Source organism: Altererythrobacter sp. H2 (assembly GCF_035319885.1).
Classification (GTDB): Bacteria; Pseudomonadota; Alphaproteobacteria; order Sphingomonadales; family Sphingomonadaceae; genus 34-65-8.
Map to the genome: position 1 here is coordinate 1,852,131 of NZ_CP141285.1, position 55,822 is coordinate 1,907,952.

Annotated in this window: 56 protein-coding genes (2 of these 56 only partly in view); 31 read left to right on the top strand and 25 right to left on the bottom strand. The window is 62.4% G+C overall.

The window, feature by feature from the left end; translation table 11 throughout:
- The 5 genes from U4960_RS09310 to U4960_RS09330 all read left to right on the top strand — a co-directional run.
- Window positions 1–1,563, top strand: partial view of a type I restriction endonuclease subunit R gene (locus U4960_RS09310; RefSeq protein WP_324260372.1) — the 3' portion only. Its footprint begins 1,434 nt before the window's first position; 1,563 of the gene's 2,997 nt are visible here — the last part of the coding sequence; its start codon lies off the left edge, out of view; the stop codon is at window positions 1,561–1,563.
- Window positions 1,553–2,779: a restriction endonuclease subunit S gene (locus tag U4960_RS09315; RefSeq protein WP_324260373.1), complete on the top strand. Its 1,227-nt coding sequence runs from the start codon at window positions 1,553–1,555 to the stop codon at window positions 2,777–2,779. The genes U4960_RS09310 and U4960_RS09315 overlap by 11 nt, the downstream gene beginning before the upstream one ends.
- Complete coding sequence (locus U4960_RS09320; RefSeq protein WP_324260374.1) at window positions 2,776–3,885, top strand: AAA family ATPase; 1,110 nt, start codon at window positions 2,776–2,778, stop codon at window positions 3,883–3,885. The genes U4960_RS09315 and U4960_RS09320 overlap by 4 nt, the downstream gene beginning before the upstream one ends.
- Entirely contained in the window at window positions 3,882–5,219 is a 1,338-nt protein-coding gene (locus U4960_RS09325) for a type I restriction-modification system subunit M (protein ID WP_324260375.1), read from the top strand. Before U4960_RS09320 ends, U4960_RS09325 begins: the two co-directional genes overlap by 4 nt.
- Before the next feature lie 39 nt (window positions 5,220–5,258).
- Window positions 5,259–6,610, top strand: a protein-coding gene (locus U4960_RS09330; RefSeq protein WP_149036422.1) for an IS3 family transposase whose coding sequence is annotated in 2 segments (ribosomal slippage) — window positions 5,259–5,594 and window positions 5,597–6,610 — 1,350 coding nt in all. Because the reading frame shifts where the segments join, the coding sequence is not laid out codon by codon here.
- Between the two features lie 222 nt (window positions 6,611–6,832).
- Here the strand turns inward: U4960_RS09330 and U4960_RS09335 are convergent.
- Window positions 6,833–7,129, bottom strand: coding sequence for a DUF1778 domain-containing protein (locus U4960_RS09335; protein ID WP_324260376.1), 297 nt, complete (start codon window positions 7,127–7,129; stop codon window positions 6,833–6,835).
- A 283-nt stretch (window positions 7,130–7,412) separates the two neighbouring features.
- Here U4960_RS09335 and U4960_RS09340 point away from each other — a divergent pair, with 283 nt between their 5' ends.
- Complete coding sequence (locus U4960_RS09340; protein WP_324260377.1) at window positions 7,413–7,655, top strand: hypothetical protein; 243 nt, start codon at window positions 7,413–7,415, stop codon at window positions 7,653–7,655.
- Window positions 7,656–8,011: 356 nt separating this feature from the next.
- A complete protein-coding gene (locus U4960_RS09345; protein ID WP_324260378.1) occupies window positions 8,012–8,185 on the top strand; it encodes a hypothetical protein in 174 nt (57 codons plus the stop codon).
- On the opposite strand, the gene U4960_RS09350 is transcribed toward U4960_RS09345, so the two are convergent.
- The 3 genes from U4960_RS09350 to U4960_RS09360 are packed head-to-tail and all read right to left on the bottom strand — an operon-like array spanning window position 8,182 to window position 10,108.
- Window positions 8,182–8,652, bottom strand: coding sequence for a hypothetical protein (locus tag U4960_RS09350; RefSeq protein ID WP_324260379.1), 471 nt, complete (start codon window positions 8,650–8,652; stop codon window positions 8,182–8,184). The two genes, U4960_RS09345 and U4960_RS09350, sit on opposite strands and share 4 nt — an antisense overlap.
- A 9-nt stretch (window positions 8,653–8,661) precedes the next feature.
- A complete protein-coding gene (locus tag U4960_RS09355; protein WP_324260380.1) occupies window positions 8,662–9,780 on the bottom strand; it encodes a HigA family addiction module antitoxin in 1,119 nt (372 codons plus the stop codon).
- Between the two features lie 31 nt (window positions 9,781–9,811).
- Entirely contained in the window at window positions 9,812–10,108 is a 297-nt protein-coding gene (locus tag U4960_RS09360; protein WP_324260381.1) for a type II toxin-antitoxin system RelE/ParE family toxin, read from the bottom strand.
- Window positions 10,109–10,219: 111 nt separating this feature from the next.
- Between U4960_RS09360 and U4960_RS09365 the strand changes: the two genes are divergently transcribed.
- On the top strand, window positions 10,220–11,104 hold the full coding sequence (locus U4960_RS09365) for a helix-turn-helix domain-containing protein (protein WP_324260382.1): 885 nt from the start codon (window positions 10,220–10,222) through the stop codon (window positions 11,102–11,104).
- Here the strand turns inward: U4960_RS09365 and U4960_RS09370 are convergent.
- A complete protein-coding gene (locus U4960_RS09370) occupies window positions 11,089–12,417 on the bottom strand; it encodes a tyrosine-type recombinase/integrase (RefSeq protein ID WP_324260383.1) in 1,329 nt (442 codons plus the stop codon). The genes U4960_RS09365 and U4960_RS09370 overlap by 16 nt on opposite strands.
- A gap of 293 nt (window positions 12,418–12,710) precedes the next feature.
- Complete coding sequence (locus U4960_RS09375) at window positions 12,711–13,778, bottom strand: HAMP domain-containing sensor histidine kinase (protein ID WP_324260384.1); 1,068 nt, start codon at window positions 13,776–13,778, stop codon at window positions 12,711–12,713.
- A 174-nt stretch (window positions 13,779–13,952) separates the two neighbouring features.
- Between U4960_RS09375 and U4960_RS09380 the strand changes: the two genes are divergently transcribed.
- The 3 genes from U4960_RS09380 to ribH all read left to right on the top strand — a co-directional run bounded on the left by U4960_RS09380 (window position 13,953) and on the right by ribH (window position 19,157).
- Complete coding sequence (locus U4960_RS09380; protein WP_324260385.1) at window positions 13,953–15,947, top strand: fibronectin type III domain-containing protein; 1,995 nt, start codon at window positions 13,953–13,955, stop codon at window positions 15,945–15,947.
- 64 nt (window positions 15,948–16,011) lie between these two features.
- Entirely contained in the window at window positions 16,012–18,582 is a 2,571-nt protein-coding gene (locus U4960_RS09385) for a TonB-dependent receptor domain-containing protein (RefSeq protein ID WP_324260386.1), read from the top strand.
- Window positions 18,583–18,737: 155 nt separating this feature from the next.
- Entirely contained in the window at window positions 18,738–19,157 is a 420-nt protein-coding gene (ribH, locus tag U4960_RS09390; RefSeq protein WP_324260387.1) for a 6,7-dimethyl-8-ribityllumazine synthase, read from the top strand.
- 3 nt (window positions 19,158–19,160) lie between these two features.
- On the opposite strand, the gene U4960_RS09395 is transcribed toward ribH, so the two are convergent.
- On the bottom strand, window positions 19,161–20,231 hold the full coding sequence (locus U4960_RS09395; protein WP_324260388.1) for a hypothetical protein: 1,071 nt from the start codon (window positions 20,229–20,231) through the stop codon (window positions 19,161–19,163).
- A gap of 4 nt (window positions 20,232–20,235) precedes the next feature.
- Window positions 20,236–21,285, bottom strand: coding sequence for a phosphotransferase family protein (locus U4960_RS09400; protein WP_324260389.1), 1,050 nt, complete (start codon window positions 21,283–21,285; stop codon window positions 20,236–20,238).
- Between the two features lie 52 nt (window positions 21,286–21,337).
- On the opposite strand from U4960_RS09400, the gene U4960_RS09405 reads away from it, so the two are divergent.
- A complete protein-coding gene (locus tag U4960_RS09405; protein WP_324260390.1) occupies window positions 21,338–21,592 on the top strand; it encodes a hypothetical protein in 255 nt (84 codons plus the stop codon).
- On the opposite strand, the gene eno is transcribed toward U4960_RS09405, so the two are convergent.
- Window positions 21,589–22,866, bottom strand: a complete 1,278-nt coding sequence (gene eno, locus U4960_RS09410; protein ID WP_324260391.1) for a phosphopyruvate hydratase — start codon at window positions 22,864–22,866, stop codon at window positions 21,589–21,591. The genes U4960_RS09405 and eno overlap by 4 nt on opposite strands.
- Window positions 22,867–23,058: 192 nt before the next feature.
- Between eno and U4960_RS09415 the strand changes: the two genes are divergently transcribed.
- The 5 genes from U4960_RS09415 to U4960_RS09435 all read left to right on the top strand — a co-directional run bounded on the left by U4960_RS09415 (window position 23,059) and on the right by U4960_RS09435 (window position 25,202).
- A complete protein-coding gene (locus tag U4960_RS09415) occupies window positions 23,059–23,628 on the top strand; it encodes a hypothetical protein (protein WP_324260392.1) in 570 nt (189 codons plus the stop codon).
- A gap of 21 nt (window positions 23,629–23,649) precedes the next feature.
- On the top strand, window positions 23,650–24,063 hold the full coding sequence (locus U4960_RS09420; RefSeq protein ID WP_324260393.1) for a phage holin family protein: 414 nt from the start codon (window positions 23,650–23,652) through the stop codon (window positions 24,061–24,063).
- Window positions 24,060–24,389, top strand: a complete 330-nt coding sequence (locus U4960_RS09425) for a hypothetical protein (RefSeq protein WP_324260394.1) — start codon at window positions 24,060–24,062, stop codon at window positions 24,387–24,389. Before U4960_RS09420 ends, U4960_RS09425 begins: the two co-directional genes overlap by 4 nt.
- The gene (locus U4960_RS09430) at window positions 24,364–24,867 is read left to right on the top strand and encodes a hypothetical protein (RefSeq protein ID WP_324260395.1); all 504 of its coding nucleotides are present in this window, start codon (window positions 24,364–24,366) and stop codon (window positions 24,865–24,867) included. The genes U4960_RS09425 and U4960_RS09430 overlap by 26 nt, the downstream gene beginning before the upstream one ends.
- A 104-nt stretch (window positions 24,868–24,971) precedes the next feature.
- A complete protein-coding gene (locus U4960_RS09435; RefSeq protein ID WP_324260396.1) occupies window positions 24,972–25,202 on the top strand; it encodes a DUF4170 domain-containing protein in 231 nt (76 codons plus the stop codon).
- A gap of 45 nt (window positions 25,203–25,247) precedes the next feature.
- On the opposite strand, the gene greA is transcribed toward U4960_RS09435, so the two are convergent.
- The 4 genes from greA to carA all read right to left on the bottom strand — a co-directional run bounded on the left by greA (window position 25,248) and on the right by carA (window position 31,000).
- A complete protein-coding gene (gene greA, locus U4960_RS09440) occupies window positions 25,248–25,715 on the bottom strand; it encodes a transcription elongation factor GreA (RefSeq protein ID WP_416379063.1) in 468 nt (155 codons plus the stop codon).
- 103 nt (window positions 25,716–25,818) lie between these two features.
- On the bottom strand, window positions 25,819–29,148 hold the full coding sequence (gene carB, locus U4960_RS09445) for a carbamoyl-phosphate synthase large subunit (protein WP_324260398.1): 3,330 nt from the start codon (window positions 29,146–29,148) through the stop codon (window positions 25,819–25,821).
- Complete coding sequence (locus U4960_RS09450; protein WP_324260399.1) at window positions 29,148–29,822, bottom strand: hypothetical protein; 675 nt, start codon at window positions 29,820–29,822, stop codon at window positions 29,148–29,150. Before U4960_RS09450 ends, carB begins: the two co-directional genes overlap by 1 nt.
- Window positions 29,819–31,000 (bottom strand): glutamine-hydrolyzing carbamoyl-phosphate synthase small subunit, encoded by a 1,182-nt coding sequence (gene carA, locus U4960_RS09455; protein WP_324260400.1) that lies wholly within the window; start codon window positions 30,998–31,000, stop codon window positions 29,819–29,821. Before carA ends, U4960_RS09450 begins: the two co-directional genes overlap by 4 nt.
- A 148-nt stretch (window positions 31,001–31,148) precedes the next feature.
- On the opposite strand from carA, the gene U4960_RS09460 reads away from it, so the two are divergent.
- From U4960_RS09460 to U4960_RS09475, 4 genes are all read left to right on the top strand, one after another.
- On the top strand, window positions 31,149–31,616 hold the full coding sequence (locus tag U4960_RS09460; RefSeq protein ID WP_324260401.1) for a GatB/YqeY domain-containing protein: 468 nt from the start codon (window positions 31,149–31,151) through the stop codon (window positions 31,614–31,616).
- A 12-nt stretch (window positions 31,617–31,628) separates the two neighbouring features.
- The gene (gene dnaG / locus U4960_RS09465) at window positions 31,629–33,521 is read left to right on the top strand and encodes a DNA primase (protein ID WP_324260402.1); all 1,893 of its coding nucleotides are present in this window, start codon (window positions 31,629–31,631) and stop codon (window positions 33,519–33,521) included.
- A gap of 9 nt (window positions 33,522–33,530) precedes the next feature.
- Window positions 33,531–35,573: an RNA polymerase sigma factor RpoD gene (gene rpoD, locus U4960_RS09470; protein ID WP_324260403.1), complete on the top strand. Its 2,043-nt coding sequence runs from the start codon at window positions 33,531–33,533 to the stop codon at window positions 35,571–35,573.
- 130 nt (window positions 35,574–35,703) lie between these two features.
- Window positions 35,704–36,180 carry a TspO/MBR family protein gene (locus tag U4960_RS09475; protein WP_324260404.1) on the top strand — a complete coding sequence of 159 codons (477 nt, stop codon included), beginning with the start codon at window positions 35,704–35,706 and terminating at the stop codon, window positions 36,178–36,180.
- An 86-nt stretch (window positions 36,181–36,266) separates the two neighbouring features.
- On the opposite strand, the gene sdhA is transcribed toward U4960_RS09475, so the two are convergent.
- From sdhA to sdhC, 3 genes are read right to left on the bottom strand one after another with little or no spacing between them, the layout of a single operon-like run.
- On the bottom strand, window positions 36,267–38,102 hold the full coding sequence (gene sdhA / locus U4960_RS09480) for a succinate dehydrogenase flavoprotein subunit (RefSeq protein WP_324260405.1): 1,836 nt from the start codon (window positions 38,100–38,102) through the stop codon (window positions 36,267–36,269).
- Complete coding sequence (gene sdhD / locus U4960_RS09485) at window positions 38,102–38,488, bottom strand: succinate dehydrogenase, hydrophobic membrane anchor protein (RefSeq protein WP_324260406.1); 387 nt, start codon at window positions 38,486–38,488, stop codon at window positions 38,102–38,104. Before sdhD ends, sdhA begins: the two co-directional genes overlap by 1 nt.
- A gap of 12 nt (window positions 38,489–38,500) precedes the next feature.
- Entirely contained in the window at window positions 38,501–38,881 is a 381-nt protein-coding gene (sdhC, locus tag U4960_RS09490; protein WP_324260407.1) for a succinate dehydrogenase, cytochrome b556 subunit, read from the bottom strand.
- A 111-nt stretch (window positions 38,882–38,992) separates the two neighbouring features.
- On the opposite strand from sdhC, the gene U4960_RS09495 reads away from it, so the two are divergent.
- From U4960_RS09495 to U4960_RS09505, 3 genes are read left to right on the top strand one after another with little or no spacing between them, the layout of a single operon-like run.
- Window positions 38,993–39,703 carry an SDR family NAD(P)-dependent oxidoreductase gene (locus U4960_RS09495; RefSeq protein WP_324260408.1) on the top strand — a complete coding sequence of 237 codons (711 nt, stop codon included), beginning with the start codon at window positions 38,993–38,995 and terminating at the stop codon, window positions 39,701–39,703.
- A complete protein-coding gene (bla, locus tag U4960_RS09500) occupies window positions 39,693–40,613 on the top strand; it encodes a subclass B3 metallo-beta-lactamase (protein ID WP_324260409.1) in 921 nt (306 codons plus the stop codon). Before U4960_RS09495 ends, bla begins: the two co-directional genes overlap by 11 nt.
- A complete protein-coding gene (locus tag U4960_RS09505; RefSeq protein ID WP_324260410.1) occupies window positions 40,603–41,514 on the top strand; it encodes a 50S ribosomal protein L11 methyltransferase in 912 nt (303 codons plus the stop codon). Before bla ends, U4960_RS09505 begins: the two co-directional genes overlap by 11 nt.
- Here U4960_RS09505 and U4960_RS09510 read toward each other — a convergent pair.
- Genes U4960_RS09510 through U4960_RS09530 form a run of 5 tightly spaced genes read right to left on the bottom strand, consistent with a single transcriptional unit; the run spans window position 41,495 to window position 46,742 of the window.
- On the bottom strand, window positions 41,495–42,001 hold the full coding sequence (locus U4960_RS09510; protein WP_324260411.1) for a CinA family protein: 507 nt from the start codon (window positions 41,999–42,001) through the stop codon (window positions 41,495–41,497). The two genes, U4960_RS09505 and U4960_RS09510, sit on opposite strands and share 20 nt — an antisense overlap.
- Window positions 41,991–43,157 carry a sterol desaturase family protein gene (locus U4960_RS09515; RefSeq protein ID WP_324260412.1) on the bottom strand — a complete coding sequence of 389 codons (1,167 nt, stop codon included), beginning with the start codon at window positions 43,155–43,157 and terminating at the stop codon, window positions 41,991–41,993. The genes U4960_RS09510 and U4960_RS09515 overlap by 11 nt, the downstream gene beginning before the upstream one ends.
- Window positions 43,158–43,171: 14 nt before the next feature.
- Entirely contained in the window at window positions 43,172–43,735 is a 564-nt protein-coding gene (locus U4960_RS09520; RefSeq protein WP_324260413.1) for a DUF7010 family protein, read from the bottom strand.
- Between the two features lie 27 nt (window positions 43,736–43,762).
- Window positions 43,763–45,826 (bottom strand): NAD-dependent DNA ligase LigA, encoded by a 2,064-nt coding sequence (ligA, locus tag U4960_RS09525; RefSeq protein WP_324260414.1) that lies wholly within the window; start codon window positions 45,824–45,826, stop codon window positions 43,763–43,765.
- A gap of 7 nt (window positions 45,827–45,833) precedes the next feature.
- The gene (locus U4960_RS09530; protein ID WP_324260415.1) at window positions 45,834–46,742 is read right to left on the bottom strand and encodes an alpha/beta hydrolase family protein; all 909 of its coding nucleotides are present in this window, start codon (window positions 46,740–46,742) and stop codon (window positions 45,834–45,836) included.
- Between the two features lie 141 nt (window positions 46,743–46,883).
- On the opposite strand from U4960_RS09530, the gene U4960_RS09535 reads away from it, so the two are divergent.
- Complete coding sequence (locus U4960_RS09535) at window positions 46,884–47,870, top strand: alpha/beta fold hydrolase (protein ID WP_324260416.1); 987 nt, start codon at window positions 46,884–46,886, stop codon at window positions 47,868–47,870.
- A 6-nt stretch (window positions 47,871–47,876) separates the two neighbouring features.
- On the opposite strand, the gene recN is transcribed toward U4960_RS09535, so the two are convergent.
- Window positions 47,877–49,553: a DNA repair protein RecN gene (recN, locus tag U4960_RS09540; RefSeq protein WP_324260417.1), complete on the bottom strand. Its 1,677-nt coding sequence runs from the start codon at window positions 49,551–49,553 to the stop codon at window positions 47,877–47,879.
- A gap of 127 nt (window positions 49,554–49,680) precedes the next feature.
- On the opposite strand from recN, the gene U4960_RS09545 reads away from it, so the two are divergent.
- On the top strand, window positions 49,681–50,355 hold the full coding sequence (locus U4960_RS09545) for an extensin family protein (protein WP_324260418.1): 675 nt from the start codon (window positions 49,681–49,683) through the stop codon (window positions 50,353–50,355).
- 43 nt (window positions 50,356–50,398) lie between these two features.
- Here the strand turns inward: U4960_RS09545 and U4960_RS09550 are convergent, their stop codons facing one another.
- Both U4960_RS09550 and U4960_RS09555 read right to left on the bottom strand, forming a co-directional pair.
- Entirely contained in the window at window positions 50,399–50,851 is a 453-nt protein-coding gene (locus tag U4960_RS09550; protein WP_324260419.1) for a response regulator transcription factor, read from the bottom strand.
- A gap of 481 nt (window positions 50,852–51,332) precedes the next feature.
- Complete coding sequence (locus U4960_RS09555; protein ID WP_324260420.1) at window positions 51,333–51,902, bottom strand: pyridoxamine 5'-phosphate oxidase family protein; 570 nt, start codon at window positions 51,900–51,902, stop codon at window positions 51,333–51,335.
- 187 nt (window positions 51,903–52,089) lie between these two features.
- Between U4960_RS09555 and U4960_RS09560 the strand changes: the two genes are divergently transcribed.
- The gene (locus tag U4960_RS09560) at window positions 52,090–53,121 is read left to right on the top strand and encodes an RcnB family protein (RefSeq protein ID WP_324260421.1); all 1,032 of its coding nucleotides are present in this window, start codon (window positions 52,090–52,092) and stop codon (window positions 53,119–53,121) included.
- A gap of 68 nt (window positions 53,122–53,189) precedes the next feature.
- Here the strand turns inward: U4960_RS09560 and U4960_RS09565 are convergent, their stop codons facing one another.
- Window positions 53,190–53,594: a DUF411 domain-containing protein gene (locus U4960_RS09565; RefSeq protein WP_324260422.1), complete on the bottom strand. Its 405-nt coding sequence runs from the start codon at window positions 53,592–53,594 to the stop codon at window positions 53,190–53,192.
- Here U4960_RS09565 and U4960_RS09570 point away from each other — a divergent pair.
- The 4 genes from U4960_RS09570 to U4960_RS09585 form a co-directional block, all read left to right on the top strand.
- A complete protein-coding gene (locus U4960_RS09570) occupies window positions 53,593–54,306 on the top strand; it encodes a DUF421 domain-containing protein (protein WP_324260423.1) in 714 nt (237 codons plus the stop codon). The two genes, U4960_RS09565 and U4960_RS09570, sit on opposite strands and share 2 nt — an antisense overlap.
- Before the next feature lie 19 nt (window positions 54,307–54,325).
- A complete protein-coding gene (locus tag U4960_RS09575; RefSeq protein WP_324260424.1) occupies window positions 54,326–54,703 on the top strand; it encodes a YidH family protein in 378 nt (125 codons plus the stop codon).
- Window positions 54,704–54,778: 75 nt separating this feature from the next.
- Entirely contained in the window at window positions 54,779–55,498 is a 720-nt protein-coding gene (gene gntA / locus U4960_RS09580) for a guanitoxin biosynthesis heme-dependent pre-guanitoxin N-hydroxylase GntA (RefSeq protein WP_324260425.1), read from the top strand.
- Window positions 55,495–55,822, top strand: partial view of an urea carboxylase-associated family protein gene (locus U4960_RS09585; RefSeq protein ID WP_324260426.1) — the 5' portion only. 260 nt of this gene lie beyond the right edge of the window; only the first 328 of its 588 coding nucleotides appear in the window; the start codon lies at window positions 55,495–55,497; its stop codon lies beyond the right edge, outside the window. Before gntA ends, U4960_RS09585 begins: the two co-directional genes overlap by 4 nt.

A 55,822-nucleotide genomic window follows, 5' to 3' on the forward strand; every position in this document is an offset into this window, starting at 1 on the left:
CCCAAGCCCGGCGAGGCGTTGAAAAAAGAGAAGGTCATCGAAACGATCCTGGCCAAGCACAACGCCGCCACCGCCAGCCGCAAATTCAATGCCGTGCTGGCCACCAGCTCGATCAACGATGCCATCGATTACTATGAAAAGTTCGCGAAGATTCAGGCGCAGCGCCAAGCTGCCGATCCAGAGTTTCAGCCCCTGAAAATTTCCTGCGTCTTTTCACCGCCCGCCGAAGGCAACAAGGACGTGCAGCAGATTCAGGAAGATCTGCCGCAGGAAAAGGCCGACAATGCCCAGGACCCGGAAGCCAAGAAGGCCGCGCTGAAGGCGATCATCAGCGATTACAACGACCGTTACGGCACCAATCACAAGATTGGCGAGTTCGACCTGTATTATCAGGACGTGCAAAAGCGCATCAAGGATCAGCAATTCCCCAATGCCGATTTGCCGCACAAGGGCGCGGAGAAGATCGACATTGTCATCGTGGTGGACATGCTGCTGACCGGCTTTGATTCCAAGTTCCTGAACACGCTCTACGTGGACAAGAATCTGAAGCACCACGGGCTGATTCAGGCATTTTCGCGCACCAACCGCGTGCTGAATGACACCAAGCCTTATGGCAACATCCTCGATTTCCGGCAGCAGCAGGCGGCGGTGGAAGAGGCGATTGCCCTTTTTTCCGGCGAGAAGATCGATAATCCCAAGCAAATCTGGCTGGTCGATCCCGCGCCCAAGGTGATCGAGAATCTGCAAAACGCCATGCAGACGCTGGGCGCGTTCATGGAATCGCAGGGTCTGTCCAACGCGCCGGAAGACGTGCCCAACTTGAAGGGCGATGCCGCGCGCGGGCAGTTCATTACCTTGTTCAAGGAAGTGCAGCGCCTGAAGACCCAGCTCGATCAATACACCGATCTGAGCGAGGAGCAGGCGGAAGCGATTGGCCAGGCTGTGCCGACCGATGCCTTGCAGGGCTTCCGCAGCATGTATCTGGAAACCGCCAAGCGGCTGAAGGAAAAGCAGGACAAACCCGGCGGCGCAGACGATCCGGTGGTGGAGCAGCTCGATTTTGAGTTCGTGCTCTTCGCCTCTGCCGTCATTGATTATGACTACATCATGGGGCTGATTGCCCGCTATACGCAGAACTTGCCCGGCAAGATGAAGATGAGCCGCGAGCAGCTAATTGGCCTGATCCAGTCCGATGCCAAGTTCATCGACGAGCGCGAGGATATTGCCGAGTATATTCGCGGCCTGTCCGCGGATCAGCCGCTGGACGAAAAGGAAATCCGGGCCGGTTACGAACGGTTCAAGGCCGCGAAGAAGGTGCAGGCGCTGACAGCGATTGCCGAGAAGCACCGGGTGGACGCGGCAGCGCTGCAAGCCTTTGTCGACGTCGTGCTGCGCCGCCGGATTTTCGATGGCGATGGTCTCAGCGATCTAATGGCCCCGCTGGAGCTTGGCTGGAAAGCGAGGACAGAGGCCGAACTGGCTCTGGTGGAAGACCTTGCCCCCTTGCTCCACAAGCTGGCCCAAGGCCGCGAGATTTCGGGGCTGAGCGCATATGAACAGTAAGGGCGCGGGCGCGGTGACGGGCGAGCAGGATCGGAAGGGCGGGTTTTTGCCGAAGCTGCGTTTTCCGGAATTCAGTGGTGATTGGAATCCAACGGAACTGACGCCCTATCTGAAGGAACATAGCGAGCGTGTTCCTTCGTCAACAAGCGTACCGATTTACAGCTCTACCCGGTCTGGGCTTAAGCCCCAGAATGAGTATTTCGACGGGGTAAATCTGGCCAATGATGGCGAATATCGTATTGTCCCAGAGGGTTATTTCACCTTTCGACATATGAGCGACGACGGTACGTTCAAGTTCAATGTGAATAACACGTCGAGTGCCATCGCCGTGAGCAAGGAGTATCCCGTTTTCACGGCAGTCGGCCTATCTGCTGAGTTCCTGCTGTATATTCTGAACAATAGCGCTGATTTCGCTCGATTTGCATTGATGCAGAAAAAGGGCGGGACCAGAACAAGGCTATATTTAAGCACTCTGCGAACGTGGACGCCGTTGCTCCCCTCCATTGGCGAACAGAAGAAAATCGCCGATTGCCTGTCGTCTATCGATGCGCTGATTGCCGCCGAGGCGGAGAAGCTGGAGGCGCTGAAGGACCACAAAAAGGGCCTGATGCAGCATCTTTTCCCCGCCCCCGGCGAAACCACCCCCCGCCTCCGCTTCCCCGAATTTCGGGACGCGGCAGATTGGCACGACAAGCCGCTCGATGCAGTTTGTGAAATGAAGGCTGGGAAGTTCGTGGCAGCAGCGGATATCTCTGAACAACCAAAAGATGGCCTCCACCCCTGTTATGGGGGGAATGGATTGCGTGGTTACACGCGGACGTACACTCATTCAGGACAGTTCTCGCTCATTGGCCGCCAGGGAGCGCTATGCGGCAACGTTAATTTTGTGATGGGTGAATTTCACGCTACCGAACATGCCATTGTCACTAAGCCTAAAGCGGGGATTCTGGGCGACTGGCTCTATCACGCGCTTGTGCGTCTGAACTTGAATGATTTCGCTACTGGTCAGGCTCAGCCCGGCTTGTCGGTTGATGTGCTAGAAAAGGTTTTGTGTCCGACCCCTCGAGACGAGCATGAACAGCAGCTTATTGCTACGTGCATGTCCTCTGCTGATAGCGTGATCGCCGCACAAGCTGACAGGGTCGCGGCGCTAAGAGTCCACAAGAGTGGCCTGATGCAACAGTTTTTCCCATCTCAAGATAAGACCGAAGCATGAGCCACCTAGACATCGCAACAGAAATTCGAGACGCAAAAGAACAAATTTTCGTGGTCTACGCGTTCAACGCCACAGGTAAGACGCGGCTATCCGTAGCCTACAAGGACGTCACTAAGGAGGAAAGCGGATCTCATACTGGCGTCTACTATAATGCCTATAGCGAAGATATTTTCATGTGGCAGAACGATTCGGCGAACGAGGGTGCCCCGATTCAACTAGACATTCGGAAAAGTAGCTTGAATAAATTTCACGCTTCGCTTTCCGAGGACGATATTCGTAATAAATTAAACAGATACAAACCAAGCTATCGGTTTGAGTTCATAAATTACGAAAATCCCGAGGATGGTATTCAATCTATACTGTTCTTTTATGAGGAGGCTGATCCTGACGATCCAAATAGCATATCTAAGATTCCTATAAAAATTTCCAGAGGTGAAGAAAGAATTTTTATTTGGTGTTTCTTTCTTGCACTGTTTGAGGTTGAAGGTTGGGCGGACAGGCAATCATCCCACTTTTTCATAGATGATCCAGTTTCCAGCTTGGATGATCATAATATATTCATTACCGCCTCGACATTGTTTGATCTGATCGAAGAAAATTTCGAGAAGCGAAAGCTGATCATAACAACTCACCATATTGGTTTCTTTGCCATTCTGGCCGACTGGCTGACAAAAGGAGAGAAGGCTAGCAAGTTCAAGAAGCTAGCAAAGGTATGCATGTTGAGCGCGAAGGATGGAGAAATTTCTCTAGAAAAGAGCACCAATGACGTATTTCTATATCATTTGCGCCTACTTCAACTGCTAGAGCAAGCACAAGCAAGCAATCAGGTGAAGGCCTTTCATTTTGCCTTGCTACGGCAAGCACTTGAAAACATTGCATCCTTCTTGGGGGTTGGCCAATTTGGATACGTGCTTCGACAAATTGGAATTGATGATGATGCGAAATTGGCCAACATCATAAATACCCTTTCTCACAAGAAAGTATATTATTTCGAGAGCGACGAGCTAAATCCGGACAATAGAGATATGTTCGATGAAGTCTTTAACAGGCTCAAGGAAAGGTACAATTTTGTCCTCCATGCACCCAAGCAGGTAGCCGTCCAATGACCGACCAAGACCAAAAGCAACTGGGAAGGACGCTTTGGACCATCGCCGACACATTGCGCGGGGCGATGAACGCGGATGACTTCCGCGATTATATGTTGGCGTTCCTGTTCCTGCGCTACCTGTCGGACAACTACGAAATAGCATCCGCGAAGGAACTGGGTTCGGACTATCCCAAGCTGAAATTCGAAGACAAGCGCACGCCTCTTTCGATCTGGTATGCGGAAAATCCCGAGGACACGGCAGCTTTTGAAAAGCAGATGCGCCGCAAGGTGCATTATGTCATCCGCCCGGAATATCTCTGGACCAGCATCGCGGAGCTTGCGCGGAAGCAAGACGTAGAGCTGCTCGACACCCTTCAGAAGGGGTTGGAGTATATCGAGACGGAATCCTTCGCCAGCACGTTCCGGGGCCTGTTTTCGGAAATCAATTTGGCGTCGGACAAGCTCGGCAAGGTCTATGCCGAGCGCAATGCCACCCTATGCAAAATCATTACCGAGATCGCCAAGGGGCTGAGGGAGTTTTCGACCGACAGCGATACGCTGGGCGATGCCTATGAATATCTGATTGGCCAGTTCGCCGCAGGCTCTGGCAAGAAGGCGGGGGAATTCTACACCCCGCAGTTCGTGTCTGACATCCTATCGCAGATCGTCACGCTGGACGGGCAGGAGCCAGCCACCGGCCCGCGCGTCCACATGGACAGCCTGATGGATTTCGCCTGCGGCTCGGGCTCGCTGCTGCTCAACGTGCGCCACCGGATGGGCACGCACGGGATCGGCAAGATTTTTGGGCAGGAAAAGAACATCACCACCTACAACCTGGCGCGCATGAATATGCTGCTGCACGGGGTGAAGGATACCGAGTTCGAGATTTTCCACGGCGACACGCTGACCAATGACTGGGACATCTTGCGCGAAACGAACCCGGCCAAGATGCCGCGTTTCGATGCCGTGGTCGCCAACCCGCCGTTCAGCTATCGCTGGGACCCAACTGAAGCGCTGGGTGAGGACGTGCGGTTCAAGAACTACGGCCTTGCGCCAAAGTCCGCCGCCGACTTTGCTTTTCTGTTGCATGGCTTCCACTACCTCAAGGCCGATGGCGTCATGGCCATCATCCTGCCCCATGGCGTGCTGTTCCGGGGCGGCAAGGAAGCTGAAATCCGCAGGAAGCTGCTCCAGGACGGCCATATCGACACCGTCATCGGTCTGCCCGCCAACCTGTTCTATTCCACCGGCATCCCTGTGTGCATCCTGGTGCTGAAGAAGTGCAAGAAGCCTGATGACGTGCTGTTTGTCCCCCGTCAGCACCTATGGCACAGATTAGAGGTTGTGATTTAAGGAGGATTTGGGCTTCGTCGTAGTGACGAAGGAACGAAGATGAAGCCCAAATCCTCAAAGCCCAAATTGCCTGCCGAGCAGGTGGTGAAGGACATCCGCCGCAAGACCCGTCGGCATTTCTCTGCTGAAGACAAGATCCGCATCGTGCTCGATGGCCTACGCGGCGATGACTCCATTGCCGAGCTGTGCCGCCGTGAAGGGATCGCACAGAGCCTGTATTACACCTGGTCCAAGGAGTTCATGGAGGCCGGCAAGCGCAGGCTTGCTGGCGATACAGCCCGTGCTGCTACCACCGACGAGGTAAAGGATCTGCGCCGTGAAGCGCGCGATCTGAAGGAATGCGTGGCGGACCTGACGCTGGAGAACCGTCTGCTCAAAAAAAGCATGATCGCGGATGGGGGAGACGACGAATGAGGTATCCCGCATCCGAGAAGCTGGAGATCATCAGGATCGTCGAGCAGTCGCACCTGCCCGCCAAGCGTACGCTGGACCAGCTCGGCGTGGCACGGCGGACCTTCTATCGCTGGTATGACCGCTACCTCGAAGGTGGGCCGGAGGCGCTCCAGGACCGTCCTTCAGCGCCGAGCCGGGTGTGGAACCGTATTGGGCCCGAGGTGCAGGACCAGATCGTCGAGATGGCTCTGGAGCAGACCGATCTCAGTCCCCGCGAGCTGGCGGTGCGCTTCACCGACGAGAAGCGCTACTTCGTGTCCGAAGCCACGGTTTACCGGCTGCTGAAGGCCCATGATCTGATCACCAGCCCGGCCTACACGGTGATCAAGGCGGCAGAGGCGTTCCACACGCAGACCTCTCGACCCAATGAGATGTGGCAGACGGATTTTACCTACTTCAAGATCATCGGATGGGGCTGGGTCTATCTCTCGACCGTGCTCGACGATTACTCACGCTACATCATCGCCTGGAAGCTCTGCACCACCATGCGAGCCGAGGACGTCACTGACACGCTCGATATGGCGCTGGCAGCTTCAGGCTGCAACCACGCCAACGTGCTGCACAGGCCCCGCCTGCTGTCGGACAATGGCCCCAGCTACATTGCCGGGGAACTAGCCGAATACATCGAGGCAAACAGGATGAGCCATGTGCGCGGCGCTCCCTTCCATCCGCAGACGCAGGGCAAGATCGAACGCTGGCACCAGACCCTGAAGAACCGCGTGCTGCTGGAAAACTACTTCCTGCCCGGCGATCTCCAACAGCAGATCGAGGCCTTCGTCGAGCACTATAACCACCAGCGCTACCACGAGAGCCTGGACAATGTGACACCCGCCGATGCCTACTTCGGCAGGGCTGCCGCCATCATCAAACGAAGAGAAAGGATCAAGCGAAAGACACTCGAACATCGGCGCTTGCAACACTGCAAGCTCGCCGCCTAAACATCAATCCGAGACGAGGCCCACACTCCGCTGATCTACGCCGCGAGTTGTGCCAAATGTTCTGACGACGGACACCACCATGACCGCGGTGAAACCCTTCTTCTGGTTCGAGAGCGCACGGGTGCGCAGCCAGTTGTCGAGCGACGGCTTGCCGCAAGAAAATGACGTAAGATCGTGCGCTTCGCTGAGCGGCTCGGGTGCGGAGATTGGCACGGCGCCGGCCTATTCGGCAGCAGGCTTTGATTCCCACGGAGCAGGCCGATTCAGCAACTCGACCATTTCCGGCACGGGCTTCGCCGGGCGGTCGAGCATGTCGACGAAGGCGGCGAAACCTTCGGGCGACATGCGAATGAGCGTGTTCTCCATGATCACCTCTTCTGCCGTACGCACCGCCGCATCGCGCATGAATTCGGTGCGTGACCGCCCCCGCAGGCTCGCCGCGCGGTCGATGATCGCAATGTCGGCATCGGCAAGCCGCATCGAAAGCGGATGATCCTTGCGCTGTGTCGCGTGAGCCATGGTCAATCTCCTTGAGGCTGATCTAGCGCAATGTATCGCATTTTGCAATACGGAGTCAGTGTTGATGGCCGGTCTGGGAGACGGCAGTGCCCCGCCCTTCCCTTTGGTGTGGCGACTTCGTTTTTGCACCCGCACTGGCCGCGCGCGGTCGAGGGTCAATGTCCGGCCCGCGCCGGTTCCCCGGCCTTCGCCGGGGTCACCCGTGTAGGACATGACCCTGCGACCTGTGCCGCGCGGCCTTTCTGTTCGGTGCAACGCGCCACCAACACGAAAGGAACATCTCATGGCCCGCACGTCCCAAGCACCCGCCCCTGCAACCGCGCCCGAGCCCAAGGCTCCGGATTTCATCGCCTGGCATGTCAGCAATCGCGGCGACAAGGCCTTCTGGACCAAAGTCGGAGCCGCATGGTTCCACCGCGACCGCAAGGGCTTGTCGCTCCAGCTTGAGGTCGTGCCGATCAATGGCCGGATCGTCCTGCGGACCCCGCTCGACGATGAGAGCAAGGAGGTGCAACCGGGCGCTTAGCGCCCGGCGATGCCGCTTACCAGACTTGGCGAGGGGCATTGGGTTCAGTTTGAATTCTAGCCTGCAATCATGGCGGATTGTTGCTATACTAGGGACATGACCGCAAAAGATCGATGGGAAATGAACCTAGCCTGCCCCGAGTGCGGAGCGTTAGGCACGGCTGACGTGTTTCAATATGATGGTTGGTCGTTCAGCAGTGACAGCCGAACTCATGTGTCGTCGGTGTCGCAGGGATTCAGAATTCATGGTGCAAGGAATGATCGCGAGCAAGACAGGGTTTTCTGCGAAAAATGTGAAGTCCAAGTCAAATGACTAATCCTAAGCGCCCACGTGATGCGAGCCAGCTTGCGAAGCTGATGGTCGATATCGCGACTGGCGAAAAAGCCGGCGAGGAACTGACACCTACACAGGAAAGGGCTTCAAAGGGCGGGCAAAAAGGCGGAAAGGCCCGCGCTCGCGCGCTTTCACCAGCCGAGCGGTCAGAAATTGCCAGCATCGCCGCACAAGCGCGCTGGAAGAAGACCAGCTAAGCAGCTCGCTTCCCATCCCAGAACCGGCGCTCCTCAACGTCATCGCGAAAATCGAGTAGCATCGGAAGCGGGGGCTGATCGGGGTTCTGGTCGTTGTAGACTTCAACGTCCGTCGCAAGCTGAACGCAGTCGCCGACGATCTGCTGTCTGCGCTGAATAAAAGCCTTCTGCATATGATCACGCGGAGCATGGCCCAAAATGGCCCAGAACGTGTGCTGCACGCCCCCTTTGGTGACGCGAACAGCGTGGTTCTTGCGATAACGACGCCCCAACCTGTCAGTCGCATATTCCTCGCGAAGCGCCCGCGACATGTCGTCTGCCAACTTGTCGAACGGGTCAGGGGCCGGAACTTCGATCATCCCTCGCTGTGCACCCCAGACCACTGCATCGCGCGGACGGGCGGGGAGATACCCGTGCTCCTTCTCGTATTCGTGCCAAATGTGCTGCAACTGCTCATTGTAAGTCATCGTAAACTCCTAAAGCGCGACAGGCGCTGGTTCACCCCAGCCGTCCACGACAGCATAGGGTGCGATATGATGGCGAACCTTCACTTTAAGACGTGCCAAATACTCAGGCCGATCTAATCGACGCTGCACTTGGCCCGTAACGATGCCCGGATGCCGCCCAATGCGACGGGCGAATCCAACAATATCCTTCTCAGAAATATAAGGCGCCTTCCGCATAATGAAGGAATCCAACTGAACTTTTGGAACGCAGAAATCCGCCGCCTCAGCGTTCGCCTTTAATTCGCAAGGCGGAAGCCCGTCATTTTCAAGCTTCAGGTCAATATCGACTTCAATCTCTTCGTCGGGAATACCCTTCCCATCACCATTGAGGACATGTTCAATTTCATGGCGCAAGACGAACCAGAAATTATCAATGCGATCAAAGCGAGTGCTCATGCCGATCACCGGTGAATTGTCATCAAGCCAAAAGCAGACGCCGTCGATCAAGGCTTTGGGCAACGTCTCGACAATCGCGAAGCGCACACCGCATTCAGCCAAGATGCGGGGCACATGGCGAACTTCTTCGGGATCCATCATGTGCCGAGGCAAAAGTTCGCCGACTGCTTCTCTAAGCCTCCGCTCCGAATACGGTGCCAATACCATTTCAGAACAAATCTGCTTTACGCGGAACAGCCACGCCAGCTGCGCCATGTTGGCCGGTTCATCGTAGCTTTTCTTCTTTGCAGCATGAGCGAGACCAGGAATGTCCCGGACATCGTTCTTCCGGAAGAATCGCATCAGCTGCGCTTCAAGAAGGGGAACAGGAGTATCCTCCAACCAGCCGCGCTTGATCATTTCTCGAACAGGGTAAGCACTCTGGAAGAGAGCCCTTTTCGCGATGCTCGGGTCTGGCGCACTTGCGCGAGACATCTCATAAGCATTCTGCAAGTTCGAGAAGAAAATGGGCGATACATCGAAGGCCTCCCCCAATGCCTTCGCCATCTCCGGGCTGATGCCCCTCTTGCCGGAGATGATCATATTGATCCCCTGTTCGGGGACGCCCAGAATGTATGCGAGATCGCGCTGGAGCCACCCACGTGCCTCCAGCTCTTCCGCGATAAACTCTCCGGGATGGGGAACGTCGGTCAAGCAAGCTGCGCTAGTCATGGCCCGGCCCTCCTCAGTGTGTGTCGTCAATTTCCAAAATCCTAATCGCTGGTGGTCTCTCGTCTTCAAGCAGTTCAAACACGATGCGGTATTGATCGTTGATCCGAACTGACCTTTGACCCTCCCTGTCTCCGCTGAGTTTCTTGTAGTTCAGCGACTTCCAGTTCCGCAGCGTCCGCTCATCGGGCGCTTGCTCCATGAGGATGAGTTTCCTCTGCGCTTGGCGGATAACAGCGATGGGCAGCCCGAGCTTGTGGGCCTCAGGTGTGCATATCCGTGATAACCGCTCATCGGCATATTCAATCCTCATGTGGATACACGGTATAGACAGGACGAAGGAAAGTCAACAGGCGACTGAACGCTATGCGTTAAACTGACCCTTTATGCTTGTCTTAATGCGGAGGGTCAGTATGGTGGCCGAATGAACAAGCTGACCATCGAACAGCGCACCCAGGTTCTCCAACTCCTCTGCGAGGGAATGAGCATTCGCGCCGTTAGTCGCCTCACTGGCGCCAGCAAAAACACCATCGCCAAGCTGCTCGTTGATGCAGGTAGGGCTTGCGCTGCCTATCATGACGCCCACGTTCGCAACGTGAAGGCGACGCGAGTGCAGGTCGATGAAATCTGGTCGTTCACCTACGCCAAGCAGAAGAACGTCGCGTTGGCCAATTACGCACCGGAAGGCGCTGGCGACACGTGGACTTGGACCGCCGTCGACGCGGACAGCAAGATGATCCTGTCTTACCTCGTGGGCGGTCGCGATAGCGAATACGCGATGGGGTTCATGGACGATCTGGCTTTGCGCCTTGCTCACCGGGGCCAACTGACCGTTGATAGCGACAAGGCGTATTTTGAGGCGGTCGAAGGTGCGTGTGGCTGCGACGTTGACTATGCGCAGCTTGTGAAAATGTATGGCCCCGCGATCACAGCACCGGGGCGCTACAGTCCCGCCGAATGCACTGGTATTGGCAAGCGCAAGGTGGAAGCTCACCCCGACGCTGACTACGAATCGACCAGTTACGTTGAGCGCCAGAACCTGGCCATGCGCATAGACATGCGCCGCTTCACCCGCCTGACCAACGCTTTCTCAAAGAAGGTCGAAAACCACGTTCACGCGGTCGCGCTGCACGTGATGTATTACAACTTCGTCCGCATCCATACGGCGCTGCGCGTTACTCCCGCTATGGCTGCTGACGTTGCTGACCGCCTTTGGGAGATTGGTGACATCGCGTTGCTTGTAGAACAGGCCGAGGTGAAACCCAGCAACCGTGGTCCCTATGGAACGAAGGGTCAGATTTTAAACTGACCCACTACCTGTAGTTCCATTCGCGAACCCGCCCGCGCCGCCGCCTCACGTTCGATCATTGCGGCCCAGTCGAGCATCACCTGCTTACGCCGGTCGAACAGCTCGGACTTGTTGTAAATCCGCATGATCTTTGAGGTGGTGGCAGTGGCGACGTGGTTCAGGATGCGATCCGCTACTGCAATATCTACGCCGAGAACCTCCGATGCCAATGTGCTGAATGTGGTGCGAAGATCATGGATGGTCCAGTGCTCCATGTCGACCGGCTCCCGCCCAGCCTTCTTTGCAGCAGCAATCCGCCTTTCGCGGATGATCCGGTCAAGCCGCCGCTTGGCCTTGGCATAGCCGGACACCGAGGTATCGCCAGTCATGCTGAAAACGAACGGGCTGTTCTTCGGACGATCTGACGCGGCCAGCGCATCGTTGATCAGCGACACGGCAAGCGGCGATAGCGGGACCCGAAGTGAGTTCCCGCTCTTGGTTCTGTGACCCGGCAAGGTCCAGACTGCGTTATCGGGATCACCATCGGCGGCGAGGTCAAGCTCGGTAACCGGCATCGCGGCCACTTCCTCGCGGCGCATGGGCACCACGATCAGCAAGCGATAGAGCTGACCAAAGGGATAACCGAGCTCTCCCATGGCATCCCAGATTTCCAGCAGCTCATCGAGCGAATGGAAACGGTCGCGGGTACGCTCCTTGGCGGGCTTCTTGATATTCGCCGCCGGATTGGCCTCCAAAATTTCCTGATCGACACACCAGTTCATGAAGGCCTTCACATATGCCAGGTTGCGGTTCGCAGCCATGGGGGCCTTCTCCGCATGTTTGCGCACGGCATCCACTATGTCGGACCGTGTGATCGATGTGATGTCTTTCGAACTGAATTGCTTCAGCACCCCGGACTTTCCGTCGAGGGCGCGGCGGCATTGCGAACCGCGGCGCAGTTGCGAGAGCTTCAGGCGTTCGTAATCGTCAAGCACATCAGAGAGTTTGCGCTGCATTCGCGCCGCCCGGATTGCTTCGCGCTTCGCCTCTCGCTTCTCCTCGTTGGGATCAACGCCTTCGACAACTTCAATGTGCTTGACCCGTGCTGCCTCTCGCGCGTCCGAAAGGCCCATGCCCGGCCAGGCTCCCAGTTTGATCCGGGTGCGCTTGCCATTGCGCAATCGGGTACAAAGGAGCCATGTGGCCGACCGCTCTCCGGCCCGGATGCGCAACCCCGCAACGCGATCATCAGCGAGCTCCAACTGCTTGCCCTTGACCGTTCGAGCCCGTGTGATCAGTGTCTCGATTGCCTGCCTGTTAAGCGGTTTCACCATAATTCGCGCCAATGCCTTTTCGCTATAGGCTCCATATAGGCTCCACTTTGCGGAAGGACAACGCTCGTCAGGATCGTACCCTGGTGAACGAATTTTGACAGGACGCGATGACTAATATCGACTTTATATCATTATATTAGGTGGCATATCTTCGAACGTTTCTAGACAAATTTAAACAGCTCTGAACATCCCAAAAATGGCCCCCTGATCAAACTCTTAATCAGCGGGTCCTTGGTTCGAGCCCAAGTGCGTCCACCACCTTTTCGACATTCCTGGACGGTAGAGCTGCCATATCAACTGGAAGCGGATACCCGCTGCTTCGGTGGTTGAGCCTGGCCGGCCCTCGTCGCCTCAGCTTGAGCAGTTGGGCGGGCAGCTCTGTCCGGGACAGATCTCAACCCCGGCAGTGTCAACCATGCCACCAGACCCGGCCGGTTGTCATCGAGCGTCAGCCTGCCGTTATGCAGATGCGCAACCGCAGTAACCAGCGCAAGGCCAAGTCCCATCCCCGGAACTGAACGGGCGCGGGAAAGGCGCTGATATTTTGCCAGTGCCTCGTCATGCCGTTCGCGTGGGATACCTTCGCCCCGGTCGGTCACCGAGACGACGACCTGACCGTCCGAGGCCGAAGCGCGCAGCGCGATTTCCTTCCCCGAAAGGCCATATTTGAACGCATTTTCGATCAGATTGGCGATCGCCCGGGTGATCAATCCCTTATTGGCGAAGAGAGGCAATTCCTCCTCGCAATCCATTGTCAGATTGACCCCCTGCACATGCGCCAGGGGAAGATACATCTCGAACAGGCCGCGCAGGACGAGCCCGATGTCGAAATATTCGAAATGCTCCCGCCCGATACCTGCCTTGGCCCGGCTGATTTCCAGCGTATCCTCGATCATTCGCAGCATGAGGGCGACTTCCTGCTCGATCGCATGAAGGCTCCTGTTCACCCCTTCTTCCTCGGCGATCCGGCCGGCTTGCTCCAGGCTCGCGCAAATGCGGGTCAATGGTGATCGCAAGTCATGGGCGAGGCCGTCGGTCATCGTGCGATTCTCTTCGACCAAGGTCTCGATACGCTCGTGAATTCGATTCAGTGATGCTGCCACACAATCGAGCGGATCGAGCGTGAAGTTCCGTGGAGAACGCCGGGACAGGTTGCCATCCGCAATATTCGTCGCCGTATGCGCCACCACATGAACCATCCGGTTGAGGTGGCGGCGAATGACCAGGCTCCCGATTGTGGCAAGGAGCATCGCCAGCAGAAGGGCCACAAGGAACGCCTTTGTCATGGCGGCGCGCACCTCTTCACGGTCATCGAGCAATCCCGAAACCAGGAACTTGTGACCATTGGGCAGCCGCGTCACGGAGACCCCCTGCGCGCTAGACCTGCGAAATGACAATCAGGAGACAAGGCTGTGCGGTTCCAAGCCCGCTTCGCTTCCCGGTCGGGACATTAAGGAAACCTAATGGAACTGACCCAAATCTGACTTCACCCGGAGGTAGCCCGCCGCTTGCTGCACTGCAATACAGGGGTTCCCGTGGTTCGTATCTCCACTCTCATCGTCGGTACTGCTCTTGCCCTCACTGCGCCCGCCCATGCGCATGTCGGCAACCATGCGCCGGAACAGGCCCCCTGGCAGCAAGCAACCGGCTGGCCCGACCGGATCGTGGCCACCATCGACAGCGATCCGGCGACGACCATCAGCGTCAACTGGCGCACAGAGGCTTCGGTGACCGTGACCAAGGCCGAGATCGCCAGGGCCCTGCCCGATGCGCGCTTCGACCAGCTGGCGTCCAGTGTCGTGGCGCACAGCGAAATCATCGATCTGGCGGCAATTGAAAAGGCGGGTGTCCGGATCCCGGTCGAGCACAACGAAGGGCTTCCCGGAGCGGCTTACCATTCTGCGCGCTTTGACGGCCTCGAGCCCGACACGCTCTATGCCTATCGGGTCCAGGGCGCCGAAGGGAAATGGAGCGAGTGGTTTCAGACCCGCACGGCCCCGCGCAAGGGGCTGGTGCGGTTCATCTACCTGGGCGATGCGCAGAATGGACTGGATTCGCACTGGCCGCGTACGATCCGCGCCGCGTTCCAGTCCGCACCTGATGCGCGCTTCATCCTCCATGCCGGCGATCTCGTGAACCGCGGCTCGCGCGATCTGGAATGGGCGCAATGGTTCCGTGCGGGCGGCTTCATCCACGGCATGGTGCAGACCATACCTGTGGCAGGAAACCACGAGTACGAAGCCATCCCCACACCGCTGTTTGGCAAGGACGGGCGCTATTCGATCCGGCAAAATGCCGAAATGGCCCGCAGCTTCGGTTTGTCCTGGATGGTGTCCACCGATCACGGCGGCCCCAATCATTCGCAGATCAACCACGACATTGCCTATCCCGCACTGCTGGAATCCCGCACTGCCGTGCCTGAGGTTCTGCAGTTCTTCGGCATGGAATTCGACACGCCCAATGGCGACCATTCCAGCCTTATCATTCCGCGCAGCGACAGCGAACGCAGCCAGCTGTTCGAGATCGAAAAGGGCTATTCCCGCCGCGATCCGCACCCGGCCGATCCGGCGCGGGACGAACCGGAACGCATGATTGCTGCCCTCAATGCAATGAAGGCGCAGCCGCTGCCGCCGGTCCTGTTTGCCAACCACCCCTCCCGTTCTGCTCCGGAAGCCGGCCAGTATGGCCGCTACGACCCAGCCGAGTTCCGCAACTGGAACGACACCGCCCCCAAGGTTGCGGTGGGCATGGAAGGCGCCCCCGGGCACCAGGCCGGAACGCTCAATCCCGATGGCAGCCCTGATCCGGAAGGACGGCGCGGCGGCTATCGCAAAGTCCCGACCATGGGCGGCTTCGATCCGATGGCCGCGAGAGTTGGCGGCCTGTGGGACTCGATGTTGTCCGAAGGGAGACGTTGGTGGGTAACGGCAACGTCCGATTCGCATCGCCACTGGCGCGAAGGGGGCAGCGACTTCTGGCCGGGTGAATACTCCAAGACCTATGTGCTCGCCAGGCGCGACCACGCTGACATCATGGACGGTCTGCGCCACGGGCGCATGTTCGTGACGACGGGCGACCTGGTGTCCGCAGTCGACGTCAAGGTGACGGGCTTGCGGTCAAACGACATGGCTGCCGGGCTTGGGGACGAACTGGTCATCCGCCCCGGCGAGAATGTCATAGTGGAGATCCGGGTGCGCGATCCGCAAGCGCCAAACAGCGCCGGGCAGACGCCCCAGGTTGCCCGGATCGACCTGATTTCGGGCCTTCTTACCGGCCCGGTCGCCGATCGCGACACTGATCAGGCACCAGCCACCCAGGTGCTTCACCGGTTCACCCCTGCGGACTGGCGAAAGGATGGCGAAGACCTGATCATGCGCCACAGCATCAGCAATGTGCGCTCGCCGCTGTACCTGCGGGTGCGGGGCACCAATACCGCTGAACTGGAGCCGTCAGAAGATCCGGCGGGCGAAGATCCGTGGGGCGACCTCTGGTTTTACGCCAACCCGACGTTCGTAACGCTGCGTCCCTGACGCTGACCACAGGGACTTGCAGCTGCCGGCCAGTCCCCCCCATCCGGCACAAAGAAATTCACTGATGCGATATTCGAGATCTGGCGTGTCCGTCGGTGGCTGCCTTGCGCTTTGCCTCGTCCAACCAGCATGGGCGCAGGAATCCGATGCCGCCCCTGGCGATGCTGCCGAGGAAATCGTGGTGTCGGGAAAGTCGGTCGCAGGCCGGGCACAGGGTGTTCTTCCACCGGAATTGCAACTGGATGAGGAGGAGGTCGCATCCTATGGTGTCGGCAGTGTCAGCGAACTGATTGCAGAATTGGCGGTGCTGACGCGCAGTTCCCGCGGCCGCGGGGGCAACCGGCCGGTCATCCTCGTCAACGGACAGCGCACCGCCAGCGAAAACGAGGTGCGCGAACTGCCGACCGAAGCCATCCGGCGGGTTGACGTCCTGTCCGAAGAGGTAGCCCTGCAATATGGCTACAGCCCTGATCAGCGCGTTCTGAACTTTGTCCTGCAGAACGACTTTCGCGCCCTGACCATGCGCGCGGACGGCACCATCGCGACGGATGGCGGACGTACAGGCAAGCGGGCCGAAGCCGGGTTTCTGACCACGTCCGACACAGGCCGGTGGAGTGTCGGCGTGGACTATCGGCATGATACGCTGCTGCTGGAAAGCGAGCGCGCCATAGTCCAGCCCGCCGCAGACATACCTTACGGGTTGGGGGGCGTGTTTGTGCCAGTCGCTGACCGGGCATCGCTCGACCCGGCGCTGGACCTGGCAGCAGGCACACTGGTCCGTTTTGCCCGGGTGCCTGACACAGCGGCGATCGTTGCCCCGGGTTTGTCCGACCTGCTTCCGTTGGCCAATCGCGGCGAGGAAATCGATGCGGGCTCTTTCCGGTCGCTGCTGCCAGACCAGAAACAGCTACGTCTCACATCGACACTCAATCGCAGGATCGGGTCCGGCACTTCCCTTACCATCAGCGGCCTGTTCGAGGAGCTGAAGCGGCAGTCTCTGCTTGGTCTGGCCGATATCAGCCTGTTGCTGCCTGCCGGTAATCCGTTCTCCCCTTTCTCGCAGGACGTCAGTTTCCTGCGGGTGGCCGCGGTGCCTCGCCAGCGCCAGGTAACCGAACGCACGATCGACCTCGGTGTGGCGCTCAGCGGCAACTGGGGGGCATGGCAGTGGAGCGCAAACGGGCAGTACAACCATCTGCGAACTGACCGCCAGACGTTGCGTGGCTATGAAACCGGCGCGGTCCAGGCGCGGGTTGCCGGCGCGGATCCGACGTTCAACCCCTATGCGCGCTGGTACGGAAGCGGCGCTGGGCCCGTGTCCATCGTCGATGACCTGGTCAAAGCGAGCCGCTGGAACGTCGACTTCGTCGTGAACGGGCTGGCCCTGAGCCTGCCGGCCGGTGACGTGACGACTGCCCTGCGGCTCGGCTTCGATTCCGCGCGCCTGTCCCGCATCGATGACGCCGGCATAGCTTCGGGCGCGCTCCGGCTGAAGCGGGACCGGCTCCTCGTGCAGGGTAATCTGGACGTGCCCATCCTCGCCGAGGGAATGTCACGCACGATCCCCGGTGATCTGACACTGAATGCCAACGCCGAATGGCGCAACGTGTCGGATGCTGGCAGCTTCGTGAGCTATGGCGCCGGTATCAATTGGCAGCCCTTGCAGGCTGTCCGGCTGATCGCATCGTTCAACAGCGAACAAGCGGCGCCCGATCTGGCAGACCTTGGCAACCCCATCCTCCTGACCCCGGGATACCGCCTTTTCGACTACGTCCTTGGCAGCACTTCTGAAGTCCTGCGGATCGATGGCGGCAATCCGGGCCTGACCAGTGACAAGCGCAAAGTCTTCAAGCTCGGGCTGGTGGCTGAGCCGTTGAGCGATGCTGACCTGACGCTCACGGCAGACTATGTCCGGCAAAAGACCATCAACCCTGTGCGCTCTTTCCCGATTGCTACCGCAGAGATCATGATGGCGTTCCCCGACAGGTTCCTGCGCGACGCCGACGGCGAGCTCGTCGAGATCGATGTACGCCCGATCAATCTCGCCAGTAGCGAGCGTGAAAACCTGCGTTGGGGTGCAACCTGGCGAAGCCGGACCAACAGGCAATCCGGTGCCTCAGGTGGAAGCCCGCGCAGTTCGATCCCCGGCCGGGATCGAGGAGACCGGTTGCAGTTTTCAATTTTTCATGTCCTGAACCTCAAGGACAGGCTGACCGTGGCGGCGAATGGTCCGGTATTCGATTATCTGGGCGGATCGGCGCTGAATGATCGCGGGGGGCAACCGCGTCACGAAGTTCAGATGAGGACAGGCATAAACAGGTCAGGCCTGGGGCTCCGGCTGGAAGCGGACTGGCTTAGCGCAACGCGGGTCACGGGAACCAGCGCCAGCGATGACCTGCGCTTTGCTGACTATCTGGTGATGAACGCGCGACTGTTCGGCAATATCGAGCGGATGATGCCCGCGGACCAGAACTGGGCCCGGGGCATGCGCATATCGCTCGAAGCGCGCAATCTGCTCAACAACCGTCCTGAGGTCACTGCGGTTTCCGATGGCAAGACGCCGTTGGCCTATCAGCCAGCCTATCTTGATGCCCTGGGTCGCAGCCTGCGCCTGAGCCTGCGGAAGCAGTTTTGAGGAGGCGGTTTTTTTCGACATGCTGGCACATGCGTGAGGCAGCAGCAGCCCTGACCTTTGCGTATGCTGATTTCCGGCCTTGGGGTGAGCATCACCTTCCCCTTCCATCCATTCACCGCTAACGCGCGCTTCCATCTTTAGGCGGAGAGTAATTCATGGCCCGGTTCCTGATTGTCGAAGCACGCTTCTATGACCACCTGAACGATATGCTGATCGACGGCGCGCGCGAGGGGCTTCGCGGGGCGGGTCACGAGGTCGATGTGCTCACCGTACCGGGTGCACTGGAAATACCGGGTGCAATCGCTCTTGCTGACGAGAGCGAGCAGTATGACGGCTACGTCGCGATTGGGGTGGTCATCAGGGGTGAGACCTATCACTTCGAAATCGTTGCCGGCGAGAGTGCACGCGGGATCATGGCCCTGACAATGGACGGGGTCGCCATCGGCAACGGCATCCTGACGGTCGAGAATGAAGCGCAGGCTCTGGTCCGCGCAGACCCGGCCCAGAAGAACAAGGGCGGCGAAGCGGCCCAGGCCGCCCTGGCCCTTTACGAACTTCGGCAGCGGTTCGGCTGATCCTCAGGCAGGATCGGCCAGCCCCTTCAACCCCAGCGGCGCATAATCGCCGATGGCAAGCTGCTCGAACACGCCAATGCCCTGCTCGCCCCCCGGGCCGGTCACCCGGCTCAGCATCTGGACGTGCAGGTTGTCAGGCCGCGCAGGATCGATGGTGTCGAGCGCGATATCCTCGCGCTCGACCTCCAGCGTGCCGTGGTCGAGCCCGTGGTTCCATTTCGGCGACGTGTAACCCAGTCCGCGCATCTGGAACCGGGCGACAGGCTCGAACCGGAACTCTTCCTCCCCTATCGCGAGCACGCCGCCAACGGGCCAGCGGGTGCCGGGGGCGAGTGGTGCATCCATCCGCGGCTCGTGTGCTTCGGTGAAGGCTTCGGGTCCGTTGCCATCGGGCGCGATCACCGCACGGGTGTTCCATGGCGTGCCATCAGCGTGGGCATTGAGGTGGAAGAACAGGCTGCGCCCCGGCAGGTTGACCGGGGTCCACTGCCAGAAGAACTGCGGCACTCCGCCGCCGAACTGCGGGTCGGACGCGCCGACCGGGCGCACCCCCCAGCTCCGGTCGCGCGTTCCGGCCGTGCCGGAGGCGAGCGCCTGCCGCTTGCCATCCACCTCGATCCAGCCCTCGTAATGCCCGTTCTGGGTCAGGCGAGTATAGTCCATCGCCGTTCGCGGGCCGACGCGCCAGGTGAAGCGCGGCTCTTCGATCGGGAAGGCGCGACCGGTGAAAGTCAGGTCGGCGGCGATGCCCTCGCCTTCCACGATCACGCGCAGCCGCTTGAGCGGCTCGACGATTTCAATCCGCACCGGCCCGCAGGCCAGCTCCATCCGCTCCATGCCCAGCTTGCGGCTGGCGTGGAGGCAGTGCTGCACTCCGTCGCGGATGACACAGAAATGCGCGTCGGCCACGTCGAGATGGGGATATATCCCGAACGCGACTGCGAAGAACCCGCTGCCATCAGGAGCATAGCCGTTGAAGAAGTACCGGTCGTAGAAATTGCGGTCAGTGCCGGAATAGGCAATCGGGTCCGCTGTCTGATGGATCGGGTAATCGTCGCCGCGGGTCAGAACCATTGCGTCATCCTTCTTTCAAGAGCGCGAGACTGCCGTGTTCGAGGCAGAGCGCACAGGCGCCGCGCGCCATGGACAGGAAATTGGCGTCGCCCCGCTCTGTGCGCACCACGAAGGCGGCGCTGAAGACGGCCGTTGAAACGCCGTGCAGTGCGCCGATCACATAGTCCCGCCAGATCTGGTCGACCGTCAGCGGCACGCCGCGTGCGGTCATTTCCGCGCAATAGAGTTCGAGCAGGTCGCACTCATGCGCCCGGCGCAATGTGTCGCCGATCCCGCAGCCGAGGAAGTAGCCGATATCTGTCAGCCCGTTGCCGATGCCAAGCGTCTGCCAGTCCAGCACGGCGATCGGTTCCGCCCCGCCCTGCACGTCGAACAGCATGTTATCGAGGCGGAAGTCCCCATGGACGAGGCTGACGGTCTCCGGAGTACGATCAATCGCCGCTGTCACCTCCGCGAGTTCCTCGCACAGTGCCATATATTCCGGCTCAAGGCTGTCGGCATAACGCTCGCGGAAGACGGCCTGGGCTTGCGGATAAAGCGTCTTGACCTGCGCCGCGGCCTGTTCGTTTGGCTGCAGCCAGTCGAGCGACAGAATTTCAGCATTGTGCCAGCTTGGCCCGTGGAGCGCGGCAGCCTGCTTCACGCCCTCGCGCGCATCTTCGAGCGAGCAGCCGGCCAGTTGGTTACCGCCCCGCGCCGGGCCGAGATCTTCGAACAACAGCAGGAAGCTGGAACCGTCCTCGGAAACTTCAGCCGCGTGGACCAACGGGGTGCGGACCGGCAGGCTAGGTGCTATCTCGCGATAGAACGCCACTTCCTTGGCGTAGAGCCCCAGCATGGCGGCCGTGCCGCGGCTGGTCGGATCGGCAGCGGCGAACTTGCCGGCCAGCGTGGCCGGGCCGGTATCGTCAGGAAAGTCGAGGTGAAAACGGACGCTGTCCCCCACCTGGCCGGTGCCGATGGATTCCCAGCGCCACCGGCGGGGCATCTGCCCAATCACCGAATCCCACCACTCGCCGGTAATCTCGTCCGGATGCGCCGGAAATTGCCCCATCGATGTTCCTCTCCGTGAGGAACCTTATGGCGCACCGCGCGCTGCTGCAACGATGAACGGACTCCCCGAATGGATAGCCGCGTTCGGCGCGGTGATTGCCGCTGCCATGATCGCCTTCGACCTTGGCCGCAGGGCAACAGCCTGGGGCTTCGTGCTGTTCTGCGCGGTGTCGATCCTGTGGATCGTCACCGGCCTGCTCGACAACGCCATGCCGATCGTGGCGATGAACGCAGTGCTGCTGCTGATCAACGCCTGGGGGGTGTGGCAGTACTGGTTCCACCCGAAGAACCGGGCGGAAAGTACCTAGCGACCGAAGCAGCCTGTCCCGGCATAGCGGGCGCTGGAGCCGAGTTCTTCCTCGATCCGGATCAGCTGGTTGTACTTGGCAAGCCGGTCGGACCGGGCCAGCGATCCGGTCTTGATCTGGCCGCAATTGGTGGCGACCGCCAGGTCGGCAATGGTCGCGTCCTCGGTTTCGCCCGAGCGGTGGCTCATCACGGCGGTGTAGCCTGCACGGTGCGCCATATCGACCGCTTCCAGCGTTTCGCTCAGGGTGCCGATCTGGTTGACCTTGACTAGTAGCGAGTTGGCCAGGCCGCGGCCGATGCCGTCAGCCAGACGGCGCGGGTTGGTCACGAACAGGTCGTCGCCGACCAGCTGGACCTTGCTGCCGATGAGGTCGGTCAGTGCCTTCCAACCGTCAAAATCGTCTTCACTCATCCCGTCCTCAATCGAACGGATCGGATAGTCGTTGCACAGGTCGGCAAGATAGCGCGCCATTTCATCGGGGCTGAGCGAAATCTGTTCACCCGCCATGTCATAGCGGCCATCGGCAAAATACTCGGTCGCGGCGCAGTCCAGCGCCAAAGCGATATCGCTGCCCGGCTTGAACCCCGCCCGCTCGATCGACTGCATGATGAAATCGAGCGCCGCGCGCGTGCTGCAGAGGTTCGGGGCAAAGCCGCCCTCGTCCCCCACCGAAGTCGCCAGACCCTTCTCCGACAGGCCTTTCTTGAGAGTATGGAAAATCTCGGCGCCCCAGCGCACCGCCTCGGCAAGGCTGTCCGCGCCGACCGGCATGATCATGAATTCCTGAATGTCGATCGGGTTGTCGGCGTGTTCGCCGCCATTGATGATATTCATCATCGGCACCGGCAGAACATGCGCCGAAACGCCGCCGATATACGAATAGAGCGGCAGGCCCCGCGCACTGGCCGCCGCCTTGGCCGCTGCCATGCTGACGCCCAGGATCGCGTTGGCCCCCAGGCGAGCCTTGTTCGGCGTGCCGTCGAGCGCGATCATGGTGTTGTCGATATCCCGCTGGTCTTCGGCATCAAGGCCCAGCAGAGCATCGGCCAGTTCGCCGTTCACCGCTGCCACGGCCTTGGTCACGCCCTTGCCGAGGTAGCGGGCCTTGTCGCCATCGCGCAGCTCGACCGCTTCATGCGCGCCGGTCGACGCGCCGGAGGGAACTGCCGCCCGGCCGAAGCTGCCATCTTCCAGCAGGATGTCCACTTCGACCGTGGGATTGCCGCGGCTGTCGAGGATTTCGCGTCCGTGGATATCGATGATGGCGGTCATGGCAGGTGCTCCGGTTTTGACGCCCCGTCGGGCTGCTGGATTGGTGTTGTAAACGCCTAAGACACTCCCATATCGGGAATGCGCGCGCTCTATGCGCCGGAACAACTTGGTGCAAGTTGCATTGGGTGCATGAGTGCTGCAAATATGCAGCGAAAGAGGTCCGCGCTGAGCGGAAAGACAATGGAGCGAGACATGGCCGAGACGAGCAAGACCACTCCCAAGAAGACGACCGCCCGCAAGGCAGCCCCGACAAAGACCGGAGCCACTGCGGCCGCGCCCGACAGCAACACCGCCGAAGCCAAGACCCGGTTCAACGCGGCCCTGGAAGAAGCCAAGGCCGGAGCCGCCGCGCTGAAGGCCGAGGCTTCCGGCAAGGCCGTCAACCTGCGCGAACAGGCCAAGGGCAAGGGCGAAGACTGGGTCAGCGAAGCCAAGGCTTACGGTGAACAAGCCAAGGGCAAGGCGGGCGAACTGGCTGTCGAAGGCAAGACCAAGGCAAGTGACGCCCTGTCGTCGCTGGGCAAGATGGTGGCCGACAACGCCCCCGCCATCGACGAGCGTTTCGGGACGCAGTATGGCGACTACGCCCGAAAGGCATCGCGCACCCTGCATGAGACCTCGGCCAAGCTCGATAACAAGAGCGTTGAGGAAATCGGTGACGATGCCCGCAAGTTCGTGCGCGAAAGCCCGGGCCTTGCCGTTGGTCTCGCCGCAGTCGCAGGCTTCCTGATTGCGCGCGTGCTGCGCGGCAATCGCGACTGATCCGGTACACAGACCAGCCACGTGAGCACCTCAACGCAACAGGAGCAGGCATCACGCGCAGCCGGTCCGGAAGGTCCGGCAGCGCCTGACCCACAGGCGCCGCCGCCGCTTACGGATGATCTGGCGGCGCTGCTGGATGACGGACGGCTCTATCTCGAAGCAGAGATGGCCTTCCAGAAGTCACGGGTTTCTTACGCCGCCGGGCAAGGCAAATCGGGGCTGGCGATGGGCGTGGCGGCGCTGGCCCTGATCCACCTTGCACTGATCGCGCTGGCGGTGGGCCTGGTGATTGCACTATCGCCCTATCTCTCGCCCATCGGAGCGACGGTAGCGGTGGCGTTTGCCCTTCTGGTCCTTGCTTTCCTGCTGGGCCTGGGTGCCCGCAAGCGGTTTGGCGGCATCGCCCGTGCTTTCGCGAAGGACCAGCAGACATGACGGACCGGATGCGGCTGGCGGAAGATCGCGCCATGCGAGATGCCGCAAGGGCGCTGGTCGATGCAGATCTGGCGCGCATCAAGGCCGGTCTGGCAGAGCGCAGCGTCCCGGCCCGGGCAATGGACCGTGCTGCTGAAGGCGCCGTGGACGTGCTTGAACAGGTGACGGAAGCGGCCAGCCGGAACAAGGGATTGCTCGCTGCGTTAACAGGGGCAGCAGCGATATGGCTCGCCCGGCATCCCCTGCTGGCCTTGCTGGACGATACCGACACTCCCCCTTCGGACACACAGGATGACGCCCATGAACAGCCCCCTCAAAAACGATGAGCAACGCGATATCCTCCGCAGCCGGATCGAGGCAGCCGAGGAACGCAATGCAGCCCGCGATCTGAACGACCGCGCGCGCAAGGCCGCTGAAACGGCCAAGGAATTTGTTCGTGAGCACCCGCTCGCCACGGTCGCCGGGGTTGCCCTGCTGGGGCTGGCGATCGGCGCGATGACCAAGCGCGGCCGCCGCGCGGGGCGGGTAGCTGGCTCCAGCGCTGGCAAGTGGATCGGTTATGCAACCGAGCTGGGCCTCGCCTATGCCGCCACCGCGCTCGACCAGGCCGGCGACGCAGCACGGGCGGGCCAGGACAAGCTCGGAGATCTGGGCGATACGCTGGGAGACAATGCGCGCAGCCTCAAGCGGCAGGCCGCGCACCGGGCAGGCGACACACGCGACGCTGCGCACCGTCTGACCCGTGACCTCGGCAAGCAGGCCAGCCGCTCGCTGCGGGACATCAAGGCCCGCGCCAAGGGCTGAATCACCGGCACCAGACCAATGTAGCACGCGGCGGGACTTGTCTGCCGCGTGCTATCCGCTATGTGCCGCGCCATTCTCCTCCCCCGAGACAGACGAGCAGCATCATGAAGGAAACAGAAAGCAAGCAGCGCCTCCACCTGGTCATGGGTGGTCGCGTGAAAGATCCCCGCACCATGGAGTTCCAGGACCCGGAAAGCCTCCATGTGGTGGGCGTATTCAGCAGCCATGATGCCGCAGTAGAGGCATGGCGCGCCAACGCCCAGCGCACGGTTGACGACGCGGAAATGCGCTATGTGGTGGTCCACATCCACCGGCTGCTTACCCCGGAGACCTGAGGCGCCAGGCGGGCGGCCAGTGCCTGAGCCCGCCAGCCCGGCCGGTCAGATGAATTCGATCTTCTCGACCAGGTAGAACTTCTCGCCCGAAGGCACGGTCACTTCCACGTCCTCGCCCACCTTCTTGCCGATCAGGGCCTTGCCCAGCGGCGAGTTGTAGGAAATCCGGCCGCGCTTGGCATCGGCTTCGGTCTGGCCGACGATCTGGTAACGGACGGGCTTGTCGTCCTCATCCAGCATGGTCACGGTGGCACCGAACACGATCCGGTCACCAGACAGCGAAGTGGGGTCGATAATCTGCGCACGGCTGACCCGATCTTCCAGATCGGCGATCTGCGCCTCGATCTGGCCCTGCCGTTCCTTGGCGGCGTGATATTCCGCGTTTTCAGACAGATCGCCGTGCGCGCGCGCTTCCTCGATCGCGTCGACCACCTTCGGCCGCTCAGCCCGGAGAACTTTCAGTTCGGCGGTGATCTGCTCGTACCCCTCGGCGAGCATCGGAACCTTTTCCATATTCCCCAATCCGTCTTTCCATGTCTGCCCGGCCGGAACAACTGACCTGTCCGCCGCGTGCCTGCGCGGCTGGCAGAGAGGCAGGTTGTCCGGGAGAGCCTGTTCAGTCCGGGCTATAATAATCCTGCAGCGACCGCACTTCAAGCTGTGCCGAGTCGCCCCACCGGATTGCCTCGGCCGCAGCCCGCGAAGCCGCCGCCGTGGTGTAGTAGGGAATCTTCTTTTCCAGTGCGGTAGCCCGGATCGACTTGGAGTCGATCAGGCTCTGCCACCCCTCGGTGGTGTTGATGACAAGATCGACCTCGCCATCAATCATGGCATCGACCACATGAGGCTGGCCCTGGGCCACCTTGTTGACCCATTCCACCGGCACGCCTTGCTCGGTCAGGAAACGGTGCGTGCCGCTGGTCGCAATCACGCGGAAGCCCTGTTCGACCAGCATCTTCACCGCCGGCAGGATCTGGGGCTTGTCGCCGTCCTTGACTGAGACGAACACTGTGCCGCTGCGCGGAAGGACCATGCCTGCACCCAGCTGGCTCTTGAGGAAGGCGGGCGGGAAGGTCGCGTCGATCCCCATCACTTCGCCGGTGGACTTCATCTCTGGCGAAAGCGCCGGGTCCGCCCCGGGGAAGCGGGCAAACGGGAACACCGCTTCCTTCACAGCCATATAGGGAAATTCACGCCGGAACGGCGGGAAGTCGGCCAGCTTTTCGCCTGCCATCACCCGCGCCGCGATCTTGGCGACTGGCTGGCCGATGGCCTTGGCCACGAACGGCACGGTGCGGCTGGCACGCGGGTTGACCTCGATCAGGAAGACCTCGCCCCCCTTCACCGCGAACTGGATATTCATCAGCCCGACCACGCCGAGCGCATGGGCCAGCGCTTCGGCCTGGCGCTCCATCTCGGCGATGATCTCCGGCGCCAGCGAATAGGGCGGCAGGGTGCAGGCGCTGTCGCCAGAGTGGACCCCGGCTTCCTCGATGTGCTGCATCACGCCGGCGACACGTACCTCGGTCCCGTCACACAGGGCATCGACATCGCATTCGACCGCATCGCGCAGGTACTGGTCAACCAGCACCGGGCTGTCGCCCGACACATTGACCGCGGTCTTGATATAGTCGTCGAGCTGGGCCTCGGAATCGACGATTTCCATCGCCCGCCCGCCCAGGACATAGGATGGGCGCAGCAGCACCGGATAGCCGATCCGCGCCGCTACTGCCGCCGCTTCGTCACGGCTGTAGGCGATGCCGTTGTCCGGCTGCTTCAGCTTCAGCTTGTTGACGAGGCGCGCGAACCGCTCGCGGTCTTCGGCCAGGTCGATCGCATCGGGGCTGGTGCCCAGGATCGGGATGCCCGCATCCTCCAGCGCCTGTGCCAGCTTGAGCGGGGTCTGCCCCCCGAACTGGACGATCACCCCGACCAGTTCGCCGTTCTGCTGTTCCACCCGCAGGATTTCCAGCACGTCCTCGGCCGTCAAGGGTTCGAAATAGAGCCGGTCGGAGGTGTCATAGTCGGTGCTGACCGTTTCCGGGTTGCAGTTGACCATGATCGTTTCATAGCCGGCCTCTGCCAGCGCGAAGCAGGCGTGAACGCAGCAGTAATCGAACTCGATCCCCTGCCCGATCCGGTTCGGCCCGCCGCCCAGGATCACGATCTTGCGCCGGTCGGTGGGCGCGGATTCGCACTCCGGCTCACCAAAGGTGGGCGCCTCGTAGGTCGAGTACATATAGGGCGTGATCGCCTCGAACTCGGCGGCGCAGCTGTCGATCCGCTTGAACACCGGATGGACGCCCAGCTTGCGGCGCAGGGCGCGCACTTCGTCCTCACTGGTGGCCCCGGCCATGGCGCGCAGAGCATCGTGCAGCAGGCCGGAACGGCGCGCCTGCGTTTCGGCAAGACCGCCCGCCACCCCGACTGAGCGCACCGCCAGCGTGGCGAGGCGCTTGTCGGAAAAGCCCATTGCCTTGTAGCGGCGCAGGGTCTGGGCGTCGTTCGGCAAACCGTTGGCGCCGATTTCAGCCTCGGCGGCGATGATGTCCTCGATCTGGCGCAGGAACCACGGGTCATACCCCGTGACCGCGTTGATCTCCTCCACCGACAGCCCCTCGCGGAAGGCCTGGCCGACCTTGAGCAGCCGGTCCGGCGTGCGCTTGCTGAGCGAGGCGGTGATTTCCTCGCGCGGGCGGCCTTCCAGCTCGACCACGCGGTTGAACCCGTCAAGCCCGGTCTCCAGACCGCGCAGGGCCTTCTGCACACTCTCCTGGAAATTGCGGCCAATCGCCATGACCTCGCCGACCGATTTCATCGCGGTGGCCAGTTCAACCTTGGCGCCCTTGAACTTCTCGAACGCGAAGCGCGGGATCTTGGTCACGACATAGTCGATAGTCGGCTCGAAGCTGGCCGGGGTCGCGCCGGTGATCTCGTTCTCGATCTCGTCGAGCGTATAGCCGACCGCCAGCTTGGCCGCGACGCGGGCGATGGGGAAGCCGGTCGCTTTCGAAGCCAGCGCCGAGGACCGCGACACGCGCGGGTTCATCTCGATCACGATCAGGCGGCCATCGGCCGGATTGACCGCGAACTGGACGTTGGACCCGCCCGTTTCCACCCCGATCTCGCGCAGCACGGCAATGCTGGCCGAGCGCATGATCTGGTATTCCTTGTCGGTCAGCGTCAGCGCCGGGGCGACGGTGATGGAATCGCCGGTGTGGACGCCCATCGGATCGACGTTTTCGATGGCGCAGATGATGATCGCGTTATCCTTGCGGTCACGCACCACCTCCATCTCGTATTCTTTCCAGCCGAGCAGCGATTCCTCGATCAGCACCTCGGTGGTGGGGCTGGCATCGAGCCCTTCGCGCACGATCCGCTCGAACTCGGCCTTGTTGTAGGCGATCCCGCCGCCGGTGCCGCCCAGGGTAAAGCTGGGGCGGATGATCGAGGGCAGCCCGGTCCGTTCCAGCACGGCAAACGCCTGCTCGACCGTGGTGGCGACCCCGCTGCGGGCAGATTCCAGCCCGATCTTGTCCATCGCCTCGCGGAACCGCTGGCGGTTCTCCGCCTTGTCGATCGCATCGGCATTGGCGCCGATCATCTGGACGCCGTACTTTTCCAGCGTGCCATCGTCCGCCAGCGCCAGCGCGGTGTTGAGCGCGGTCTGCCCGCCCATCGTGGGGAGCAGCGCATCGGGCCGCTCCTTGGCGATGATCTTGGCGACGATCTCGGGCGTGATCGGCTCGATATAGGTAGCGTCGGCAAATTCCGGATCGGTCATGATCGTGGCCGGGTTGGAGTTGACGAGTACGACGCGGTAGCCCTCCTCCTTCAGCGCCTTGATCGCCTGCGTGCCGGAATAGTCGAACTCGCACGCCTGCCCGATAATGATGGGGCCTGCGCCAATGACGAGGATCGAGGAGATGTCAGTGCGTTTGGGCATTAGAATTCGATCCCAGTCTTGTCTTTAACTAGCCGCTTAATGAGGTCGACAAGCAATGACCAAGCAGTTGCCTTGCCAACCCTTTCAAGGGCCTTACCCGCATCCTCGACAGCCATCACAACCCCAACTCGGATTTGGATAACCTTCAGTTCTAACGAGGCCCAATACTCAGCCGCTGCACTGAGGGAGCGCACGATGCGCTCACGCTCTTCGACAGTCTCACCGACCGCGTTATTGCCCCTTACATCATTCAACAGTGACGTAAGGCCTTCATCAATCTCTTTATATTCGGCCGAATTGTGATTTAGCGGGACAAGCCGGTCGGAAGCGGGAATGGCTTTAGCTTCAAAATGGTCTGAGAATTTCAGGCCATTCGCTTCTTTACCAAAAACTACTTCGATAGTCTCTTCCGCTTCTATCGCTTCCTCTACCTTCCGGGCTCCCTCAGCAGAAATCCGGAAACTCCAGCCTCCGTAACCGCCCGACACCTTTGACACATCTTTGAAATAGGAAAATTCCCAGTCATCGGCCAAACGCGAAATCCAATGAGGTTTAGGCGCTAAGCTATAATTAGCGAGGAGCTTTTCGGCAGCATGATACTCTTGCTCGCTCTTTTCAGTTTCTAGATAAAGAGCGCGCAGGAACGCTTCGGCAAAATCATCGTAGGCGCTCACCCCAGCCCCCCCACGAACTTCTCGAACAGGTAGAAGCTATCCTGCGGCCCCGGGCTTGCCTCGGGGTGGTACTGCACCCCGAACGCGCGCTTGCCTGAAATTGCGATCCCGCAGTTCGAGCCGTCGAACAGGGAGACGTGGGTCTGCTCCACGCCCTCCGGCAGGGTGTCGGCATCGACCGCGAAGCCGTGGTTCATCGAGGTGATCTCGACGAGGCCGGTGGTCTCGCCCCAGCCCTCGCCCACGCGCTGGACCGGGTGGTTCGCGCCGCGGTGGCCCTGGTGCATCTTGACCGTCTTCGCGCCCGCCGCCAGCGCCAGCATCTGGTGGCCGAGGCAGATACCGAACAGCGGCACGTCCCGTTCGAGCAGCGCCTTGATGACAGGCACCGCGTATTCCCCCGTCGCCGCCGGATCGCCGGGGCCGTTGGAGAGGAACACGCCGTCCGGCTCCAGCGCCAGCACCTCGTCCAGCGTTGCCCTGGCGGGCAGGACCGTTACCCGCGCCCCGGCGCGCACGAGGTTGCGGAAGATGTTGTCCTTGCTGCCATAGTCGATCGCGACGACGTGCGGGCGGCTGTCACGCGGGGAGCGGGCATAGCCCTTGCCCAGCGTCCAGGCGCCGCCTTCCCAGCCTTCCGCCTTGCTGCGCGAGACGCGCTGGGCGAGATCCATGCCCTCCAGCCCGGCCCATTCGCGGGCGCGGTTGAGCAGGGCGGGAATGTCGAACTTGCCCGAAGGTTCGTGCGCGATCACCGCATTGGGCGCGCCGGCCATGCGGATGCGGCGGGTCAGCGCGCGGGTGTCGACCCCGGCCAGCCCGATCTTGCCGTTGGCCGCCATCCATTCGATGAAATCGCTGGCGGAGCGGAAGCTCGATGGCCTGGTCACGTGTTCGCGCACCACGCAGCCGACCGCACCTTCCACCTTGCTCTCGATGTCTTCCGGGTTGGCACCGACATTGCCGATGTGCGGGAAAGTGAAGGTGACGATCTGCGCGGCGTAGCTGGGATCGGTCATCACTTCCTGATAGCCGGTCATGGCGGTGTTGAAGCACACTTCGCCCACGGCGCTGCCGGTGGCCCCGAAGCCCCGGCCCCAGATCACGCTGCCGTCCGCCAGAACGAGGATTCCGGTCGCGCCTTTGGGTTGCGCAGGCGTAAAGACGGCAGAAGCCATAGGGGCGCTCCGGTTACAGGATTCCAGCGATGGGTGCTAAGTCCCAGCCGCTAGGCCCCATGGCGCTATCAGTCAACCTATCGCTGCCGACAAATTGCCGCTATCGGGCGCGCATACGCAACCATCCACAGGAAAGCACCGCTCGCCCATGTCTCCCCAGGCTACGCTCCGCGACCAGATCAAAGCCGCCACCATCGCTGCCATGAAAGCCGGCGAAAAGGACCGCACCGCCGCGCTCCGCCTGATCGGGGCCAAGATCAAGGACCGCGACATCGAACTGCGGACCGGTAAGGCGCCCGACGATGACGATGCCATGGTGGTCGAAGTGCTCCAGAAAATGGCCAAGCAGCGCCGCGAATCGATCGAGATGTATGTCACCGGCGGGCGGCAGGAGCTGGCTGACAAGGAACAGGGCGAACTCGCCGTGATCGAGGAATTCATGCCCCAGCAGATGGGCGAGGATGAAACCCGCGCCGCGATCGAGGCGATCAAGGCCGAACTCGGCGCATCCGGAATGAAGGACATGGGCCGCGTCATGGCCGAACTGAAGGCGCGCCACGGTTCACAACTCGACATGAGCAAGGCCAGCGGACTGGTTAAGGCGGCGCTTTCCTAATACGGCTGCGCGATGCTCTCACCGCAATGGCTTGACGAACTGCGCGCACGGGTGACGCTTTCCGGCGTTATCCAGCGCACGGTCAAGCTGCAGCGCGCCGGGCATGAATGGAAAGCCTGCTGCCCGTTCCACAACGAGAAAAGCCCCAGCTTCACCGTCAACGACCAGAAGGGCTTCTACCACTGCTTCGGCTGCGGCGCGCATGGCGACGTGATCCGCTGGATGACTGACCAGCAGGGCCTGGCGTTCATGGACGCGGTCAAGGAACTGGCGGCGCAGGCGGGGATGGAAGTCCCCGCCCCCGATCCGCGTGCTGCCCAGCGGGCGGAGCAGCGCACCACGCTGATTGACGTTACCGATGCGGCACAGCGCTGGTTCGCGGGCAATCTTGCCAGCACCGGCGGCGCGGCGGCGCGGGCCTATCTCGCCACTCGCGGCTTTTCCGAAGGCGTGGTGCGCGAATTCGGGTTCGGCTTCGCCCCGGGTGAACGCCAAGCGCTGAAGGGCGCGCTGAGCCAGTTTCCGGAAGAACTGCTTATCGAAGCCGGAATGCGGATCACAGTGGAGGGCAAGGAGCCCTATGACCGGTTCCGTGACCGGCTCATGCTGCCGATCCACGACGCGCGCGGGCGGGTGATCGCGTTTGGCGGGCGTATCCTGAGCAAGGACACTGATGCGCCGAAGTACCTGAATTCGCCTGAGACTCCGCTGTTCGACAAGGGGCGCACGCTCTACAACCTGCACCGCGCAGGCCCGGCCAGTCGCAAGAGCGGGCGGATCGTGGTGGTCGAAGGCTACATGGACGTGATCGCGCTGGCCAATGCGGGCTTTCCCGAAGCGGTCGCCCCGCTCGGCACCGCGCTGACCGAGCAGCAGATCGAACTGCTGTGGCGACTGGTCGAGGTGCCGGTGCTGTGCTTCGATGGCGATGCGGCGGGGCAGCGCGCCGCCATGCGGGCGATCACCCGCACCTTGCCCCTGCTGCGACCGGCCCATTCGCTCGCCATCGTGCGCCTGCCCGCCGGGCTCGACCCTGACGACCTGATTCGCCAGCAGGGCCCCGGGGCAATGGCCGCTCTGCTCAGCCAGCCGGCCAGCCTGCTTGATACGCTGTGGGATCATGAGCGCGAGGCGCAGCCGCTGCGCTCCCCGGAAGACAAGGCCGGGCTCAAGCAGCGCCTGATGGACCATGTCGAGACCATCCAGCACCCTGATATCCGCGCCCTCTACAAGCGCGAACTGATGGACCGTTTCTCCGCGTTCGCCTTTCCCCCACGCGCCTTTCCCGCCCGTGAACGCAGTGAATGGAAGCCTCGCGGGGAGCGAGGTCCGCTCCGCCCGGAGGCGTCTCCCGATGGCGGCGCCACCATGCGGCGGATCATGCAGGGCAACGGGCAGGATGCGCTGGCTGGTGCGGTCCTTGCCGGGCTGGCCCGCTATCCCGATGTGGCGCTGGCCCATGCTGACACGCTCGCCCGGTTTGCCGAGGCGGAACCGCGCCATGCCAGCACCATTGACGCCCTGCTCGATGCGGCGGAGGGGGTTGATTCGGCCAGCCAATTGCCCATATCGAACGAGCAAGGCCCAGGCGCGCCACCGGATAGCACCCGTTTCGTCTTCCTGAAAGACACCACCGATCCGGCCACAGCCCGCGTGATCCTGGCCGAAGCCATCGCCCTGCTGGTCGAAAGACCTGCGCTGGAGGCTGCGCTGAAGGCAGCCACGGCGCGGTTTGCCACCGACCCCGAAGGCGCGTTTGCCGAACAGCAGCGCCTTGCGGAACGAAAGCTGGAAATCCAGCGGCGTCTGGGGCAGATGGCCAGCCGAGGGGCCGCACTTGCGGCCCATGATGATTCAGCACATCCGGCAGCGGACAATCCGCCGGATGACAGGAAGACGGATTGAACGGGACCTATGGCCACCAAGTCTGACGGGCACGAAAAAGACGATGCACCGCTGATCGACCTCAACGAGGCATCGATCAAGAAGCTGATCAGCAAGGCAAAAAAGAAAGGCTACGTCACCTATGACGAGCTCAACGAAGCCCTGCCGTCAGACCAGATGAGCCCGGACCAGATCGAGGATATCCAGACCGCGCTGTCCGAAATGGGTGTGCAGATCGTCGAGAATGACGACGATGCCGACGGCGAAGGCGAATCCGACGCCGAGGATGATGTCGAGGAAATCGTCGGCGAAGATGACGATGATGAGCGCAAGGAAGCGCGCAAGGCCTCTGCCGCCGCCACCAAGAAAGCCATCACCGGCGAACGGACCGACGATCCGGTCCGCATGTACCTGCGCGAAATGGGTGCAGTCGAACTGCTCAGCCGCGAAGGCGAAATCGCCATCGCCAAGCGGATCGAGGCCGGCCGTGACATGATGATCACGGGCCTGTGCGAAAGCCCGATCACTTTCCACGCCATCATCCACTGGTCCGAAGCCCTCAACAACGAGGAAATGCAGCTGCGCGAGATCCTCGATCTCGATGCCATGCTGTCCAAGGAGCCGCCCGTCGACAAGATGGAGGAAGGCGCCGAGGATGACGATGACAACGGCGAGATTTCCGAAGCCACTGCCGGCCCGACCATCCGCGAGGATGACGAGGTGGAAGAAGAAGAATCCATCGACGGCGACGAAGATGGCGAGGACGGCCCTGCCCGCCGCCGCGAGGAAGAGGACGAGGAAGACAACACCATGTCCCTCGCCCAGATGGAAGCGGCGCTCAAGCCCGATGCGCTTGAGCGGTTTGCGCGGATCACCCAGCTGTTCAAGGCGTTCGAGAAGCTCCAGGGCGAACGCGTGGAAACCCTGGCAGCCGGGAACGACTTTCCCAAGGCCAAGGAAAACAAGTACGAAAAGCTGCGCGAAGAACTGACCGCCGAAGTCGAGAGCGTGCAGTTCCATGCCTCCAAGATCGAATTCCTGGTCGACAACCTCTATGCCTTCAACCGCCGCCTGACCGCTCTGGGCGGCCAGATGCTCCGCCTGGCCGAGCGCCACAAGATCAAGCGCAAGGACTTCCTCGAAGCCTATATCGGCAAGGAAATGGACGAAGCCTGGCTCGGACAGTGGGCCAAGAAGGACAAGAAGTGGGCTGCTTTCGCTGAAAAGGAAGGCGAAGCAATCGAGCGCATCCGCGTGGAGATTGCCGACATTGCCAGCCAGACCGGCATGAGCCTCAATGAATTCCGCCGCATCGTGAACATGGTGCAGAAGGGTGAACGCGAGGCGCGCATCGCCAAGAAGGAAATGGTCGAGGCCAACCTGCGCCTGGTCATTTCCATCGCCAAGAAATATACCAATCGCGGCCTGCAATTTCTTGATCTTATTCAGGAAGGCAACATCGGCCTGATGAAGGCGGTCGACAAGTTCGAGTACCGCCGCGGCTACAAGTTCAGCACGTATGCCACCTGGTGGATCCGGCAGGCGATTACCCGCTCGATCGCCGATCAGGCCCGCACCATCCGTATCCCGGTCCACATGATCGAGACGATCAACAAGCTGGTCCGCACCAGCCGCCAGTTCCTGCATGATCAGGGCCGCGAACCGACCCCGGAAGAGATGGCCGAAAAGCTGTCGATGCCGCTGGAAAAAGTCCGCAAGGTGATGAAAATCGCCAAGGAACCGATTTCCCTCGAAACGCCGATCGGCGACGAGGAAGACAGCCACCTGGGCGATTTCATCGAGGACAAGAACGCCATCATCCCCGTCGATGCCGCGATCCAGGCAAACCTCAAGGAAACCGTCACCCGCGTGCTGGCCTCGCTCACCCCGCGCGAGGAACGCGTTCTGCGGATGCGCTTCGGCATCGGGATGAACACCGATCACACGCTGGAAGAGGTCGGCCAGCAGTTCTCGGTCACCCGCGAACGTATCCGGCAGATTGAGGCCAAGGCGCTGCGCAAGCTCAAGCACCCGAGCCGTTCACGCAAGATGCGCTCGTTCCTCGATCAGTGACGGGCCTCCAGGGCTGCTCCAAGCAAGGTACGATTGCGGGTCACTGCCAGACGGTTACGCCCAGATGGGCACGAGGCATTGAGCGAACGGCGCGATTGCCATTGCGTGGGCGCCCCCCTACCATCGCGAAGTGAGCTTTGAAGTCATCTTCGCGATTGCATGGGCCGTCATCCTGGGCGGGGCAGGCGGTCTGCTGACCAATATCGGGCCGTGGTATCACAACCTGAAGAAGCCGAGCTGGCAGCCGCCCAACTGGCTGTTCGGCCCTGCCTGGACGATCATTCTTGGCCTGGCTGGATGGGCGTTCGTGCTGGCGTGGCGAGGCACTGTCACCGAAACCGAGCAGACGTTCCTGATCGCGCTCTACGCCATCAACTTCGTCTGCCACCTGCTCTGGTCGCCGCTGTTCTTCAAGCTGGAGCGGCCGGACTGGGCGCTGGTCGAAGTGCCCTTCCTGTGGGCTTCGGTCCTGTCCTTGGCCATTTTTCTGCGCGAATGGTCCGTCCTGGCGAGCTGGCTGATCGTGCCTTATCTCATCTGGGTCAGCTTCGCCGCTCTGCTCAACGCGAAGATCGTGCAGCTGAACCGACCGTTCGGAAGACGCTGAGCCGGCGTTCCAGCGGGCCCATACGAAAAAGGCAAGGACACTCGAAGGTGCCCTTGCCCGTTTTCTCAAGTTTCTCGATCATTTGATCAGTACACCCGCTTCTTTGGCTTGATGTACTCGATATCATCGGTCAGCGTGTATTCGTGCACCGGGCGATAGTCGATCTTGACCCCGCCACCCTTGCCGCCCCAGCCTTCGAACCAGGCAACCGTGTGCTTCATCCATTCCTTATCGTCGCGATCGGGGAAGTCTTCATGCGCATGGGCGCCGCGGCTTTCCTTGCGGTTGGCGGCGCTGGCAATGGTGACGTTGGCCTGCGCCATCAGGTTGTCGAGTTCGAGCGTCTCGATCAGGTCGCTGTTCCAGATCAGGCTGCGGTCGGTGACGTGGATGTCCTCCATCCGCTTGTTGACGTTGCGCAGCAGCTCCACCCCGTCAGCCAGCAGCTTGCTGTCGCGGAACACGGCGGCGTGCTTCTGCATACCCTTCTGCATGTCTTCACGCACGCGCGCAGTGGGCGAGCCGCCCTTGGCGTGGCGGAAGTGATCAACCCGGCTGAGCGCGAAGTCTGCGCTATCGCGCGGCAATTCATCATGCGCGGTGCCGGGCTTGAGGTTCTCCCGCAGGTGAATGCCGGTTGCCCGCCCAAACACGACGAGGTCGATCAGCGAGTTGGAACCGAGCCGGTTCGCGCCATGCACGGAAACGCAGGCCGCCTCACCCACGGCGTAGAGACCTGGCACCACTGCATCCGGATTGCCATCCGGGCCGATGGTGACGACCTGGCCGTGATAGTTACAGGGAATGCCGCCCATGTTGTAGTGGACGGTCGGCGTCACCGGCAGCGGTTCGCGGGTCAGATCGACCCCGGCGAAAATCTTGCCGCTCTCGGTGATGCCCGGGAGGCGTTGGGCCAAGGTCTCGGCCGGAATATGGTCAAGGTGCAGATAGATGTGGTCGCCTTCCGGCCCCACGCCGCGTCCTTCGCGCATTTCGAGCGCCATTGAGCGGGAGACGACGTCGCGCGAGGCCAGGTCCTTCGCCGACGGAGCATACCGCTCCATGAACCGCTCGCCTTCGGAGTTGGTCAGGTAACCGCCCTCACCTCGTGCGCCTTCGGTAATCAGCACGCCCGCTCCGTAGATCCCGGTCGGGTGGAACTGCACGAACTCCATGTCTTGCAATGGCAGGCCAGCCCGAAGCACCATCCCGCCACCGTCACCGGTGCAGGTGTGGGCGGAAGTGGCAGTGTAATAGCAGCGCCCATAACCGCCCGTCGCCAGCACGACCGAATGGGCCTTGAAGCGGTGGATGGTGCCATCATCGAGGCACATCGCGATCACGCCGACGCAGCGCTTGTTCGGCCCTTCGCCGCGCATGATCAGGTCGATGGCGAAGTATTCGATGAAGAAATCGGCATCGTACTTCAGGCTCTGCTGATAGAGCGCATGGAGCATGGCATGGCCGGTGCGGTCGGCAGCAGCGGCCGTGCGCTGGACCGGGGGGCCTTCGCCCATGTTCTGCATGTGCCCGCCGAACGGGCGCTGGTAGATCGTCCCGTCCTCGTTGCGGCTGAACGGCACGCCGGCGTGCTCCAATTCATAGACCGCCGCCGGGGCCTCGCGGGCGAGGTATTCGATCGCGTCCTGGTCACCCAGCCAGTCAGACCCCTTGACGGTGTCATACATGTGCCAGGTCCAGTGATCCGGGCTGTTGTTGCCCAGGCTGGCTGCAATGCCGCCCTGCGCCGCCACGGTGTGCGACCGGGTGGGGAAAACCTTGGAGATATTGGCCGTCTTGAGGCCAGCCTCGGCCGCGCCCATAGTTGCGCGCAGGCCCGAACCGCCGGCACCCACCACCACGACATCGTAGGTGTGGTCGATAATCTTGTATGCCGGAGCGGCGTTTGCAGCGGTGGCCATCAGGCGGCTCCTCCCAGAGCGAGGCGGGCGACGCAGAACAGGCCGAACGCGGCCCCGCCCAGCGTGGCGAGATTGAGCAGGGTAATCACGGCAAACTTGTTGCCGGGGGTATGGACATAGTCTTCGGTCACGACCTGAAGGCCGAGCCGCGCATGCCAGAACACCGATACGATCAGCAGAGCCATGGCCGTCGCCGGCAGCGGCTGCGACAGGTAACCGGTCACCGTTGCGTGGCTCAGGTCGCCCAGCAGGATCAGGCTGGCGACAAACCAGAGCATGAGCACGAGATTGCCGATCGCCGTAAAGCGTTGCAGCAGCCAGTGATGTGCGCCGTGGTGCGCGGAGCCGAGCCCCCGCACTTTCCCGATCGAAGTTCCGTTACCCATTGCGATCAATCCTCAGCGAAGCAGAACAAGGGCCCAGAAGCCCGCCGTGAGCAGAACACCGATCACCGGCGACGCGATAGACCAGGTGCGGTTGGTCTGGAGCTCATAACCAGCCCCGATATCCATCACGAAGTGGCGCACCCCGCTGCTCATATGGTTGAAGAAGGCCCAACTGAGCCCGACCAGCACCAGATAGCCAACCGGCGAGGTAATCAGATCAGTGAAGGTTGCGTAATATTCCGGACCGCTGGCAAGCGCGCCCAGCCACCACAGCAGGACGAACAGCCCGACCAAGGCCATCCCGTCCCCGGTCACCCGGTGCAAGATCGAAACCAGCATATGCGGGCCCCATTTCCAGATCTGGAGATGGGGTGAAAGAGGGCGGTTGGCCATGGCGGTAATTCTCGCTTCTTCCCTGTTTGGCCCTCCCCTTAGCGAACGTGGCGCTTCTGGCAAGAACGTGCGGCCTCGACTTCGCTTGCAAAGTTTCGGATAGCGACTTGCATGACCTGCATTCTCGTAACCGGATCGAGCCGAGGTATCGGCGCTGCCATTCGCGAACAGCTTGAATCGCGCTGCATTCGCGTGATCGGCCACGGGCGCCTTGCCTATGATGAACAGACCATCGGGGCCGACCTCGCCGACCCGCAAGGCCCGGCCCTGTTGTGGGAAGAAGCGCTCGAACGTGCGGGCGGCGAAATCGACGTGCTGGTCAACAACCACGGCCTGTTCGAAGCCAACCCGCTCGACCGGTCGGACATCGAATGGCTCGATGCGTGGGAGGATACCCTGCGGATCAACCTGACCAGCGCCGCACAGCTCAGCCGGTTCGCAGTGCGGCACTGGCAGGATCGCGGTGTCGGCGGACGGATCGTCCACATCGCCAGCCGCGCCGGCCACCGGGGCGATTCGCCCGCGCACTGGCACTATGCCGCGGCCAAGGGCGGGATGCTGGCAATGCACAAAACCATTGCGCGGCAATATGCCAGCGACGGCATCCTGAGCTTCGCGATCACCCCGGGCTTTACCGACACGGCGATGGCGGGTGACTACCTCGCCAGCCGGGGCGGCCCGGGCCTGCTGGCGGACATCCCGCTGGGCCGCGTGGCCGAGCCGGAGGAGATTGCCCAGATCGCCGTGTTCTGCGCGCTCGACGCCCCTGAAAGCATGACCGGCGCGACCATTGACGCCAACGGGGCGAGCTATGTCAGATAAGTTCGTGGCAATGCTGCCGCTTGCCGCCGCTATTGCGCTCGCTGCCTGCACCCATGCGAGCGACCCTGCACCACTGGCACCGGAAGAAAACCGTTCTCGATGGGCGGCGACTTGCGAGGATTGGGACGAGTGGGACAAACCGGCCCCGCCCTATCGCATCCACGGCCAGACCTACTATGTCGGCACCTGCGGCATCAGCGCGATCCTGATCGTGGGCAGAGACGGCCTGGTGCTGATCGACAGCGGAACGATGAAAGGTTCCGAAGCGGTCGAGGCCAGCATCGTTGGGCTCGGCTTCTCCATGCGCGATGTAAAGGCGCTGCTGGTGAGCCACGAGCATTACGACCATATCGGCGGCATGGCACGCCTCCAGCGCGTCAGCGAAGCTCCGGTCTATGCCGGGGTTGATGCCGCGCCTGTAGTGCGCACCGGCAAAGACGATCCGCGCGATCCCCAGCACGGGCTGCATGACCCGATGGAACCGGTAACCGGCAGCATCCGAGCCATGAAAGATGGCGAAATTGTGGAAATCGCCGGGGTGTCGATCACGGCCGTTGCCACCCCCGGGCACACGCTGGGCGCGATGAGCTGGGCATGGCGCAGCTGCGAAGGACGCGAGTGCCTGACCCTTGTTTACGGCGACAGCCTGACCCCGGTGAGCGCGGACGCATATCGCTTCAGCGATCACCCTGACTATGTGAGCATGTTCAGACGCGGGATTGCGCGGCTGGCAGGGCTGGACTGCGATCTGCTGATCACTCCCCACCCTTCAGCCAGCGACATGCGTACACGGCTGGCAGAGCAGGCACCGTGGGTCGATCCGAATGCCTGCCGGGCTTACGCCGCAAAGGTCGGCAAGCGGCTCGATGACAGGCTCGCCGAAGAGGCAAAGGGCGGCAATGCCCGATAGCTGGAAACTCAGCGCCTTCGCTCCCAAGGGGAAGGTCCAGGCGGCCCTGCTGGCGCAGGAGGATTCGCCCGACTGGGACTGGGGCGTTGTTCTCTCCGGCAGCGAAGTGGCTGAAGACAAGCCCGATGACTGGGTGCTGGAAGCCTACTTCCCGCGCAAGCCGGGCAAGGCTGACCATACCATGGTCGCGGCGCTGTTCGGGCCGAAGCCGCCCAAACTCGCCGCCGAGAAGCTGCCCGATGCCGACTGGGTCACGCTGAGCCAGCAGGGGGTCGAGCCCATCCGAGCCGGTCGCTTCCATGTCCACACCCCGGATTTCCCGCCGCTCGGCCAGCCTGGCGTGCGTGACCTTGCCATCCCGGCCAGCCAGGCGTTCGGAACCGGCCAGCACGCGACCACCTCCGGGTGTCTCGCCATGCTCACGGCCATGCGCCAGCGCGGCGTGGTCGTGCGTAATCTGGCCGACATCGGCACGGGCACCGGCCTGCTTGCCTTCGCCGCGCTTGACCTGTGGCCCGGAGCGGTGGCCACCGCCAGCGACATCGACCCGGTCTGTACCGGCGTGGTCGAGGACAATGCTGCGGCAAACGGCTTCGCGCTCGGCCCGCGCCGGGGCGAACTGACCATGGTGATTGCCGACGGCATGGCCGATCCGCTGCTCATGGCGCGCGGCCCCTACGATCTGTTGATCGCCAATATCCTCGCCGGGCCGCTGGTCGAACTGGCACGCGACTTTGCCGACGCAACGGCACCCGGGGGCCAGTTGCTGCTCGCCGGCCTGCTCGAAACGCAGGAAGCGCGAGTCCGCCAAACCTATCGTACAGCCGGTTTTCGCCTGCGCGCAAGGCTGGTCAACGGCGACTGGTCGATCCTGTGGCTGGTCAAACGTCGGGGCAGGTGAGCCCCAACGCCTCAGCCAGCAGACCCAGCGCGGCGCGGGTGAAGGCTTCCATATTGGCAATCCGGTCATCGCTGCCAGTCTCGGTCACCAAGGTCTGCGCAAACCCGTCCGGACCGACCACCGCCGCGCAGCTTCGGCCCGACACCACCCCTAACGGGTGTACGCTCGATCCTGCGGAGCCGCTTTCCGCCAGCCCCCAGTCTGCACCCAGATTGTCGCGGATCGCCCGCGCCTGCAGCAGGGCGTAGTCCTCGCTCGCCGAACGCATCCCCTTGTAGGCCTCGCGCGGCAGGGCAAACAGCAGATCGCGGGCGCGGAACGAATAGACCACCCCGCCCCCGACATAGAAATCGAGTGCGCCGGGCACCGTCAGCAGGCTCGCCGCGAGCAACCCGCCCGTCGCCCCGTCCGCCACCGCGATTTTCTCGCCTCGCGCGCGCAGGGCGGTGGCAATGCGAAGCGCCTCGGGATGGAGCTCACGCAGCATCGGCGGGCCCTTCGGTCTTTTTGCTCCTGCGGGTCCATGGATAGAGGAACTGCCCGCCGTAGCCGCGCGGTACATCCTCCGGGATGCCGTAATTTTCAGGCCACCGCCCGGGCGGCAGATGAAAGGTGCCGAACAGCTTGTCGATCCAGGGGAAGTGGATCGCGAAATTGATGTCGAACGCCTCTCGCTCCAGCCCGTGATGCCAATGATGGAAGCGCGGGGTGGCAAACCAGTGGCCCAGCCGGTCAAAATCGCCTCCGACGTTGGCATGAAGGAGAGAGGACCACACGTAGATAAAGCCGAGATAGGCCTGCATCACGGTCGGGCTGAAGCCGAGCGTGAACAGCGGCAGCGAAGTGACGATGCGCAGCAGAACGACCTCCAGCAGGTGCATGCGTGACCCCGCGAGCCAGTCCATCGATTTGGCACTGTGGTGGATCGCGTGGAAGCCCCACAGGAAGGGCACCTGGTGGAACAGGCGGTGGTACCAGTATTGGGCGAAATCCGATGCCACCAGCACGATCGCGAACTGCACCAGCCACGGCAGGTCCGCCACCATGGCGCGGAAGGCCTGCCAGTCCGTAGTGTTCTGGTTCACGATCGCCGAAGGTGCCAGCGTGAGGAAGGTCAGGATCTGCACGAACATGGTGCTGACCAGGAAGTAGAACAGATCCTCGCGCCATTCGTTTCGGAACAGGCGCTGCTCGCGTCGGCGCGGTACCCAACGCTCCAGCGGTGCGAACATGAAACCGCTGACGAGCAGGTTCACGATGAAAAAATCGAGACCGAAGAACATGCCCCAGCTGCGGGTTTCCTCCGGCTGCACACTTGCCCCGCCCAGCAGGGCCGCGCCGAGCCCGATCCCCAGTGCCGTCATCCCCAGCACCTTGCGCGGTCTCAGCAGCAAGCTGAGCAGCGAGAGGGCGTAACTCGCCAGCAGGATCAGATGCAGCGCGCCGCGAAACCCGCCCCAATCGCGCACCAGCGCCAGTTCCGGCGTAGTGAACCATTCCGGAAAGCGCAGAGCCAACACCATGCCCAGCCCGCTGATCGCCAGCAGCAAAGCGAAGAAGCCCGAAAACCAGCCCGAACCGAAGCGGCGGACCTCGACCGGCGATTCAAGATCACGCATCAACCTGGAGAGGTAACCCGCCATTGCCCGATCCCCCGTCAGACCGCTGGTCTGGCGCGCAATCCGCGGGCAGTCATCGCCGCCCCGAACCCCAATTCCACCAGCCCGACCCACATTGCCACGCCCCCTGGCAGCGGAAGAGCGCGGTAAATCGCAGCCACGCCGAGCAGCGTGATTGCCGCGCCAAGCAACCAGAATGTGCGCATCCCGTAAGCGGTCTTGAACACGAAGTAATGGACCCCGACAGCGATTGCGGCGAGTGGGAAGACTTTTGCCTCGTCAAACGGCAAAAAGAGGTAAGCGGCGAACAGCATGGCGATCATCGCCACGGTGCATTCCAGCACCAGCAACCCGAACGGATTTTCGGCGGCTTCACGCTGGCGCCGGAGCAGTACGCGGTTGACCAGCAGGGCAAGCGGGAAAATCAGCATTCCGCCAAAGAACAGGACCACGAATCCTGTCGCCACCCCGCTGCGAGACAGCACCCAGGCCGCCGCCAGCCAGACCAGCCCGGATACGATCACGCCTGGCCCTCCATCGGTGTAAGCACGTCGCAGATCGGCCTGTGCTTCGTCGATCTTCATTTCCCTGCCTTCCGCCATTCTGCCCTCCCCCATTTGACCCTCGGCCTATCCGGCCGCGCGAACGATCTCCGCCCAGGCAGCCTCGTCTATCACCTCGATGCCGAGCGCCGCGGCCTGCTTGAGCTTGCTGCCTGCACCCGGCCCGGCAACCACCAGGTCGGTCTTCGCGCTGACACTCCCCGCCGCCTTGGCGCCCAGGCGCTCGGCCTGCGCCTTGGCCTCGTCACGGCTCATGGTTTCGAGCTTGCCGGTGAACACCACCGTCTTGCCGCTGACCACGCTGGCTTTCGTCTCGACGATATATGGCGGCGGCGAGACTTCGCTCAGCAGGTCGTCCCACACGTCGCGGTTGTGCGGTTCGTGGAAGAAATCGCCCAGCGCCTCGACCACCGCGCTGCCGATCCCGTCAATTGCGGTGAGCGAGGCGCGCGCTTCCGCATCCTCCGTGTGCGCGCGCTCCGCCATATCCTTCAGCACCGGCAGTTCGTGAAAGTTCTTCATCAGGTCGCGCGCGGTGACCGCGCCCACATGGCGAATGCCGAGTCCGAACAGCAGGCGCGCCGCGTCCGGCTGGCGCTTGGCTTCGATACTGGCGAGCAGGTTGTCGACTGACTTCTCTTTCCAGCCCTCCAGTTCCAGGATCGCATTGCGCCGCTTGCGCAGGCGGAAAATATCGGCCGGGCTTTCCAGCCAGCCGAGGGCAAAGAACTGGTCGATGGTCTTCTCGCCCAGCCCCTCGATATCGAGCGCGGCACGGCTGACGAAGTGTTTCAGCCGCTCGGTCCGCTGGGCCGGGCAGATGAGGCCGCCGGTGCACCGCACATCGACCTCGCCTTCCTCCGCCACCGCCCCGCTGCCGCATTCGGGGCAATGATCCGGGAACAGGAATGCGGAACGCTCCACTTCCGGCGTGAGGTTTCTAACCACTTGCGGGATCACATCGCCTGCCCGCTGGACCATCACCCGGTCCCCCGGACGCACACCGAGCCGGGCAATCTCGTCGCGGTTGTGCAGCGTAACGTTGGTCACCGTCACCCCGCCCACCAGCACGGGGGCCAGCCGGCCGACCGGCGTGAGCTTGCCAGTACGGCCAACCTGAATATCGATCGCCTCCAGCGTGGTCTCCGCCTGCTCGGCCGGGAACTTTCGCGCGATTGCCCAACGCGGTGCCTTGGCGACGAAGCCGAGGCGCTGCTGGTAGTCGAGCCGGTCAACCTTGTAGACCACACCGTCGATCTCATAGGGCAGGTCGGGCCGGGCGGCGTTGATTGCGGCGTAAGCGGCAAGCATCTCGTCCAGTGTATCGCAGCGGCGGAAATGCGGGCTGACCGGCAGGCCCCAGGCCGCGATCCGGGCCACCAGTTCTTCCTGCGTCGCGCCCGGAACCTCGCTTGCCGCGCCCCAGCCATGTGCCCAGAACCGCAAGGGGCGCTTGGCAGTCACACCTGCATCTTTCTGTCGCAATGAACCCGCCGCAGCATTGCGCGGGTTGGCGAACAGCTTGCCCCCCGCTTCGAGCTGCGCAGCATTGAGTGCAGCAAAGTCATGCTTCGCCATGTAGACTTCGCCGCGCACTTCAAACACGGCCGGGGCTTCACCGTTCAGCCGCTGCGGGATGTCAGCAATGTGGGCGACGTTGGCAGTCACGTCCTCACCCACCTGCCCGTCCCCGCGCGTGGCGGCGCGGACCAGCACGCCGTCCTCGTAGCGCAGCGAGCATGACAGCCCGTCGATCTTGTCCTCGGCGGTGAAAGCCAGCGGCTCGGCCTCGGGCAGGTTGAGGAATCGCCGCACCCGCGCAACAAACTCCGCCACCTCTTCGTCGGCAAAGGCATTGTCGAGGCTCATCATGCGAACCTCGTGCGTCACCTTGGCCAGCGGCGAGGACGCTACAGCATGGCCAACCTTGCGGCTCGGGCTGTCGGCCCGGACCAGATGCGGAAAGGCCGCCTCCAGCTCCGCATTTCGCCGCACCAGCGCGTCATATTCCTGGTCAGTCACCTCCGGCGAATCTTCGGCGTGGTAAAGCCGGTCATGCCGGGCAATGGCGCGGGCCAGCCGCATCAACTCGTTGGCGGCCTCGGCTTCGGTGTTCGGCAGGTCAGGCATGGAAATCCTATTCGCCTCTCAGCACAGCAAGCATGGCCTGCTCGTTCGCATCGTGGATCGGATCGCCGGGCGTAATGATGGCAAAGTGGCTCGCGCCGGGGTTCTCCTTCACCTCCACCCTGGCCCCGCCCGCACGAAGGGCCGCAAGCGCGGCGGTGGGCGGCGTAGGCAGCTTGGCCTGCACGAACAGGACGTCCGCCAGACGAGGAGCCCTGGTCATGGGTGCCAGCGCGGCATAGCGCGAAGGCTCCGCCTCGGGCGCTCCACCCATGAACGGATCGACTGCGGAAAACTGGCACAAGGCATCGAACGCCCCCCGCTCCGCGCCAAGATCGGCCGGACCGTCCAGAACGATCGCCGCGCGCGCCGCCACCGGCTCGCGAGCGCCGAGCGGACCATCAGGCCCTTGCGCAGTGGCCAGCCACTGGGCAGGCAGCGCCCCTGCCGAATGACCGATCAGCGTCACCCGCGCACGATCAACCGGATGCTGTGCCACCACGTCGTCGATGAGGCGCGCCGCAGCAGCCCAGTCCTCGAATGAGCCCGGCCAGCCGCCGCCATCGCCCACTTCGCGGTAATCGACATTGAGCGTGGCAATCCCCAACTGCTGCCAGCGCGTGGCGAGCGGGGCCATGTAAGCCTGGCTGGCAATCCCGGTCTTCCAGCATCCGCCGTGGAAAATCACCGCCAGCGGGTGCGGGCCTGCTCCGTGCTCGGCGGCGGCAGGCAATCGCAACTCGGCAAACCCGCGCGGGTGACCAGCATAGCGCAGGATGAAATCGGGCGGCGATGGCCGCACGGCAGCATCGGTGCCGTACATCGCATTGCCGGGAGCAGTCTGCGCCCCGCCGGATGCGCCGGTTGACGCACATCCCGCAGTCATGGCCAGCACCACGCCCATTGCCAGTGCTCGCACACGATATCCTGTCCCACTGCCTCGAACCATGGCACCCGAAATGCGCGAGCCTGCCGCTGCAAGCAAGGGTTAAGCGCATGAATTCCGCTTGCGCCGCAGTGTATCATATGAATAATACACTTTGCATTCAGGGAGGAAGGCGTGCGAACAAGAAGCAAGGTGATCATCGGGTTGCTGGTGCTCGTCGCGGCAGGGATCGGGTTCGGTGCGTGGAACTGGTTCAATCGCCCACCTCGGCCAATCATCGTGGCAGAAGCAGGCTGGGGTGGAGAACGCGTCATACTCGGCACGGCCCCGGCCAACTTCTACCCTGGCGCAGGCGATGGCCCACGCCCCGCGATCCTGCTTCTCGGCGGATCGGAGGGCGGGCTAAAGGATTACCGCAACGCCTATGCCCGGCAGCTGGCGGCTGAAGGTTACGCGGTGATCTACCCCGGCTATTTCGAGACTCGCGAAGCGAACCGCTCGTTCGAGAATGTGCCGCTCGAAACCTTTGACGAAGCGCTGGCCTGGCTCGCTGCCCGACCGGACGTTGATCCGGAGCGGATCGCGGTAATCGGCCATTCCAAGGGCAGCGAAGGGGCTCTGCTGGTTGCCAGCCGCCACCCGGAGGTCAAGGCCGTGGTCGCCGCCATGCCGAGCGACGTCGTGTGGCAGGGCTTCGACTTCAACCGTACCGATGTCGAGGCCATGGGCTCGTCGTGGACTGCTGAAGGCAAGCCGCTACCTTTCGTGCGCTACGTTGTGCCGGCATGGCATGAGTGGATAACCCAAGGCCAGGGCGCACTGGCCCGGATGTATCGCAACAGTTGGCAGGCGCGTGCCGCATATCCCGGAGCCACAATTCCGGTCGAGAGGATCAAGGGCCCGATCCTGCTCATCTGCGGCGGACAGGACCAGGTCTGGCCTTCATGCGATATGGCCCGCGCGGCAGAGGCCCGCGCGCCGGATGCGCGGCTGCTCAAATATGACAGCGCCGGCCATTGGGCGTTTGGTCCAACGCAAAACCTGACCACGCGGGATCGCAAGATGCTCGGAAAGCTGGGGGGCACGCCCGAGGCCGACATGGCGGCGCGGCGCGACCAGTGGCAAAAGATCAGGGCGTTTCTTGACCAGGCACTCGATTAACGGACCTCACGCTCGCTCGAGTAACCGCTCAGCCTGTGCCCGCGCTTCCGGCGTTACTTCCGCCCCGCTGAGCATCCGGGCGATTTCTTCCTGCCGGCCGGCTTCGTCAAGCAGGGTCACGCTGGTGCGGGTGACCACACCCCCATCCGCTTTGGCGCTCGACTTGGCGATCAGGTAATGCGTTTGCCCCCGCGCAGCCACCTGGGGCGAGTGCGTGACGGCGAGCAACTGCCCGTCGGCAGCAAGGCGCGCGAGCCGGTCACCGATGGCGCTGGCCACTGCCCCGCCGACACCGCGGTCAATCTCGTCGAAGATCACCGTTGCCGCACCGCCCTGCTCCGCCAGCGCGACCTTGAGCGCCAGAATGAAGCGTGACAACTCGCCGCCGCTGGCGATCTTGCCCAGTGGTGCGAAGTCAGCGCCGGGGTTGGTCGCGATCAGGAATTCCACGCTGTCGCAGCCATGCGGCCCCCAGCGCTCGTCCGGCAGCTCGACGACTGCGGTGCGAAAGCGGGCTGCGTCCAGCTTCAGCGGAGCCAGCTCTGCCGCCACGGCCAGATCGAGCCTGGTGGCAGCCTCTACCCGGAGTCGGTGCAGCGCAGCTGCCTGTTCGCGATAGCGTGCGCCCGCTTCGGTGGCGGCCGCCTCCAACGCATCCAGCTCCGCCTCGCCCCCTTCGATCGCGTCCAGCGCAGCGCGCATGGCCCGCATCTTCTCGGGGAGTTCGTCCACCTCGCAGCGGTGCTTCCGGGCAATCGCACGCAGTTCGAACAGCCGCGTCTCCGCCACTTCCAGTGCGGCCGGATCGTGGATCAGGGCTTCGGCGGCACGGGCCAGTTTCTCTTCCGCTTCCCCCGCCTCTATCACCGCCCGGTCAAGCGCTGCGAGCGCTTCAGAAAGAAGGGTGTGTTCGGAGGCAATCCGGTCGAGCCGGCGCGCCGCAACCCGCAAGGCTGCGAGCGGCGAGTCCGAGCCTTCCCACAGGTGGCGCAGCTCCTCGAGATCGCCAGACAGTCGCTCGCCTTTCTGCATCGCCGTGCGGGCCTCTGCCAGCCGGGACTCCTCGCCTGCCTGCGGTTCAAGTGCCGTCAGTTCGGCCAGGTGGGCCAGCAGCAGATCTTGCTCTTCCCGCGCTGTGTCGATCGACGCGCGGGCCTGCGCCAGTCGCGTCTCGGCCTTGCGCCATGCGTCCCACGTTCCTGCCAAGGCAGCCGGGTCCGATCCCGCATAGCGGTCAAGCAGGACGCGGTGGCCGGACGGGTTGACCATGCCGCGATCATCATGCTGACCGTGCAATTCGACCAGGGCGGGCGCAACGGCCCGCAACAGGGCAACGCTGGCGGGCTGATCATTGATGAACGCCTTGCTGCCGCCGTCAGCCTTGAGCTGGCGCCTGATCAGCAGAGGCTCCCCGGCCTCGATCTCGATCCCGGCATCCTCAAAGGCCTCGGCAACCATCGGTGGCAAGGCGGCGAACTCGAAGCTGGCGGTGGCGCTGGCTTTTTCCTCCCCCGCCCGCACGAGCGCGCTGTCAGCCCGGTCACCCAGCACCAAGCCGAGCGCATCAAGCAGGATCGATTTGCCAGCGCCTGTCTCACCCGTAAGCACGCCCAGCCCGCGCCCGAAGGTCAGGTCGAGCGCCTCGATCAGCACGATATTGCGGATGGAAAGCCGGGTGAGCATGGCTGGCCGATCTAGCCGAAGCGAAACCGCACGTCACGCCTTGTGCAGGCGATTATCCCGAGCCGGACGGGTTCATGGCAGGACGGCGTCAACCCGCCATTAACCGTAACGCGGCACAATACTGCCAATGCGCCAGTTTCCCCGCCTTGCCTTTGCAGCCTGCACGGCCCTCGCCGTGGCGGCCTGTGGTGCCGTACCTGAAGGGCGTGGCAGCGGTCCGCGGAGTGCCGGGGCTGTAAGCGCCATCCCGGTCAATCCGGAAGCTCGGCAATGCCTTGCCGAACTTGGCGGGGCGGGCGTGCGTTTCAACGCGGTGGCTGACCGGTATGATGGCGGCGGGTGCGGCCTGCGCAACGCCGTTTCAGTGGCCGCGCTGCAGGGTGATACTGCCTCATTCGAGGTTGCCCGCCTCGGCCCGGTTGCCTGCCCCACGGCCCAGGCTTTCGCCGCCTGGGCCCGCTTCGGCGTAGACCGCGCAGCGCGGCAACTGCTCGGCAGCCCCGTCGTGCGGGTCGAAACAATGGGCAGTTATGCCTGCCGCAACGTAGCCGGAAGTGCGCGCCGCTCCGCCCACGCCAATGCCGAAGCGATCGATATCGCTGCGTTCGTGCTGGCAGACGGCAGGCGGGTAAGCGTGCTTGACCACTGGGACGGCGGAACAATGCGCGAGCGAGAGTTCCTCCGGACTGTCCAGGCGAGCGCGTGCAAACGTTTCGGCACTGTCCTGGGGCCGGATTATAACGCTGCCCACCGCGACCATTTCCATCTCGAGCGAGGCGGATCGACCGGGTTCTGCCGATAAAGATTTAAGCTGGGGGGCGGCGCGGAAGCTGCCCGGCAGGCTGCTACATGCGCGCTTCCAGGCTTACCCGCACCGCATCGGCCGGATGCCGGGCACCGAGTTTGTCCATCATCTTGGCGCGGCGGATTTCCACCGTGCGCGGACTGATCTCCAGCGCGCGGGCAATGGCCTTGTTGCTGTTGCCTTCGACGAGACGGTCAAGCACTTCGCGTTCCCGCACGGAAAGCTTTGACAGCCGGTCGCGCGCTTCGATCAGCCGCCGCCGGGCGTCCGACTGCATGGCCGCCTCATCCAGAATCAACCTGATCCGCTCCGCGTCGTCATCAGACTCCAGCGGGAACACCAGGTAATCAAACGCGCCCGCCTTCATCGCCGCAACAATCTGCGGTGCTTTGGGTTCGATACCCGTTGCGATGACCGGCAGCCAGATCCCCTGATCGGCCAGAAAGTGGAGTTGCGCCTCGAACGACTCGCTCGAATGCGCATCGTCCAGCATGATCACCCCTGCCTGAGGCCGGAATGATATTAGCTCTTCGACACTGGAGTAGACCTCAGCGTGATAACCGATACCCATCAGGGAACGGAATTTCTCGTGACGGGTTTGCTCGACGCTGTCGACGATGTGGGTTATGCGTGCATTTGCCATACGCCTGAATCTGGCACCGGTACGACGGTATGTTCAGGGTGGAACGCTTGCGAAACGGAGTGAATCTATCGCCATTTCGGAGAAGTGATTTTACCGGAATGGATGAAATCGGGCGCCCCGTTCTTCAGATTCGGCCATCACCTCAATCGGCGTTTCAGATTATGTCCTGAACGGGATATTTTTGTTTCTCCACAACGGAGCGAGATTCGGTCCGAATGGGTCTGATCTGCTGGCAGGCCCGGAATTCCTTGGGTGCGTGGGGTGACTGATTGCCTTCTGCAATCGTGCGACTACCGGGACAACCCCCTCGTTGCCCCGACGTCATCCCAGCTCAGGGCGAGATCCACTGCCCACGCTCGCCCTCGAACACCGCTCGGCGGTGCCCGCTGTTGGCAAGGTGAAACCAGTCAATCGTCGCAAACCGCACAAGCAGGACCGCAAAGTTCTCACGGGCTACGATCAGTTCATGCTCGTCCGGCTCGATCCCCTCGAAGCGGGCGGGCAGGCCGGAGGTTGGCTGATCCGAGAACGCGCCTGGCCCTTCGCCCAGATAGCATCGCCGGGCAAAGCGGGTGCTGGTGGCCCAGGCTGCATCTGCAACCGGCCCCTCGCGCTCGATCCGGCCCGTGCCGCGGCAGCGGATCTGGACCTTCTCCTCGCGATCGTAGAATAGCACACCGACCGGAGCACCCGCGCCAATCAGCCCAGCCTTGGGAGCCCGGGCATCGGTGTGGAAACGGGCCGTCCAGGTGGCGGTATCGTAGGCCCGCAGCACCATCACCCGCGCATCAGCGTCGGCAGTCGCCACCACCGGCGAATGCATGGGGCCGTGCCGGCTTTGCGCAGCGCGGGTCAGACGGGCGTTTATGTCTGCGCGGACATCAGCGAGGCTTTCGAACATCAGCACGCCTTCGGGCGAGGCGACCCGCCTGTCAATCGATCAAAGGTTCAGCAACATGCGTTAAAAGATGAACGGAAGGCTCTGCTACTGGTTCAGTTTCGGCTCATTCGAATCAGGCTATCCCAATAAATCCACAGGGGGCCGCAAAGGTGGGCGCGGCGTTCTGTACCGACGGAGACCCCACACGATGAATACGATCAGCTTGATGAAGGGAACGACCCTCTCTGCCCTTGCAGCAGTCATGGCCCTGACCGCACTTCCCACCACCGCCATGGCGCAAGACCGTGACCGCGGCGACCGCGAACGTCCGGAGCGTTCCGAACGCGTCGAAAGGCCCCAGCGGCAGGCTCCGCGCCAGCTGCGCGATTTCAGGCCGCAGGCGAGCCAGCCAGCCCGTCAGGAACGCGCCGCACAGCGGCAGGAGCGCGCAGCGCAGCGGCAGGAATGGCGCCAGCAGGTGCAGCGCCCTGCCCCGGCAGCACCGATCCGCGCCGAACGACCGGCCCGGCCCGATACCCCCCGCGCCAATGCGCCGGTGGTGGCGGAGCGGCGCGTTGCCGAGCAACGCCGGTTTGCCCTTGATCCCAATCGCGGGGCAGCGCAGCAGCGCCAGGAAACCCGTAACGACGCCCGCAATGTTCGGCGCGACGACCGCCGTGCGGACCGCCGGGAAGATCGGCGTGATGATCGCCGTGCCGACCGACGGGACTATCGCGATGACAGCCGCCGCAGCAGCGATGGCCGGTTCGCGCTGGACCCCAACCGCTACACCGGGGACCGCAACCGGACCTATCGCGATGGCTATCGTGACGGGCGGCGCACCGATGCGCGCGACGACCGGCGGGATACGCGTCAGGCCTACCGCAGCGGTTATCGCGAAGGTCGGCAGACCGGCTACAGCGATAACCGCCGGTGGGACCGGCGCTGGCGCGACAACCGCCGCTATGACTGGAACGGGTATCGCACCCACAACCGGAGCATTTACCGGCTGGGCCGCTACTACTCGCCCTATCGCGATTACAGCTATCGCCGCCTGAGCATCGGCTTCCGCCTGGACAACCTGTTCTTCGGCAACCGGTACTGGATCAACGATCCGTGGCAGTATCGCCTGCCAGAAGTCTATGGCCCTTACCGTTGGGTGCGCTACTATGACGACGTCCTGCTGGTGAACACCTACAGCGGCGAAGTTGTCGATGTAATCCACGACTTCTTCTGGTAAATACTTCTTCTGGTAAATACAGCGAGGACGGGCCGGGTGGCAGCACCCGGCCCGTTTTTGCGCAAGCGTCAGTAGCTTGCGTACACCCGCTGTCCAAAATCGCCGAACGCGATGACCTTGAAGGGTTGCTTGCGCCCGCCGGCTTCCATCCCGGGCGAACCGAGCGGCATTCCGGCCACTGCCAGCCCGCGCACGTCCCGAGGGCGCTCCTTCAGCAAGCGGGTGATTTCCCGCGCCGGAACGTGGCCCTCGATCACATAACCTTCCACCAGCGTGGTATGACAGGAAGCCAGTGACGCAGGCACGCCCAGCTGCCGCTTCACGCTGGCCATCGGTACATCTTCCCGCACGCGAACTTCTGCCGCCAGTTTGTCGCGGGCGTGCGCAGCCCAGGCCATGCAGCACCCGCAGCCTGGATCGCGGTACATGACATAAGGGGCTGCCTGTGCGGCGACCGTGCAGCCCGCTGCCATGATCGCGGCGGCCAGCGCCAGCCCTCTTCGAATTCGCGACGAAATTGATCTCATGTTCTGCCTGCCATTGGGGTCGGACCATTCCAGGCCGATGATGCGCGCTGTGGCGAACCCGGTCAACGCCCTGATGCCGGGGTCGACGAACTCACGAGTCCGCTCGGCCCGCCGGATTTTCGGGACCCGGGGCCGGCCTGAGCGTTGTCAGGACATGCTTCATGACTCGCTCCCGGACCTCATCCGCGTACTCATCGTATCAACTTTGGCATACATCGGCCTGGTTCTGATCCTTCGTAAGGCCGGGAAACGGTCTCTGGCCAAGCTCAATGCATTCGACCTTGTAGTGACAGTCGCGCTTGGCTCAATCCTCGCGACGACGCAGCTCTCCCGTGAGGTTTCACTTCTCGAGGGCCTGCTTGCAATCACCCTGCTCGCCCTGCTCCAATGGACGGTGTCGCGCTTTTCGATCGTGTCTACCCGGTTTCGCAAGCTCGTGCGCAGTGAGCCCCGGTTGTTGCTGGAAAACGGTGTGTTCCGCGAAGATGCGATGCGGGCCGAGCGGCTCACTCGGTCTGAGATTGAGGCCAGCATCCGCTCTGCCGGGATCGGCCGGATCGAAGATGTCGCGGCCGTGATCATCGAGAGTGATGGCAGCCTCAGTGTCATTCCCGAACGCGGCGATGAACTCACCGTTCTGCGAAGCGTCAAGCGCTGAATTGTCGGAGCCGAGACCTATGTCCCACCATGACGAAACCAAAGACGAACTGGCCCACGACCGGACCGACCTTGCCGAAGACAGGACTGTCCTTGCGCATGAGCGCAGCTTTGCAGGCTGGGTGCGGACCGGAATGGCGGCGGTGGGGATCGGGTTGGGATTCAACGCCCTGTTCCAGGCGCTCAGCCCGGCCTGGGCGGCCAAGCTGATCGCCACGATCTTCCTCCTGATTGCCGTCTGGATCTTCATATCGTCGGAACGCCGCGCCTGCAGGGCGATCTCCCGGCTTGAACCGCACAAGGTTGAAGCCCTTCAGCCAATGCGCCTCAAGCTGATGTCGTGGTCGCTGGTCGCCGCGACTGCCGCCTTGTGCATCTCCATCTGGGTGCTTGCCTGAACGGGCCTATCCACAAAATGTGCACCGAACACCGCTTCAATGGAACCGGGGGCCGCAAGTAGTCGTTCCTGCAGCATGACTGCCATTGTTGATATTGCCGCCCGGGACCGCGCTGCCCCGCCTCATGCCGTTGACCGCGAAGAACTCGAACGTTCCCTGCTCACGCACATTGCGGAGCGGGATTTCCCCTGCGTCGGTGCCAAGTCAGCGCTGGCCAAGGGCAGCTTGCGCATTGTCAGCGCCTGGTCCCTCGCCAGCGCATGGGACGATCTGACGATCCATCGGGAACTGCTTGAGTGGAGCGCCGCGTTCAATCGCGACCCTGACGGGTTGCGCAGCCTTGCAGTGGTGTTCGAAGGGCCAACCGATCTGAACGAGGTCCAGTTCGAACGGCTGATGTGGGAACGCCTCCAGTCCCTCGCCAACAAGGACGAGTGGCTCGGCCAACCCTATGATTCCAAGGTCAGCCCCGATCCGTCCGATCCCCATTTTTCGCTGAGTTTCGGCGGCCAGGGCTACTTCGTGGTGGGGCTCCATCCCCATGCGTCGCGGCCCGCGCGGCGGACGCCATACCCCACCCTGGTGTTCAACCTGCACGAGCAATTCGAGCAGCTCCGCGAGGAAAACCGGTACGAACGGATGCGCGAACGCATTATCGAGCGGGATGTCGCACTGGCCGGCTCCCCCAATCCGATGCTGGCCCGTCACGGCGAAACCAGCGAAGCGCGGCAATACAGTGGCCGGGCGGTAGGCGGAGACTGGGAGTGCCCCTTCGCCGATCCGCGTCTGCCATGATTCAGCGCATCGCACCGCGATCAGGGACTGCCATCGAACTGGAAGCGGGGGACACTCTCACCGTCATTGACCCGGATGGCGGACAGGTCAGCGATCTGGTCGCCTACGCGCGCGATGACCCGCGCGAGGTCATTTCCAACGGCCGGACCTTTGATCTCGAGGAAACGATCAGACTCACGAAGGGCAACACCTTGTGGTCCAATCGGTCCCGACGAATGCTCGAAATCATCGAGGACACGGCCGGCGTGCACGATTTCCTGCTGACTCCCTGCTCGGAAGACACGTTCCGGCATTTCTACCCGGACAAGCCGGTTCACCGGGGAT

Bases quoted from the DNA above. Each gene is read 5' to 3' on its own strand.
- U4960_RS09520 (WP_324260413.1), bottom strand. From the start codon at position 43,735: ATGGCGGAAGGCAGGGAAATGAAGATCGACGAAGCACAGGCCGATCTG.
- U4960_RS09425 (WP_324260394.1), top strand. From the start codon at position 24,060: ATGACGGACCGGATGCGGCTGGCGGAAGATCGCGCCATGCGAGATGCC.
- U4960_RS09435 (WP_324260396.1), top strand. From the start codon at position 24,972: ATGAAGGAAACAGAAAGCAAGCAGCGCCTCCACCTGGTCATGGGTGGT.
- carA (WP_324260400.1), bottom strand. From the start codon at position 31,000: ATGGCTTCTGCCGTCTTTACGCCTGCGCAACCCAAAGGCGCGACCGGA.
- U4960_RS09570 (WP_324260423.1), top strand. From the start codon at position 53,593: ATGATCGCGGCGGCCAGCGCCAGCCCTCTTCGAATTCGCGACGAAATT.
- U4960_RS09515 (WP_324260412.1), bottom strand. From the start codon at position 43,157: ATGGCGGGTTACCTCTCCAGGTTGATGCGTGATCTTGAATCGCCGGTC.
- recN (WP_324260417.1), bottom strand. From the start codon at position 49,553: ATGCTCACCCGGCTTTCCATCCGCAATATCGTGCTGATCGAGGCGCTC.
- U4960_RS09415 (WP_324260392.1), top strand. From the start codon at position 23,059: ATGGCCGAGACGAGCAAGACCACTCCCAAGAAGACGACCGCCCGCAAG.
- U4960_RS09370 (WP_324260383.1), bottom strand. From the start codon at position 12,417: ATGGTGAAACCGCTTAACAGGCAGGCAATCGAGACACTGATCACACGG.
- U4960_RS09335 (WP_324260376.1), bottom strand. From the start codon at position 7,129: ATGGCTCACGCGACACAGCGCAAGGATCATCCGCTTTCGATGCGGCTT.
- U4960_RS09555 (WP_324260420.1), bottom strand. From the start codon at position 51,902: ATGTTCGAAAGCCTCGCTGATGTCCGCGCAGACATAAACGCCCGTCTG.
- gntA (WP_324260425.1), top strand. From the start codon at position 54,779: ATGACTGCCATTGTTGATATTGCCGCCCGGGACCGCGCTGCCCCGCCT.
- eno (WP_324260391.1), bottom strand. From the start codon at position 22,866: ATGACCGCCATCATCGATATCCACGGACGCGAAATCCTCGACAGCCGC.
- U4960_RS09400 (WP_324260389.1), bottom strand. From the start codon at position 21,285: ATGGGGCAATTTCCGGCGCATCCGGACGAGATTACCGGCGAGTGGTGG.
- sdhC (WP_324260407.1), bottom strand. From the start codon at position 38,881: ATGGCCAACCGCCCTCTTTCACCCCATCTCCAGATCTGGAAATGGGGC.
- U4960_RS09350 (WP_324260379.1), bottom strand. From the start codon at position 8,652: ATGACTTACAATGAGCAGTTGCAGCACATTTGGCACGAATACGAGAAG.
- U4960_RS09325 (WP_324260375.1), top strand. From the start codon at position 3,882: ATGACCGACCAAGACCAAAAGCAACTGGGAAGGACGCTTTGGACCATC.
- U4960_RS09460 (WP_324260401.1), top strand. From the start codon at position 31,149: ATGTCTCCCCAGGCTACGCTCCGCGACCAGATCAAAGCCGCCACCATC.
- sdhA (WP_324260405.1), bottom strand. From the start codon at position 38,102: ATGGCCACCGCTGCAAACGCCGCTCCGGCATACAAGATTATCGACCAC.
- U4960_RS09575 (WP_324260424.1), top strand. From the start codon at position 54,326: ATGTCCCACCATGACGAAACCAAAGACGAACTGGCCCACGACCGGACC.
- rpoD (WP_324260403.1), top strand. From the start codon at position 33,531: ATGGCCACCAAGTCTGACGGGCACGAAAAAGACGATGCACCGCTGATC.
- dnaG (WP_324260402.1), top strand. From the start codon at position 31,629: ATGCTCTCACCGCAATGGCTTGACGAACTGCGCGCACGGGTGACGCTT.
- U4960_RS09365 (WP_324260382.1), top strand. From the start codon at position 10,220: ATGAACAAGCTGACCATCGAACAGCGCACCCAGGTTCTCCAACTCCTC.
- U4960_RS09550 (WP_324260419.1), bottom strand. From the start codon at position 50,851: ATGCTGGACGATGCGCATTCGAGCGAGTCGTTCGAGGCGCAACTCCAC.
- sdhD (WP_324260406.1), bottom strand. From the start codon at position 38,488: ATGGGTAACGGAACTTCGATCGGGAAAGTGCGGGGGCTCGGCTCCGCG.
- U4960_RS09340 (WP_324260377.1), top strand. From the start codon at position 7,413: ATGGCCCGCACGTCCCAAGCACCCGCCCCTGCAACCGCGCCCGAGCCC.
- U4960_RS09320 (WP_324260374.1), top strand. From the start codon at position 2,776: ATGAGCCACCTAGACATCGCAACAGAAATTCGAGACGCAAAAGAACAA.
- U4960_RS09345 (WP_324260378.1), top strand. From the start codon at position 8,012: ATGGTCGATATCGCGACTGGCGAAAAAGCCGGCGAGGAACTGACACCT.
- greA (WP_416379063.1), bottom strand. From the start codon at position 25,715: ATGGAAAAGGTTCCGATGCTCGCCGAGGGGTACGAGCAGATCACCGCC.
- U4960_RS09315 (WP_324260373.1), top strand. From the start codon at position 1,553: ATGAACAGTAAGGGCGCGGGCGCGGTGACGGGCGAGCAGGATCGGAAG.
- U4960_RS09430 (WP_324260395.1), top strand. From the start codon at position 24,364: ATGAACAGCCCCCTCAAAAACGATGAGCAACGCGATATCCTCCGCAGC.
- U4960_RS09545 (WP_324260418.1), top strand. From the start codon at position 49,681: ATGCGCCAGTTTCCCCGCCTTGCCTTTGCAGCCTGCACGGCCCTCGCC.
- bla (WP_324260409.1), top strand. From the start codon at position 39,693: ATGTCAGATAAGTTCGTGGCAATGCTGCCGCTTGCCGCCGCTATTGCG.
- U4960_RS09565 (WP_324260422.1), bottom strand. From the start codon at position 53,594: ATGGCAGCGGGCTGCACGGTCGCCGCACAGGCAGCCCCTTATGTCATG.
- U4960_RS09360 (WP_324260381.1), bottom strand. From the start codon at position 10,108: ATGAGGATTGAATATGCCGATGAGCGGTTATCACGGATATGCACACCT.
- U4960_RS09405 (WP_324260390.1), top strand. From the start codon at position 21,338: ATGAACGGACTCCCCGAATGGATAGCCGCGTTCGGCGCGGTGATTGCC.
- U4960_RS09385 (WP_324260386.1), top strand. From the start codon at position 16,012: ATGCGATATTCGAGATCTGGCGTGTCCGTCGGTGGCTGCCTTGCGCTT.
- ribH (WP_324260387.1), top strand. From the start codon at position 18,738: ATGGCCCGGTTCCTGATTGTCGAAGCACGCTTCTATGACCACCTGAAC.
- U4960_RS09560 (WP_324260421.1), top strand. From the start codon at position 52,090: ATGAATACGATCAGCTTGATGAAGGGAACGACCCTCTCTGCCCTTGCA.
- U4960_RS09495 (WP_324260408.1), top strand. From the start codon at position 38,993: ATGACCTGCATTCTCGTAACCGGATCGAGCCGAGGTATCGGCGCTGCC.
- U4960_RS09510 (WP_324260411.1), bottom strand. From the start codon at position 42,001: ATGCTGCGTGAGCTCCATCCCGAGGCGCTTCGCATTGCCACCGCCCTG.
- U4960_RS09395 (WP_324260388.1), bottom strand. From the start codon at position 20,231: ATGGTTCTGACCCGCGGCGACGATTACCCGATCCATCAGACAGCGGAC.
- ligA (WP_324260414.1), bottom strand. From the start codon at position 45,826: ATGCCTGACCTGCCGAACACCGAAGCCGAGGCCGCCAACGAGTTGATG.
- carB (WP_324260398.1), bottom strand. From the start codon at position 29,148: ATGCCCAAACGCACTGACATCTCCTCGATCCTCGTCATTGGCGCAGGC.
- U4960_RS09505 (WP_324260410.1), top strand. From the start codon at position 40,603: ATGCCCGATAGCTGGAAACTCAGCGCCTTCGCTCCCAAGGGGAAGGTC.